Origin of the sequence: Nonomuraea rosea (assembly GCF_039539705.1) — a bacterium.
GTDB lineage: Bacteria > Actinomycetota > Actinomycetes > Streptosporangiales > Streptosporangiaceae > Nonomuraea > Nonomuraea rosea.
Map to the genome: position 1 here is coordinate 54,756 of NZ_BAABDQ010000007.1, position 56,985 is coordinate 111,740.

A 56,985-nucleotide genomic window follows, 5' to 3' on the forward strand; every position below is an offset into this window, starting at 1 on the left:
GATGCGGCGACATCCAGGCGTTCGGCGGCCACGCCGCGAACATCTCCGGCGCCCTGCTCGGCGATCACCACTTCGCCACCCCGTGGCGGCTCGATCGCGGCGCGCTGCTCGACGTCGGGCCGCATGTGATCGACCTGCTGGACGCCGCGCTGGGCCCGGTGACCGGCGTCCGCGCGCACGGCGACCCGCTGCGCTGGACCGGGCTGCTGCTGGAGCACGAGGGCGGCGCCGTCAGCGAGGTGTCGCTGTGCATGGCCGCCGTCGGCGACCTGCCGCCCGCCTCGTTCGCCGTGTACGGCCGCACCGGCAACGCCGTGCTGCTGCCCTTCGACGACGACCCCCTGGAGACGGTCGCGGAAGAGTTCGCCGCCACGGTCCGCGACGGCGGCGGGCACCCCCTGGACGCCGCCCACGGGCTCCGCCTCCAGCGGATCATCGCCGAGGCGGAGAGCCAACTGGCCCCTTGACGCCGGGACGATCCGGGGGATTGATAGCCTTCAGGGACGTACTCACGCGCAGCGTTGCAGCGAAGTCCGGTGCGAGTCCGGCGCTGTCCCGCAACTGTCATAGCCAGGTCGCCTGCCGCTGCGCTGACGTCATCAACCCTCGTGGAAAAGGGTGATCCGTCGCTCAACGCGGGTCTCTCGGTTCCGAACAGTGTGAAAGGACTACTCGTGAGGCCCGTACGCACGGCCTTCGCGGGCGCGCTGCTGGGAACGTTCGTGCTGGCCGGTTGCGGTCAGACCGGCACCACAGCCTCCCCCGCGGCATCCCCGGCCGCATCAGCCCCCGCCCCCACCGGCGACTCCGCCGGCTTCCCCGTCACCATCGACGCGGGCAACGGCAAGGTCACCCTCACCAAGAAGCCGGAGCGGATCGTCTCGCTCTCGGCCACCCACACCGAGACGCTCTTCGCCATCGGCGCCGGCCCTCAGGTGGTCGCGGTCGACGACCAGTCGAACTTCCCGCCCGAGGCCCCCAAGACCGACCTGTCCGGCTTCAAGCCGAACGTCGAGGCCATCGTCGCCCAGAAGCCCGACCTGGTCATCCTCTCCGACGACCTCGACAAGGTCGTCGCCGAGCTGGGCAAGGTGAACGTGCCCGTCCTGCTCCAGCCCGCCGCCACCAAACTCGACGAGGCGTACGAGGAGATCGCCGAGCTCGGCGCCGCCACCGGCAACAAGGCCAAGGCGGACGAGGTCGTGACCGGCATGAAGTCGGCCATGGACAAGCTGGCCGCCGAGGCGCCCAAGGACAAGAAGCTCACCTACTACCACGAGCTCGACCAGACGCCGTACGCCGCCACGTCCCAGACGTTCATCGGCCAGGTCTACAGCATGTTCGGCCTGACCAACATCGCCGACAAGGCGCCGGACGCGGCGGGCGGCTATCCCAAGCTCTCGGCCGAGTTCGTGGCCCAGGCCGACCCCCAGCTGATCTTCCTGGCGGACGTCAAGTGCTGCCAGCAGAACAAGGACACCCTGGCCAAGCGGCCCGGCTGGAAGAGCCTGTCGGCGATCAAGAACGATCAGGTGATCCTGCTCGACGACGACCTCGCCTCCCGGTGGGGGCCGCGCGTCGTGCAGCTCGCCGAGTCCATCGGCGCCGCCGTCTCCAAGGCCGGCGCAAGCTGATCATGGCGGCACCGGCCGGCCCGTCCAGGGCCAGACCTCTGTGGGTGCTGTGCGCCCTGGGCGTGCTGGCCGTCTCCATGATCGCGGGGCTCCTCGACGGGGCCGCCGACATCTCGCCGTGGCAGGTGGTGCTCCAGGCGGCCGACTGGCTGCCGCTCGTGCACGTGGACTCGGGGCTCGCGCCGGTCGAGCAGGGCCTGCTGTTCGAGCTGCGGCTGCCGAGGGTGCTCCTCGCCGCCGTGGTCGGCGGGCTGCTGGCCATGGCGGGCGCGGGCTACCAGGGCGTGTTCCGCAACCCGCTCGCCGACCCGTACCTGCTCGGGGCGGCGGCGGGCGCGGGGCTCGCGACGACCATGGCCATCGTGCTGCTGCCCGCCATGGCGGGCAGCATCCCGGTCGCCGCCTTCGCAGGCGCCGTGGGCGGCGTGTTCCTGGCCTACACGCTCGGGAACGCGGCCGGGCGCGCGGGCGGCACCGCCACGCTGGTGCTGGCCGGGGTGGCGGTCACGTCGTTCCTGACCGCGATCCAGACGTTCGTCCAGCAGTTCAAGGTGGAGGAGCTGCAGCGCATCTACTCGTGGATCCTCGGGGACGTGGGCGGCGGCTGGGACCAGCTCTGGCTGGTCCTGCCGTACGCCGCCGTCTCCGCCGTCCTGCTCCTGCTGCACGGGCGGATGCTCGACGTGCTTTCGGTCGGCGACGAGGAGGCGATCAGCCTCGGCGTCCGGGCGGCCAGGGTACGGTTCACCGTGCTGCTGGCCGCGTCGCTGGCCACCGCGGCGGCCGTGGCGGTGAGCGGGCTGATCGGGTTCGTCGGCATCGTCATCCCGCATGTCGTGCGGCGGCTGGCGGGCGGCTCGTACCGGATCGTGCTGCCGCTGTCGCTGATCGGCGGCGCGGCGTTCCTGGTGCTGGCCGACCTGGTCGCGCGCACCGTGATCGCGCCGGCCGAGCTGCCGATCGGGGTGGTGACGATGTTCGTGGGCGCGCCCTTTTTCGTCTTCATCCTGCGCATGACCAGGCAGGCGGCCACATGATCCGCGCCTCGGGCCTCTCCGTTCGCCTCGGCGACCGCGACGTCGTGGACGACGTGGACCTCCAGGTGCACCGTGGCGAGTGGCTGGCGATCATCGGGCCCAACGGTGCGGGCAAGTCCACCCTGCTCAAGGCCGTCATGGGCCTCGTCGCGCACCGGGGCGAAGTCTCGGTGGACTCCCGGCCCGCCGCCGGGCTCAAGCCGCGCGAACGGGCCAGGCTGCTGGCGTACGCGCCGCAGACGCCCGCCCTGCCGCCGGACATGACGGTGTTCGACTACGCGCTGCTGGGGCGCACGCCGTACATCCCGTATCTGGGACGTGAGAGCGGCCACGACCGTCAGGTCACCGCGTCCGTGCTCGAACGGCTGGACCTGACCGCCCTCGCCATGCGCCGCGTCGGCGCGCTGTCCGGCGGGGAGCGCCAGCGGGTGGTGCTCGCCAGGGCGCTCGCCCAGGAGGCCCCCGTCCTGCTGCTCGACGAGCCGACGACGGCGCTGGACCTCGGGCACCAGCAGCAGGTGCTCGAACTGGTGGACCGGCTGCGGCGGGCCGACGGCCTGACCGTCGTCACCACCCTGCACGACCTCACGGTCGCGGGCCTCTACGCCGACGCGCTGCTGCTGCTGGCCGAAGGGCGCGCGGTCGCCTCGGGCCGGCCCGGCCAGGTGCTGACCGAGGAATTGGTGGGACGCCACTTCGACGCCCATGTGAAGATCGAGCCCGGGCCCGACGGCCGGCCCGTCGTGCATCTGGTGAGGGGAGGATCGTGAAGCTCACGTACCGGGTGGAGGAGGGGGCGCGGCTCGGGGCGCTGCTGTGGGAGTTCGGTCCGGGGTGGCGGATGATCTCCTCCGCGATGCTCGGCGGCGGGATCGGCGTACGCGAGTGGGTGCTGAACGCCCAGGTGGTCGCCGGCTACGCGCGGATGGACCCCGTCGAGCACCTGACCTCGCTGGGGCCGGGCGGTTCCGGCGGTTCTGGCGGTTCCGGCGTCGGGATGATGACCGCCGCGTCCGTCGATCGCTACGTGCGAGCCTCGGACGGCGGCGTGGAGGCGGTCGCCACCGTCGGCCTGCGGGTGCCCACCTGGGCGGCGGCCCCTGAGGGGACCGAGGATCCTGAGCTGGCTCCGATGCGGGTGGGCACGATCAACATCGTGACCGTCCTGCCCGTGGCCATGACCGACGCCGCGCTGGTCAACCTGGTGATGACGGTCACGGAGGCCAAGTCGCAGGCGCTGATCGAGGCGGGCTATCCCTGCACGGGGACGGCCTCGGACGCCGTCTGCGTGGCGGTGCCTCTCGACGGGCCCGAGGAGCTTTTCGGCGGGCCGCGATCGGAATGGGGGGCGCGGGCGGCGCGGGCCGTGCACACGGCGGTACGGCGCGGCGCCGGGGCGTGGCGGCCTGGTGACTTTAAGTGAGGGAATATGGGCAAGTAGCATGTGACCGAGGGCGAGACTCCCGATACTGAGTGGGTGACCGCAATGGCGATCGAACCGACCACGAGGCGCGCGGCTTTTCCCAGTGCGCCGTTCACTGTCGATGACCTGCTCGCGTTCCCCGATGACGGGAATCGTTACGAGCTCTTCAACGGGAGCCTAGTAGTGAGCCCTGCCCCCCTACCCCTGCATCAGCGCGTCATCACTCGGCTGCTGCGTATCCTCGAAGATGCCGCGCCTCCTGGGCTGGAGGCTTTGTCAACTGTCAACGTCAGCCCAGGCGCCAAGGACTTCTACATCCCCGACCTTGTCGTCGTGCCCGAGTCGGCGTCCGAGTCAGTAGGACTCATGTTCGCGCCCAGCGACCTGCAGTTGGTTGTTGAGGTCGTCAGCCCGGGCTCCAGGATGCACGACAGGACGGTCAAGGTAGTGGCATACGCGGCGGCAGGCATCCCTGTCTACTGGCGCGTCGAAATCGACGGGCCGATACTCCACGTCTACGAACTCGAGGGTGACTCCTACCAGGAGCCCGTCGCCTACAAGACAGGGACCACAGCGACGCTGTCGTCTCCCTTTCCGGTCAGCTTCGACCCTGCCGATTTGACCGCCCGCCGGATCTCGAGCCCGTAGTCCTCGGCCGCTCCTCGATGCGTGACGCGCCCCGCGTCGAGGTCGGCCTCGATCGCCGCCCGGTCGCGTTCGCGCGGCGGGCCGATGCCGCCCCCGCCCGTCGTCGCCACGACGAACGCCTCGCCCGGCGCGAACCGCACGTTGTTGACCTTGGACGCGAGCCGTTCCACCCGCCCGTCCAGATGGCGCTTGAAGAAGCCGCCCACCCGCCCAGGCAGCCCGCCGTCCCGGCCCGGCGGCGGCAGCCGGAGCCGGTCCCCACGGGTCGTCACGTGGCAGTCGGCCAGGAACCGGTACACCGTCCGCGAGCCCAGCCCGCCACGGAACCGGCCCGGCCCGCCCGAGTCCGGGATCGTCTCGATCGACTCGACGATCAGCGGGCAGCGGCTCTCCACCGGCTCCACCTGCGGCACCGAGTTGCGGCCGATCCCGAAGTGCACGCCCGTCGCGTCCGGCCCGTCCAGCCCCTGGCGGGCGCCGACGCCGCCGAAGTCGTAGGAAAGGTGGATCCAGTAGGGCGCCCCGACCGCGGCGATCGAGAACGGCTGCAGGATCCCGCTGGCCGCGATCGCCCGCTCGGGCACCGCGTCCGACAGGGCTTGGAAGACGGCCTCCATGGCGGCGTAGATCGGGACGTACCGGCCGCCGCAGGGGTGGGGGGAGCGGGCGTTGAGCAGGGAGCCTTCGGGCAGAAGCACCTCGATCGCCCGCAGGCAGCCGTCGTTCATCGGGATCGTGGGGTCCAGGAAGCAGCGCACCGCGAAGACCGCGGCGGCCAGGGACTGCGAGGCCGAGGCGTTCACGGCGGCCGGCACCTGCGGGTCCGTGCCGGCGAAGTCCAGCACCGCGCGGGAGGCGTCCAGGGTGACCGCCACCCGCACCGTGTGGGACCTTCCGAGGTGGATGCCGTCGTCATCGATCGGGTACGCCGCCTCGAACCGGCCCTTCGGCAGCTCGGTCAGGGCCGTGCGCGTCCTGGCCTCCGTGTAGTCGAGATAGTCGTCGATGCCCGCGGCCAGGCCCTGATCGCCGTACTCGCCGAGCAGGGACTCCAGGCGGGCCGCGGCGACCGCCGTGCCGGCCACGAGGGCGCGGACGTCGCCCATGACCTTGTCCGGGGTACGGCTGTTGGCCTTGAGCACGGCCTCCATGGCCGGGTCGATGCCCGCGCTCGTGCCCAGGCGGACCGGCGGGAGTTGCAGGCCCTCCAGGAAGATGTCCGTGGCCAGGGGCGCCATCCCGCCTGCGGAGAGGCCGCCCAGGTCGGAGACGTGGATCATGGTCGCGGTGAAGTAGGCGGGAGCGCCGCCGACGAAGACGGGGCGGTAGACGAGCAGGTCGTTGGTGTGGACGCCGCCCCGGTAGGCGTCGTTGAGCGCGTACACCTCTCCCGGGCGCATCGACTCCGGCGGGAGGTCCTTGAGCAGCTCGGGGAGCGCGGTTCTGAGCGCCATGCTGTTCATGAGCGTGGTGGCCATGGACTGGGCGATCAGGCGGCCACGCGTGTCCAGGATGGCCGCCGAGGCGTCGGAGCCCTCCACGATGAACGTCGAGTAGGCCGAGCGCACCACCACGATGCTGGCCTCCTCCGCCGCGACGACCAGCGCGTTCCTGAACACCTCGGCGGTCAGGGCATCGGCCACGGGACCCTCTCACTGAGCTGGCTGGTGAGGTGCACGGCGCGGGTGGCGGACAGGGTGGCGGTCCAGGAGGGCGGGACCACGATCGTGGACTCGGCGTCCTCGATGACGGCCGGGCCGGGCAGGTCGCCGTCCAGGGTGTCCCTGGTGTGGACCGGGATCTCGGTGTAGCCGCCGAGCTCGGGGAAGTACGCGGCTCTCGTGGAGCGGCTGGGCGTCGTGGGTGCCGTTGAGGTGGGGTGCCTTGGTGTTGAGGGCGGGGGGCCGGCGGCCGGGGCGGTGACGCGTACGCGGTAGCTGACCAGCTCGATCTCGCCGCTCTGCCGGATGCCGTAGACCTCGGCGTACCTGTCACGGAAGCGGGACTCCAGGTCGTGGCGGGCGGGCGTCCAGCCGACGGTCAGGTCGTGCGACTGGCCCTTGAAGCGGACGTCTGCGGACCTCGACACGCGCACGTCCGGGCCTTCTGGCGAGACCCCCAGATCGGCCGCCGCCTCCGCGGCCAGCGCGGTGAAGAGTCCCTCCGGGTCCGGTGCGTCGAGGCGGGACAGGACCCGGTCCGTCGAGAGGTCGCCCGCCAGCAGCCCGGCCGCCGAGGCCACCCCGCAGTGCTCGGGCACCACCACCGTCCCGATCCCGAACCGCTCCGCCACCCTGGCCGCGTGCATCGGCCCCGCGCCGCCGAACGCCACCAGCGCGAAGCCGCGCGGATCGATGCCGCGCTGCACCGTCACCACGTGCACCGCCGACGCCATGGAGGCGCTCACGATTTCGTGCACCGCGTACGCCGCCTCCTCCCGCGTCACGCCCAGCGGCCCCGCGAGCCGGTCGAGCGCCTTCTCGGCCAGGGCCGCCGACAACGCGATCCCACCGGAATCCCAACCGGAGGGCGGGTCGGAGGACGGGGCGGAGGGTGATGTGGAGGAGGACGCGGTGGAGAGTGGGTCGGAGGGCGGTATGGAGGACGACGTGGGGGAGAGGGCGGGGGAGAGCGGGTCGGAGGGCGGGGTGGTGGAGAGGGTGGGGGAGAGGTAGCCGAGGATCAGGTTCGCGTCCGTGACCGTCGGGTCCGAGCCGCCCAGGCCGTAGCAGGCGGGTCCCGGGGAGGCGCCGGACGAGTGCGGGCCCACGCGGAGCGCGCCCGCCGGGTCGAGCCAGGCGACGCTGCCCCCGCCCGCCCCCACCTCCGCCAGGTCGATGGCGGGCGTCTTGATGGGCACGCCGGTGCCGGCGCGCCGCCCGCCGAAGCTGCCCTTGCCGCCGACGTGGAACTCGTGGGTGATCTCCGGCCGGCCCCCGCGCACCACGCAGGCCTTGGCGGTGGTGCCGCCCATGTCGAACGAGATCACGTCCGCGAACCCGGCCCCCGCCGCAGCCAGCACCCCCGCCGCCGGGCCGGACTCGATCGTGGCCACCGCCCGTCTGGCGGCCAGCTCGGCGGAGATGACGCCGCCGCTCGACTCCATGACGTGGATGGGCGCGTCGATCCCGATCGCCGCGAGCCGCTCTCGGAGCTGCGAAAGGTATGAAGCCATCAATGGACCGATATATGCGGACATGATGGTGGTTGTGGCGCGTTCGTACTCGCGGATCTCCGGCCACACCTCCGAGGAGATCACCACGTTCCCGATCGACTCCCGCAGGATCCCCGCGACCTGCCGTTCGTGCGAGGGGTTCGCGTACGCGTGCAGCAAGCACACCGCCGCCGACGAGATCCCTCGGCGGACGATCTCCGCGGCGGCCCGGCGTACCGAGTCGTGGTCCAGCGGCGTCAGCACGGCTCCCCGCGCGGTGACACGTTCCACCACCTCGAAGCAGTCGCCCGGCGCCACCGGCGGCGGCGGAGGCGTGAAGCGCAGGTCGTAGCGGTCCTCCTCGACCCGGGCGTAGCGGCCCAGCGGGATGGCGGCGCGAAAGCCCTGAGTCGTGACATAGGCGACACGGGGCCCTTTACGTTCGAGGACCGCGTTGGTGGCCAGCGTGGTGGCGTGCACCACCCTCGTGACCTGGGCCGGGTCGCGCCCGCCGAGCGCGCGCGTAACGCCGGAGACGATGCCCGCGATGGGGTCGTAGGGGGTGCTCAAACATTTGGCCACGGAAATCGCGCCGGACGTATCGCGAAGGACCACATCGGTGAAGGTGCCGCCGACATCGACGCCGATCGCGTAACCCATTCAGGTACGTTATGTCCCCGAGCAAGCGCTTGTCTATGTGGCGGTCTATTGACTTACGACACGTGATTGGGACCCTGGTCCTATTCCTGCGTTTTTGGAGCGGAGATGGCGCGCCTCACAGCTCTGGCCGGCGGCGTCGCAGCGGCACTGGTGCTGCTCGCGATGCCGGTCGCGGCGCACGAACACCCGAGTGGCATCACCGACCTGGTGAGTCCCGCCGTGGTACGCGTGGAAGCCGTGTCCCATGTGGACATCACCCTGCTCGACCACGTCGGCGAGATCAAGCACGTGGAGCGGTCCTATGACCTGCCGTTCGCGGTGGGGACGGGGACGGTCGTCAACCCCGACGGGACGATCGTCGCGCTCCGGCGTCTGGCGGTGAACCCCAACGACGTCGCGATCTACGCGGCCAACAAGATCTTCGCCGAGCACCACAAGGTGAAGATCCCCGTCGACTACAAGAAGCACAAGGTCTCCGACGACATCCTCAACCACCACCTGCAACTCTGCTATCCCCCCAAGACCTCCACCGCCACCTGCATCATCAACGTCTCCACCGTGCTCACGGCCTACCCCAACGTGTCGCCCGCCAGCGCCGAGGGCTACAAGGTCAAGTGCATCAAGGCCGGCCCGACGCCCGACAGTCCCGCCGTGCTGGTGCCGCTGACCCCGATGGCCGGAGGCGTCGGCATGCCCACCGCGCCGCTCGCCGACAAGGTGCCCGATCAGGAGGGCTCGCCCACCAACCTCGCCGGCTTCCTCGGCCGGCCGGGCCCGACCGTCGCGCACACGGTCGAGATCGCCCACCTGGTCAAGGGCGGCGTCGCAGGGGAGAAGGGCAGAGGCTTTTCCGACCCGGAGAAGAAGGTCGACGAGCCCGTCAAGCTGGGCGCCCTGGCCGACAAGGGCATGGTCGGCGCGCCGGTGATCGGCGACAAGAACGGCCATGTCATCGGCCTGCTCGTCGGCGGCGGCAAAGAAGGCAAGATGATCGGCGTCAGGGAGGTCACCGGCATCCTGGCCGCGGCCAAGGTGGTGCCGCGCAGGGGCACGATCGACACGGCGTTCGAGGCGGCGCTGACCCGCTACCACACCAAGTACTACACCGAGGCCGCGCCCGGCTTCCAGCGGGTGCTGGAGCTCTATCCGGGCAACGTGGTGGCCGCCGGGCTGCTCAAGACCTCGCTGGCCAAGCGGGGCGGGCCCGAGGACCAGGGCACGAAGCAGGCGGCGAGCGCGCCCGTCAGGTCCACGCCGCTGTGGCCGTTCATCCTCGCGGCGGGAGTACTTTTCATAGCGGCAGCGGCCGGAGCGTATCTGCTCTGGCGTCGCCGCACTCCTGATAAACCGACAGAGCTGCCACAGCAGCCGCTGGCGGCCGGTCCGCCGCTCGACGACGGTGCCAACCAGACCGTGGTCGTCCGGCGCTCCCAGTCGTTCCAAGTGGTCCCGCAGCAGCAGCAGGTGATGACCGCGCCGGATCCGGCGATCAAATACTGCACCTCGTGCGGCATGAGGCTCGGGCCGGCGCATCGCTTCTGCGGCTACTGCGGCCATCCCATCGAGACGTGATGCCATTGAACGAAAGAGCACTCATCGGCCAGGAGGTGGCCGGGTACTACATCGAGGACATCGTCGGCAAAGGCGGCATGGCCGTCGTCTACCTGGCACTCGACCCGAGGTTGAGCCGCCGGGTGGCGCTGAAGATCCTCAACCCGGTGCTCAGCGTCGACGACCGGTTCAGGCAGCGGTTCATCCTGGAGTCCAGGACGGTCGCCAGCATCGAGCATCCCAACATCATCCCGATCTACGAGGCGAACGCCGACGCCGACGGCGTCCTCTACATCGCCATGCGCTACGTGGACGGCCTCGACCTGCGCCGCCTCATCTACGACAGGGGCCCGCTGCCGATCGGCCAGGCGAACCAGATCTTCGCCCAGGTCGCCGCCGCGCTCGACGCCGCCCACGCGCACGACCTGATCCACCGGGACGTGAAACCGGCCAACATCCTGCTGGCCGGGGACCACGTCTACCTGACCGACTTCGGCATCACCAAGCACCGCTCGTCGATCTCGGGGCTGACCCAGACCGACCAGTTCATCGGCACGCCCCGCTACATGTCGCCCGAGCAGATCAACAAGGAGCACATCGACGGCCGGTGCGACCAGTACGCGCTGGCCTGCGTGGTCTACGAGGCGCTGTCGGCGCGGCTGCCGTTCCAGCGCGAGAACGACATCGCGCTGCTCTGGGCCCACCTCGCCGAGCAGCCGACGCCGCTGTCGCAGATCAGGCCCGAGCTGCCGCAGCAGGTGGACACCGTGATGATGCGGGCGCTGGCCAAGTCGCCCGAGCAGCGGTACACGACCTGCACGGAGTTCGTGAGCGCGCTGCGGGACGCGATCGGCGGGCACCCGTCCGACGCGGCCGGCTTCGTGCCCCGCCAGGGCCTGCCCTCGGGGCCCCACCCCGTCCAGAGCTCCGGGGCGCACGCCGCGCCCTACTCGGGCCCCCCTTCAGGCCCGCACACCGGTCCGCCCACAGGTCCGCCTTCTGGGCCGCACACGGGTCCCGGCTCGGGTCCCCACTCGCAGCCGCAGCTCGCGGGCTCGTACGGGCAGGGTGCGGCGGCCTACCAGGCCTCGGCGCACCCCACGCACCCGACCACGTCGAAGAAGCGCCCAGGCCGCATCCCGATCGTGGCCACCACCCTGGTCGCCGCCGTCGCGGCGCTGGCGCTGGTCGCCATGATCATCATGAACCACCGCAGCGACACCTGGTCCCACTACAAGACCAGCGCCGCCGCGCCGCTCACGTTCGAGTATCCGGGCGACTGGACCGTACGCACCCATCAGGACCTGTTCGCGGTGGTCTCGCCGCACGCCACGGAGTTCGAGTCCCTGTTCGTGGCCGGACCCGGCGCGGACTGGACGACGGTCTCCTCGATCGTCTCGGACGAGCCCGACAGCGCGGCCGGCGTGTACGTCCAGGTCTCCGACACCCTCGACTCCCGCGGCAGCTCCGAGCAGATGAAGGCCAAGATGGAGGTCCTGCTGCCCGGTCAGGTCGACGTCGGCAAACCCGTGCCCGACCAGGCGGGCAGCAGCCCCGCCACCCGCTTCGACGGCGCCCTGCACGACCCCGGGACCGGCACCCGGCTGGGCTTCGTCAGCTACGTGATCGACCGCGAGCCCAAGACCATGCTGGTGATGTACTTCTGCGCCAAGGCCACCTGCGACGACGCCACCCAGACCCGCATCAGGCAGAGCGTTCGTGTCTCGTGACTTGTAACTCACTTGTGTACGGCTGGGCCTGGGTGTTCAAGGCGGGCACCCGGCGTCTACCCTCCGGCGTGTGGGCATTCGAATCGTCATCGCCGACGACCAGGCGATGGTCAGGGCCGGGCTGCGCATGGTGGTCGACAGCGACCCCGGCATGGAGGTCGTCGGCGAGGCCGCCGACGGCCGCGAGGCCATCGCCGTGGCCCGGCGCACCCGGCCGGACATCGTCCTCATGGACATCTCGATGCCCAGGCTCGACGGGCTGTCGGCGGCCAAGGAGCTGCTCGACACCCCGTCGCCGCCCAAGGTCATCACCCTGACCACGTTCGACACCGACGAGAACCTCTACGCCGCCCTGCGCGCGGGCACCAGCGGGTTCCTGCTGAAGGTGTCGCCGCCCGAGCAGCTCCTTGAAGCGATCAGGGTGGTGCACTCCGGCGACGCGCTGCTCGACCCGGCCGTGACGAGCCGGGTGATCGCCACGTTCGCGAGCAGGGCCGAGCCCACGCCCTCGCCCAGGCTGGGCGAGCTGACGCCGCGCGAGCTGGAGGTGCTGCGGCTGCTGGCCCGCGGTCTCACCAACGCGGAGATCGCGCGCGACCTGTACGTGGGGGAGGCCACGGTCAAGACGCACGTGGCGCGGGTGCTGATGAAGCTGTCCCTCCGCGACCGGGCTCAGGCCGTGGTGTTCGCGTACGAGTCGGGCGTCGTACGGCCCGGAGCCGCCTGACCGTCTCGCCATTCGGGAGGGTTTGGTGAGGCACGGCGTACTCATGTGTATATTTTTCGTCATAAGGCGGTAGAAACAGGAGATATTTCATGCGATCGTTCCCCCGGGTGTTGTTCGACGAGGCTCACAACGAGTCGTGGACCGTGCGGCGCGAGGTGGCCGAGGCCATCAATCCGGCCCATCCCGACGACAACAGCTACGCCCGCGCGGCCGGGCTGCTGCGGCACCTGGGGCACACGGTCACCGCCCACACGGCGGGGGCGCTGACCGCCGGGGCCCTGGCGGAGCAGGACGTGCTGGTGATCGCGCACCCGTCGGGGGACCGGTGGGAGCGGACGACCGGCCAGGGCAGCCCCGTCTTCGCCGCCGGCGAGCTGGACGCGATCCAGGACTTCGTGGCCGGGGGCGGCGGGCTGGTGGTGCTGGCCGAGGAGGAGCAGGACAAGTACGGCAACAACCTGGCGGACCTGCTCGGGCGGTTCGGGGTGGGCGTCGAGCACGCCACCGTGCGCGACCCGAAGCACGCGCACCGGGGGGTGGCCACCTGGGTGCTCGCCCGGTCCGAGGCCGCGTCGGGGCTGCTGGCGGGCGTCCGTACAGCTTGCTTCTACCGCTCGGGCGTCCTGACCCTGACCCCTGAGGCCGTCGCCGGGGAGGCGAGCGTGCTGCTCGCGACCTCGCCCGACGCCGACCCGGCGGGCGCGCCGCTGGCCGTCGCCGTGCGGTACGGGCGGGGCAGGGTCGTCGCGTTCGCCGACTCCGACCTGTTCGGGGACGACTCCATCGACGACTACGACCACCGCGCGCTCTGGGGCAACGTGGTCACCTGGGCCGCCCGCATCCCCGGCCCCGCCGCGTCCGAGCCCGCCATGTCCGAGCCCGCCACGTCCGGCCCCGCCGCCTCCGAGTCCGCCGCTCACGAGTCCGCCGCTCACGAGTCCGCCACCCACGAGCCCGTCAGCTCGCGCGAGTCCGCGTCCCATACGGCCAAGGCGGAGCTGTTCGCGCGGCTCAAGTCGGCCGTCGAGGAGATCAGGCCGCTGCAGGTCAAGGACGGGTCCGTCCCCGAGGAGAAGGGGCGGGCGAAGGCGCTGGTGGGCCAGGTAGCCGCGATCCTGGGCGAAATATCGCCGTACTTCGCTCATGACGCGTCCTACCTCCAGGCCGTCCAGGACGACCTCGCCCAGTGGGCCGGCCAGGATCTGGGCGTACCCGACTTCCTCGACTCGCTTGACCGCTTCCACCCCGACACCCAGCGCGAGGACGGCCTGGAGCACGTCGTGGTGTTCCCCATGTACACCCAGAACGGCAACCCCGGCCGCAACCTGGAAGCCGTCTGGATCCGCACCATCTGGCCCGGCTGGCTGGCCGAGCTGGAGGCGGGCGGCTACGACAACCCCATGTTCGTGCCGATCGCGTTCGAGGACTTCACCTCGGGCTACGACACGCACTCGGCCGTCCTGTTCCCCGAGACGGTCGCGGTGCGCCGGGCGCCCGAGCGGTTCACCTGGGGCGGGATCTTCGCCGACCGCGAGGCCGCCAGGTTCAGGCGGGTGTCCAGGGCCGCCACCGCCACGCTGCGGCTGGACCTGCCGCCGGAGGCCGAGCGGCTGCTGGCCTCGCAGCGGCTCGCGGAGGAGACGTTCGTGCTGTGGGACCTGGTCCACGACCGCACCCACAGCCACGGCGACCTGCCGTTCGACCCGTTCATGATCAAGCAGCGGATGCCGTACTGGCTGTACTCGCTGGAGGAGCTGCGCTGCGACCTGACCGCGTTCGGCGAGGCGGTGAAGCTGGCCGGGCAGGGGGTGCCGCACGCCAGGTACGTGCAGACCGCCATCCTGTTCGACCGGCTGTTCAGGTTCCCGATCACGGGGGAGCGGGTCAGGAACTACGACGGGCTCGGCGGTCAGCTGCTCTTCGCCTACCTGCACCGCAACGACATCGTGCGCTGGACGGACAACCGGCTCACGATCGACTGGGAGCGGGTGGCCGACGGCGTGGCCGACCTGCGGGGCGAGGTCGAGAAGCTCTACCGCGACAGCATCGACCGCTCCAAGCTGGCGCACTGGCTGGCGGCGCACGAGCTGGTGAGCGCGTACGTGCCGGCGCATCCCGCCTCGACCTGGGCCAAGGGCGCGCAGGCGCTGCCCGAGGAGCAGAAGGCCAAGGTGGACGCGGTGCTGGCGGACGAGTTCCCGCTGAGCATGTTCTACGAGGCACTGCGCCGTAAGCTGACCGATGTGGTCGAATCGACTAAGGGACTCCGAGCATGATCATTCTGGTTACGGGGGCAGCAGGCCCCACAGGTGAGGCTGTTTCCGGATATTTCCGGGAAAAGGGTCACACCGTGATCGGCGTCGACAAGAAGGACGTCGACCTGCTCGACCGCGCGGCCGTACAGGACCTGGCGGCGCGGATCGCCCGCGAGCATGGCCACCTGGACGGCGTCGTGCACCTGGTCGGCGGCTGGCGGGGGTCGGCCACCTTCGCCGAGACCAGCCTCGGCGACTGGGACCTCCTGCACGACCTGCTGATCCGCACCCTGCAGCACGTGTCGCTCGCCTTCGAGCCGCTGCTGCGCGAGAGCGCCGACGGCCGCTTCGTGATCGTCTCGGCCAAGGCGGCCGGGCGCCCGTCCGCGGGCGGCGCCGTCTACGCGGCGGCCAAGGCCGCGGCGGAGGCATGGACGCTCTCGCTGGCCGACGCGCTGTCCGGCACCGGCGCCGCGGCCACCATCCTCGTCGTGAAAGCCCTGGTGAACGACGCCATGCGCGCCCAGCAGCCGGAGGCGAAGTTCCCCGGCTTCACCGACGTCAACGACCTGGCGGCGGCGATCGGCGGGCTCTACGACCGCCCCGCCGCCGAGGTCAACGGCATCCGATTGGACCTGACTGCGTGACTCTCCGGCACGATCCCCAGCTCAAGGCGTTCGCCAGCGATAACTACGCGGGCGTGCACCCCGAAATCCTCCAGGCCATCGTCACGGCCAACGGCGGTCACCAGATCTCCTACGGCGACGACGTCTACACGGAGGCGCTCCAGGAGGTCTTCCAGCGGCACTTCGGTGAGCGCGCGCAGGCGTGGCCGGTGTTCAACGGCACCGCCGCGAACGTCGTCTCCCTGCGCGCCATGACCGCCCACTGGGAGGCGGTCATCTGCGCGGAGAGCGCCCACATCAACACCGACGAGGGCGGAGCCCCCGAGGTCGCGGGCGGCATCAAGCTGCTGACCGTGCCCACGCCCGACGGCAAGCTCACGCCCGAGCTGATCGACCGCCAGGCGTGGGGCTTCGGCGACGTGCACCGGGCCCAGCCGCGCGTGGTGTCGATCTCGAACACCACCGAGCTGGGCACCCTCTACACGCCCGCCGAGATCGCCGCGATCTGCGCGCACGCCCACGAGCTGGGCCTGCTCGTCCACCTCGACGGCTCCCGGCTGACCAACGCCGCCGCCGCGCTGGACGTCCCGATGCGGGCGCTGACCACCGACGCGGGGGTGGACGTGCTGTCGTTCGGCGGCACGAAGATCGGGCTGCTGTACGGCGAGGCCGTCGTCGTGCTCAACCCGGACGCCGCGCGCGGGATCGACTACATCCGCAAGACGTTCATGCAGTTGTCGTCGAAGATGCGGTTCGTGTCGGCGCAGTTCGAGGCGCTGCTGTCGGGCGATCTGTGGCTGCGCAGCGCACGGCAGGCCAACGCCATGGGGCAGCGGCTGGCACAGGCCGTACGCGACATCCCGGGCGTCGAGCTGCCCAGGCCGGTCGAGGCGAACGCGGTCTTCGCCGTCCTGCCCAAGGACGTCACCGAGCGGCTGCAGAAGCGGTTCAGGTTCTACACCTGGAACGAGGCGACGGGCGAGGTGCGCTGGATGTGCGCGTTCGACACGACGGAGTCGGACGTGGACGCCTTCGCGGCCGCCGTCGCCGAGGAGATGGCGGCGGCGAGCTGACGGCGGCGAGCTGACGGCGGCGAGCTGACGGCGGCGACCGGGCCCGCGCCGCACGGCGGCTGAGGCGACCGGACCCGCGCCGCACGGCTGCTGAGGAGGCGGTCTAACGGGAGCGGGCCTGGTGCCGCACGGCCAGGCGGGCGGCCTGCCAGCCGCCCATCCCGTGCACCGAGGCCCCCGGCGGCGTCGAGGCCGAGCACAGGAACACCCCGGGCAGCGGCGTACGCCACGGGGCCGGCGACCAGACCGGCCGCCTGACGAACTGGGTCAGGCTCGCCATCCCGCCCCCGATGTCGCCCCCGACCAGGTTGGGGTTGACCGCCTCCAGATCGGCGGGCCCCATCGCGTGCCTGGCCAGGACACGGTCGCGGAATCCGGGCGCGTAGCGCTCGATCTGGGTCTCGATGGCGTCCGTCATGTCCACGGGCGAGCCGTTGGGCACGTGGCAGTAGGCCCACAGCGTGTGCCCGCCCCGCGTCGGATCCGCCGCGTACGGCTGGACGAGCAGCACGTACGGGCGAGGCGAATGCCGTCCGGCGGCCACCTCCGCCTCGCTGAGCGCGATCTCCTCCAGCGTCCCGCCCAGGTGCACCGTGCCGGCCTCGGCCACCGCCGGGTCGCGCCACGGCACCGGCCCGTCCAGCGCCCAGTCGAGCTTGAACACCCCGGGCCCGTAACGGAAGCGTTCGAGGCCCCTGCGGTAGCCGGGAGGCAGGTCGGCCATCGCCAGGAACTGCCTGGGCGTCACGTCGAGCACCACGATCGGAGCGTCCACCTCGGCCAGCCGCCGCACCCGGTGGCCGGTGACGGCCTCGCCGCCCAGCGACCTCAGCTCGGCCACGAGCGCGTCGGCCAGCTCCTGCGATCCGCCCCGCACCAGCGGCCAGCCCACCAGGTGGGCCAGCCCGGCCAGCAGCAGGCCGTAGCCGCCCGAGATGGGCGCGCGCAGGTCGAGCATCGAGTGCGCGGCCATGCCCGCGAACATCGCCCGCGCCTCCACGGTCCTGAACGCTTGCCGGGCGAGCGTCGTGGCGGGCAGCACCCCGGCCAGCCCGAACCTGGCCGCCCGCGCGAACGCCCGCGGCGCCGCATCCCACGGCCCCAGCGGCTTGAGCAGCAGGTCCACCAGCGGGAACCCGGCCCTGGCCGTCGCCCCCGCGGTCGCCAGCCACGCGGCGGCGTCGCGCCCGAGCCCGTCGGCCGTGCGGCGGGCGTCGCGGTGCACGAGCACCGCGGGCCGGTCGTCGAGCGGATGGGCGGCGGCCACCGGCGGATGGGCGAACTCGACCCCCTTCAGCCCCTGCGCCCGCAGCTCACGGAAGGCAGGGGAGGCCAGCGCCATCGCCATCACGGTCGCGCCCAGGTCGTGCACCCGCCCGGGCAGCGTCAGCTCGCCCGACCGCAGCCCGCCGCCGAACCGCTCGGCCGCCTCCAGCAGCAGCACCTTCCGCCCGGCGCGGGCCAGCGTGACGGCGGCGACGAGCCCGTTGGGGCCCGACCCGACCACGACGGCGTCCGCACGCATCAGGGGCTCATCGTGGAGGGAGTATCGAGGGAAAGGGCTGCGCGCCGCGCAGCCGCAGCAGCTCCGTCATGAGCTTGATCTCCCCGCTCTGCCCCTGGACGATCTTCTGCGCCATGCTGACCACCTCGCCGCGCGTGGACAGCTTGAGCAGCCCCTCGGCCATCTGCACGCCGCCCTCGTGATGGCGGATCATCAGCTGCAGGAACAGCACCTCGGCCTGCGTGCCCTGCGCCTCCTTGAGCTTGGTCAGCTCCTGCGGCGAGGCCATGCCGGGCATCGTGCCCGTGGCGGCGGCGCCCGCGGCGGGGGTGGCGCCGTGGCCGTGGCCGCTCATCCAGGCCATCGGCCGCTGGTCGGTCGCCTGGCTCAGCCCCCACTGCTGCAACCAGCCCTGGAACATGCCGCGCTGGTTGGCCTGGGTGTTGATGATGTCGAAGGCCAGGCTTCTGATCTCCTTGGCGGGCCCTTTGTCCCTGATCGTGAAGGCCATGTCCACGGCCTGCGCGTGGTGGGTGGCCATGTCGCGGGCGAATCCGGCCTCGGCCGAGGTGTCGCCCGGCGTGCCGTCACGCCCGAACACCAGGAACGCGGCCACGGCGAGCACGAGCACGCCGCAGATGATCAGGATGGGTTTCCTCACGGGCTTTTCCATGGCTCGTCCAGCGTACCCACCTGGGGGAGGGGCTGTGATCGGACCCTTATTTCGCGCTTATTCTCCGCATACGCCTGGAGGGCATAGGGTGACCCGGAGTTGGTACGCCGATGGAGGAACGATGACGAAGGAGAAGGCGCAGGCGCGGCGCGAGCATCTGCAGAAGATGCGGGCCGAGCAACAGCGCAAACAACGGCGCTCCGCGCTGCTCATGTGGGGCACCGGTGGGCTGATCATCGTGGTGCTCGTCGGCGTGGTCGGCTTCTACCTCGTCAATCAAGCCCGTCAGACCTCTCTCGACGCCGTGACCAGCGTCAAGTACGACGCGGGCCAGCACGTGTGGAAACCGGTCACCTACAAGGAGACCCCGCCGGTCGGCGGCGAGCACAACAACTACTGGCAGAGTTGTGCGATCTACGACAAGCCGATCCACTCCGAGCACGCCGTGCACTCGCTGGAGCACGGAGCCGTCTGGATCACCTACCGCCCCGACCTGGCCAAGGCGCAGGTCGACGCGCTGAAGGCGGTGGCGTCGTCCACGGGCCAGCAGGACTACATGCTGATGAGCCCGTTCCCCAACCTGCCGTCGCCGGTCGTCGTGTCGTCGTGGGGACACCAGCTCAAGCTGGACAACCCGCAGGACCCGAAGCTCGCGGCGTTCATCAAGAAGTACCAGAACGGCTCTGACACCCCGGAGCCCGGCGCCACCTGCGGCGGGGCCGACGCCATCACCACCACGGCCGACCAGGCGCCGCTGCCTCCGGAGCCCACGGGCAACCAGACGCCGCCGCCGGCGGAGACCATCTCCCCGTCGCCCACCCAGTCCCAGCAGTAGATCTCGCGCGATGACTCAGGGCCCGGCCCCCGCCGGGCCCTGAGTCATGCCGTCAGTCGTCGCCGATGAGCAGGTCATGGCGGGCGCGGGCGAACTCCTCGAAGGAGATGCGCCCGTCGCGGTCGGCGTCGGCCCTGGCGAAGGCGGTGGTCAGGTCGGTGCGGGGGCGGTTCCACACCGCACCGAACTCCTCGGCGGTGATCCAGCCGTCGCGGTCGCGGTCGGCCGCGGCGAACGTGGCGCGGGAGATCGGCGTCAGCACCGTGTCGAGCGTGCCCGTCCGCACCAGCGTCTCGAAGGAGCTGACGTACTCCTCCTTGCTGATCCGGCCGTCACGATCGGTGTCCAGAGCGCGGGCGTGGATGTCCCAGGCGTTGAGGAACGCGTCCACGACGGACTCGCCCTCGGGCGTGTCGGCCCGTACCCCGGTCTGCCCCAGGCGGCGCTGGGCGAGGGCCATGTAGTCGTACCTGGTCAGGAAGCCGTCGCCGTCGGTGTCGAGGTCGTTGAAGTTACGCTCCGCGCTCTCGCGGAAGCCGTTGTGGGGCATCACCGCTCCGATCGTCACCCTAGGTAGCTGATCGCTACTTACAGTAACTCGTCCTCGCGGGGATGGACAGAAGTCCCGGAAAACTGGGCTCAGCCGAGCACGTCCGCCGGCGGCGTCGCCGCCAGCCCGTGCGCCTGGGCCACGGGCCGGCTCGTCAGGTGGCCCTCGTGGGTGCTCAGCCCGGCCGCCAGCGCCGGGTCCTCGCGCATCGCCCGCCGCCAGCCCAGGTCGGCGATGGCCAGCGCGTACGGGAGCGTGACGTTCGTCAGGGCGAACGTCGAGGTGTGCGGAACGGCGCCCGGCATGTTGGCCACGCAGTAGAAGATCGAGTCGTGCACCCGGTACGTCGGCCGCTCGTGCGTCGTCGGCCGCGAATCCTCGAAGCAGCCGCCCTGGTCGATCGCGATGTCCACGAGCACCGAGCCCGGCTTCATCCGGCTCACCAGGTCGTTGCTCACCAGCTCGGGAGCCTTGGCGCCGGGCACCAGGACGGCGCCGATGACCAGGTCGGCCTCCAGCACCGCCCGCTCGATCTCCAGCATGTTGGAGGCGACCGTCTGGCAGTGGCCCTGGTAGATCAGGTCCGCCTGGCGCAGCTTGTCGATGTTCTTGTCGAGCAGCAGCACCTCGGCCTGCATGCCGAGGGCGATGGCGGCGGCGTTCATGCCGGAGACGCCGGCCCCGATGACGACGACGTGGGCCGCGCGCACCCCGGACACGCCGCCCATCAGCACGCCCCTGCCGCCCTCCGAGCGCATCAGGTGGTAGGCGGCCACCTGCGGCGCCAGCCGCCCCGCCACCTCGGACATGGGGGCGAGCAGGGGCAGCGTGCCGTCACGGCTCTGCACGGTCTCGTAGGCGATCGCGGTGACGCCCGAGTCGAGCAGCGCCCGCGTGCAGTCGCGAGAGGCCGCCAGATGCAGGTACGTGAAGAGCACCTGGCCCTTGCGCAGCCGGTGGTACTCCTCGGCCACCGGCTCCTTCACCTTCATGATCAGGTCACCGGTGGCCCAGAGCTCGTCGGCGTCCGGGACCATGACGGCGCCCGCCGCGGCGAAATCGGCGTCCGGGATCGCGGACCCGGCGCCCGCCTCCCGCTCCACGAAGACCTGGTGGCCGTGGCGCACCAGCTCGTGCACCCCGGCCGGGGTGCACGCCACTCGATATTCGCTGTTCTTGACCTCGCGGGGAACCCCGACCTTCATGGGTCAACTCTTCTCGGTCACGTGCGATCCTGCCTCCATTCTTCCTCCCATCACCCGGATGGATGCGGATTCTCCTGCTGATTACCCCGGTGTGGCTCGTCCTCGATAGGCTCACCGGCAGCCCGAACATCAGGATGAGGTCGTCGTCGATGGACAAGCCGGAAGAGCCGCCACCCGCGGACCCGGGAGAGGCGAAGGCCAGCAGACTCACCACCATCGTGTTGATCGTCTCGCTGGTCCTGGTCGTCTTGGTCGCCGGAGTGCTGGGCACTGTTGCCGTCCTGATGACGCAGAGCCCCGACTCGCCGCTCTTAGGCGGCGTGCCGCCGCGGCGGCTGGCCGTCCCCGTCCACTTCGCCCCCGTCAAGGAGACCAAGCCCGCGCCCTGTCCGGGCGACCCGGCCGTGCTCGACGCGGAGCAGCGCACCTGCTACCTGCTGGAGGACGGCGTCACCGTCCTCTCCGTGCAGCAGGTCGAGCCGGTACGTGAGAAGGACGGCCTCTACTCCGTGCGCATCGCGATCGCGCCGGCGTTCAAGGAGCGGCTGGTGCAGCTCATCGACGAGCTGGTGCCCGAGCAGCGGCAGGTGGCGATCGTGCTCGCGCCCGAGCAGCCCGACCAGCCCAAGACCGTCCTGGCCGCGCCGATCGTCACCCAGTCGATGGACGGCGACAGCATGAGCATCGCCGGCTTCACCAAGGAGGAGGCCGACGCGCTGGTGACCAGCCTGCTCGGCGCGCCGCCCACCGGCACGAGCCCCGCCACGGGTCCCAGCACGGGTCCCAGCACGGGTCCCAGCACGGGCCCGACCGCCGGCCCCAGCACGCCCGCCACGACCGGTCCGACGGGCGGCCCGGGCCCCACCGGCGGCCCGACCGGCAGCACCGGCACGACGGGCACCGTGGGCCCCGGGACGAACCGGCCGGGCGCGACCTCCCCCGCGACCGGCGTCCGGCGCACCCCGGACAAGCGCTACGCGAGCTGCAAGGAGGCCGTGGCGGCCGGCGACGGCCCCTACTCCAAGGGCACGCACGAGGAATACGCCTGGTACGTCGACGTCGACGGCAACGGCGTGGCCTGCAACAGCGGCGACATGCGCTGACGGCTAGCCGAACAGCTCACCGAACCAGTCGATGCCGAAGTAGGCCAGGAAGATCAGCGAGACGATCCAGAGCAGCCAGGGGATCTGCGAGAACCGGCCCTTGGCCGCCTTGATCAGCGTGTACGAGATCACCCCCGCGCCCACCCCGTTCGTGATCGAGTACGTGAACGGCATCAGCGCGATCGTCAGGAACGCGGGCACGGCCAGGTCCAGGTCGTCCCACGGCACGTTCTTGCTCTGCATCATCATCAGCGCCCCGACCAGCACCAGCGCGGGAGCGGCTGCGGCGGCGGGCACCACCGCCGCCAGCGGCGTGAACAGCAGCGTCAGCCCCAGCAGCGCCCCGGTCACCACGCTGGCCAGGCCCGTGCGGGCCCCCTCGCCGACACCGGCGGCCGACTCGACGAAGACGGTGTTGGCCGAGGAGCTGACCGAGCCGCCCACCATGCCCGCCACGCCGTCCACGGTCAGGATCCGGCCCAGCCTGGGCACCCGTCCCTGTTGGTCCACCAGCCCGGCCTCGTCGCTGACGCCGATGATGGTCCCCATCGCGTCGAAGAACCCCGACAGCACCAGCGTGAACAGCACCACGGTCGCCGTCAGCGCCCCCGCCCTGGCGAATCCGCCGAACAGGTCGAACGCGCCGACGAGCCCGAAGTGCGGGGCCGAGACCAGCGACTCGGGCACCCGCGGCGCCACCACGCCCCACGACTCCGGCGGGATGGCGGCCAGCGAGTTCACCACGACGGCCAGGACCGCGGTGACCGCGATGCTGATCAGGATGGCGGCCGGGGTCCTGCGGACGTACAGGACGATCATGAGGAGCAGGCCGAAGCAGAAGATCGCGACCGGCCAGCCCGTGAGATGGCCGGTGGCGCCGAGCTGCACGGGCGTTCCCGAGCCCGCCGCGACGAACCCGGCGTCGACCAGGCCGATCAGCGCGATGAACAGCCCGATCCCCACGCTGATCGCGTGTTTGAGCGCCAGCGGGATCGCGTTCATGATCAGCGTGCGCAGGCCGGTCACCGCCAGCACGATGATCACGAAGCCTTCGAGCACGACCAGGCCCATGGCCTGCGCCCACGTCATGTGCGGGGCGGCCTGGTAGGCGACGACCGCGTTCAGGCCGAGCCCGGCGGCCAGGCCGAAGGGGGCGTTGCCGACGAACGCCATCAGCAGCGTCGAGATCGCCGCGGCCAGCGCGGTGGAGGTCGTCAGCTCGGAGATGGACAGCCGGGCGCCGGTGACGTCCTTGGCCCCGGCCAGGATGATCGGGTTGAGCAGGATGATGTAGGCCATGGCCACGAACGTGGTGAGCCCGCCCCGCACCTCGCGGCCGACGGTGGTCCCCCGCCCGGTGAGCTCGAAGAATCTGTCGAGCACCGCCATCCCCCCTTGTTGATCAGGGGGAATGCCGGGTTGCCTACCCGGCGGGGGACAAGATCACGCCTTCTCGTGGCGTCCGTGGCCGACCAGGCCGACGAACTCCTCGATCCCGACCCGCCCGTCGCCGTCGCGGTCGGCGGACTTGATGAACGCCTCGATCTCGCTCTCGGCCGCGCCCTGACCACCCAGGGCCTCGTTGGCCTGCCTGATCTCGCCGGCGGTCAGCAGGCCGTCGCCGTCGGTGTCGAAGCGCCTGAACTCCGCCTCGGCCGCTTCACGCGCGCTTGCCATCGGATACCCCCTTGCCGGATTCTGCTCCGGACTGCTCTTCGAACAACGCGATATCTTCCGGCCTAATCGGAACGCGCGTCAACCGGAGCCCGGTCGCCGCGCGGACCGCGGCGGCGATGGCGGGGGTCGAGGAGAGGGTCGGAGGCTCGCCCGCGCCGCGCAATCCGTACGGAGCCGCCGGGTCGGGGTTCTCCAGAATCTTCAGCGTCATGGGCGGCATGTCGAGGATGGTGGGGATGAGGTAGTCCGTGAACGACGGGTTCAGCACCTGGCCGTCGCGGATCTGGATCTCCTCCATGAGCGCCAGCCCCAGCCCTTGCGCCGAGCCGCCGTGGATCTGGCCTTCGAGCGCCTGCGGGTTCAGTATCCGGCCCACGTCCTGCACGGCCGCCAGCTCGACCACCTTGACCAGGCCCAGATCCACGTCCACGTCCACGACCGCCCGGTGCACGCACAGGGCGAGCTGGGTGTGCGAGTCGCCCTGGCCGGTGCGCGGGTCGAGCGGATAGGTGGGCCGGTGCCGGTATTCGCGCGTCTCCTCGATCGGCCCGTACGCCGCCAGCGCCTCGGCCGCGGGCAGCCCCTTGAACCGCTCCCGTACGGCCTCGCAGGCGGTCTTCACCGCGCCGCCGGTGACGTACGACTGACGGGAGGCCGACGACGACCCGGCCGAGCCGACCGCGGTGTCGGCGGTGGCCACGGTGACGTTCGCGATGCCCAGCTCGGTGCGCGCGATCTGGGCCTGGATCGTGACCAGGCCCTGGCCCACCTCGGCCGCCGCCGTGTGCACGGTGACGTGCGGCTCGCCGCCGACCAGCTCGGCCCGCACCCTGGCCGTGGAGTAGTCGTCGAAGCCCTCGGAGAAGCAGATGTTCTTGATCCCGACGCCGTAGCCGACGCCCCGGCGCACGGACTCGCCGTGCGTGGTCTGCGAGACGCCGCCGGGCAGCCCCCGCAGGTCCCGGTCCCGCGCCGGCTCGGGCGGCGGCGCGGGCAGCGGCATGGCCTCCAGGTCGCGCAGCATGTCCGCGAGCGGGGCGGGGGAGTCGATCACCTGCCCGGTGATGAGGCGGGAGCCCTGCGAGACGGCGTTGCGCACCCGGATCTCGATCGGCGACAGGCCGCACGCCTCGGCCAGGCGGTCCATCTGCGACTCGTAGGCGTAGCAGGCCTGCACGGCGCCGAAGCCGCGCATCGCGCCGCACGGCGGGTTGTTGGTGTAGACGCCGGTGGCGTCCACCCGCACGTTCGGCACCTCGTACGGGCCCGCGCCGAGCGAGGCGGCGTTGCCGACCACGGCGGGGGAGGAGGAGCAGTACGCGCCGCCGTCGAGCAGGATGTCGGCCTTGACGTAGACGAGCCGGCCGTCGCGGGTGGCGCCGTGCTCGTAGCGCATCCAGGCCGGGTGGCGGTGCACGTGGCCGAAGAACGACTCCTCCCGGCCATAGACGATCTTCACGGGCCGGTCCAGGCGCAGGGCCAGCATGCAGGCGTGCACCTGCATCGACAGGTCCTCGCGGGCGCCGAACGCGCCGCCGACGCCCGACAGCGTCAGGCGTACCTTGTCCTGGGGCAGGCCGAGGCAGGGGGCGAGCTGGTCGCGGTCCACGTGCAGCCACTGGGTGGCGATGTAGAGGTCCACGCCGCCGTCCTCGGCCGGGACGGCCAGGCCGGACTCCGGGCCGAGGAAGGCCTGGTCCTGCATGCCGACCTCGTACTCGCCGGTGACGACGACCTCGGCCTCGAACGTGTCACCGCGGCGTACCGGCTGATGTCTTACGAAATGTTCGGACTTACGGGGATCTGTCACGGCTTCGCGGAGTTCGTACTCGACCACGATGGCCGCGGCGGCCCTGCGGGCCGTCTCCGGATGGTCGGCGGCCACCAGCGCCACCGGCTCCCCCTGGAAGCGGACCTCGTCGATGGCCAGCACCGGCTGATCCTTGTGCTCCAGCCCGTAGAACTTCACGCCCGGCACGTCCTCGTGCGTCAGCACGGCCAGCACGCCCGCCATCTTGAGCGCCGGCCCCACGTCGATCGAGCGGATCCACGCGGAGGCGTGCGGGCTGCGCAGCGTGACGCCCCACACCATGCCGTCCAGCCACAGGTCGGAGGCATAGGCGAACTCGCCGGTCACCTTCAGCGTCCCGTCGGGCCGCCGCGCGCTCTCCCCGACGCCGTGTCCGCCGCTGTACCCGGTGGTGTGCCCAATGGTGGGAGCCGTCGTCTCCGTCATCTTCCGAGTAGAGCACCGCCGCCCGGCCCGTCCTATGCGCTCGACGTGAAATCCACGTCAGCGCTTGCCCTCGCAGGCTTGTATATTCCTCCAAGTGCGCATCTCTGACCTGCTGGCCATCGACGATCTGCGGCTGATCCTGCGCACCGGTGACCCGGCCCGCGAGTTCAGCACCGTGCACATCACCGATCTGCCGGAGCCTGGGCGCTATCTGTCGGGCGGCGAGCTGGTGCTGTCCGGGCTGATGTGGCGGCGCGCGCCCGGCGACTCGGCCAGGTTCGTGACCGCGCTGGTCGAGGCCGGGGTCGCCGCGCTCGGCGCCGGTCAGGCCTGGCTCGGGCACGTCCCCGACGACCTCGTGGCCGCCTGCGCGGCCGCCGGCCTGCCGCTGGTCGAGGTGCCGACCGAGATCTCCTTCCGCACGCTGGCCGAGCTGGTCGTGCCGCGCCTGTCCGGCGACGTGCGCGACGCGCTGGGCCGCCACCGCCGGCTGGTCGCGGCCATCGCGGAGGGCGCCGACCTGCGCGAGCTGTTCGAGCTGACCGCCGCGGAGCTGGGCGTCACCGGCGCCGTCCTGTCCGCGTCCGGCGAGGTGATCGTCGGCTCGGCCGAGGACCCCGTGGGCCTGGCGAAGGCGTACCTGACGGCGTCGCGGCTGCCCGTGCACGTCGGCGACCACACGATCTTCGCGGTCGGCCGCGGGCACCGGGCCGCCGGCTGGGCCCTGGTCTGCGACGGCGACCTGATCAGCCGGGCCGACGTCGGCTACGAGCTGGCCGCCTGCGTCGGGCTCGAACGCAGCCGCATGGAGGAGGGCCGCAGGGTCGAGCGCCGCCTGACCGAGCAGCTCATCATGGCCGCGTTCGCCGAGGCCGACGTGGCCGAGCTCAACGCCAGGCTGCGGACGTGCGGGATCGACGCGGCGCAGCCGTACGCGATCGTGAACGCGACCGCGCCCAGGCCCGGCGCCACCCGCGGGCCCGACGCCCCCACGCTCGGCGGCCAGGTCGTGGAGGAGCTGCTCGGCCGCGAGGTGGTGGCGGCGGCCGGCGCGGACGGCGCGGTCGCCGTGGTGCCGCTGCTCAAGGGCACCGCGGCCGAGCTGGCCGACCGGCTGCGCGCCGCCGCCGAGGTGCTCGCGGCGGCGCCCGGCCTCCGGCTCTGTGTCGGGCTCAGCGGCGCGCTGACCGGGCCCGCCGCCGTCAAGGGCGGCGTGGAGGAGGCCGGGCACGCCAGGCGGCTGGCCGAGGCCCGCGCGGGCGGCGTGGTGACCAGCGACGAGATCTACACCCACGCGCTGCTGCTGGCCACGGTCCCGGGGGACGTGCGCCGCTCGTTCGCCGCCAGGCTGCTGTCGCCGCTGCTCGACTACGACCGCAGGCACCAGTCCGAGCTGGTGCGCACGCTGGGGATCTTCCTCGACTGCGCCGGCTCGTGGAACGCCTGCGCCGAGCAGCTCCACGTGCACGTCAACACCGTCCGCTACCGCGTCCGCAGGATCGAGGAGCTCACCGGCCGGAATCTGGCGACGATGGCGGACCGGGTCGACTTCTTCCTGGCGCTGCGGGACACCGGGACACCCCGGTAGCCCCGCTTCTTCCTGGCGCTCCCGTACCCCTGCTTGGCGCTGAGAGACACCTGGGACGTCCCGGCAGCCCCGCTCAGGCCCCGTGCGGCGCCGACGGCCTGCGCGCCGCGTGCACGGCGGCCTGCTCCTCCCTGAGCAGCCGCGCCCACCGGGCGTGGCCCAGCCCGTTCTCCGAGGCGGCGGCCTGGGCGACGGCGGAGCGGGCGCGATCGAGATCGCCCATCATCCGGTACGCGCGCGACAGCCCGATCAGGCAGCGCAGCGTCCCGATCCGGTGGCCGCCGGGCGCATAGAGCTCCCTGGCCCGCAGCAACTGCGGGATGGCCTGCTCCGGCTCGCCCATGTCGGCGCGGCACTCCCCGAGGCCGGCGCGGATCTGCGCCTCGTGGACGCCGTCGCCCACCTCCACGGCGTCCGTCAGGGCCTCCTCCAGCGCCTCCCTGGCCCGCTCAGGCCGGCCCATGCCCCTGTGCGCGCTCCCTATGGCGGTCAGCGCGTACCGCGTGCCGACGCGCGTGCCGATGCTCCTGGCCAGGACGAGCTGGCGCTCGGCCCACGGGAGCGCGTCGCCGTAGCGTTCGCCCGAGTTGTTGGCGCTGGCCAGATTGCCCAGCGCGCGCATCTCGCCGTAGGCGTCGCCGAGCCGTCTGGCCAGCGCCAATGCGGCCTGGAGGTGGGTCAGCGCCTCGTCGGTGCGGCCGGTCATGCGCAGGGCGTTGGAGATGTGGGTGTGCGCGAGCTGGGCGCCCGCCTCGTCCCCGAGCCGCCGGCAGACCTCCAGGGCGAGCGTGTTGAGCGCCTTCTTCTCCGCCATCCGGTAGAACCGCTCCTGGTGCCAGGCCAGGCTGAACGCGAGGCTGACGCCGAGCCCGGCGATCGTGTCGTCGGGGGAGCCGAGCGCCTGACCGGCCGCGGCCGTGAGCACGGCCTCCTCGTCCTCCAGCCACGCGATCGCCTCGGCGGCGCCGCCGATCGCGTGCGGCGTCGCGTCGACCGGCCGCGCGAACTGGTTGCGGTGCGGGTCGCTGACGTGGCTGGCCAGGCGGGCCGAAGCGGCGTAGTAGGACAGCGCGCGGACCAGCGGCTCCCACGGGCTCTGGGGGCGCAGCTCGGCCGCGAAGAGGCGGACGAGGTCGTGCAGCTGGTAGCGGCCCGGGCCGGTGCGATCGAGCAGATGGGCGTCCACCAGCCGCTCCAGGGCCTGCTCCGCTTCGGGCGCGGGCACCCCCAGCAGCGCGCCGGCCGCCTCCCCTGTCGTCTCCGGCACGTGCAGGAGGCCCAGCAGCGACAGTGCGCGGGCGGCCAGCCGGTCGAGGGGGCGCGCGCCGCGTTCGAGTGCCGTGTGGCTGGCGGTCAGGCTGGACCGGACGGCCAGATCGCCCGCGGCCAGCTCGTGCAGGCGGTTCCGCTCGTCGCTCAGGCGTGTGGCCAGCACCGACACGCTCCAGTCCGGGCGGCCGGCCAGGCGCGCCCCGGCGATGCGCAGGGCCAGCGGGAGGCCGTCGCACAGGCGTACGAGCCTGGCAGTCTCGCCGGCGTCGGCCGAGATCCGGCCCGCGCCGGCCAGCCTGGCCAGCATCGTGGCCGACTCCGCGTGGGACATCCTGCCGAGCTCCAGCTGGTAGGCGTCCTCGCCCCAGCTCATGCTCTCCCTGCTGGTCACCAGCAGCGCGTTGCCGAACGGAGTGGACAGCAGCGGCCTGATCTGCTCCAGGTCGGCGGCGTCGTCGAGCAGCGCCAGCACCCGGCGTTCGTGCAGCCGGCTGCGCCACATGGCCGCGGCCTCGTCGAGATCGGCGGGCACGGCGTGCGGCGGCACGCCCAGCGCGCGCAGGAACCGTCCGAGCACGTCGATCGGGGTGAGCGCGGGCACGCCCGGCGTGGCGCCCCGGCAGTTCACGTAGAGCTGGCCGTCGGGGAAGCGCTCCTGCGCCGCGTGGGCGACCTGGGCGGCCAGCGCGGACTTGCCGACGCCCGGCGGCCCGGTGATGATCACCAGCGGGCCCGGCGGCGTGGCGTCCCGTGGCGCCAGCCGTTCCTTCAGCCGGACGAGCTCCCGCGACCTGCCCACGAACTCCGCCAGCGGGCGGGGTAACTGGTGCGGCACGGCGGGACGCACCTCCACCGCGGCCGCGTCGGCGCTCAGCACCATCTCCTGGCACTTGCGCAGGCCCTCTCCCGGCGACAGGCCCAGCTCCTGGGCCAGCAGGAGCCGGCCCTCCTCGTAGACCTCCAGCGCCTCCGCCCGGCGTCCCGAGTGGAACAGGGCCGTCATGAGCAGCTCCCTGGCCCGCTCGCGCAGGGGGTGGTGGCGGGTGAGGTCGCGCAGCTCCTCCGCCACCTCCTTGTGCCCGCCCAGCCGTAACAGGCTCTCCGCGCGCTGTTCCTGCGCCGCGAGCCTGAGCTGCTCCAGGCGGGCGCGCTCCTTCTCCGCGAACGGCCCGGCCAGGCCGCTCAGCGCGGTGCCCCGCCACAGGGCCAGTGCCTGGTCGAGCCGGCGCTCCGCCTCGCGGTCGTCGCCGTCCCGCTGGACCCTGCGGGCCTCCTCCAGCCACTCGGCGAACAGCAGCGCGTCCACCTGATCGGGCTCCAGGCGTAAGATGTAACCGGCCGAGGAGCCCGCGAGCAGCAGCGACGGCGCCCGCCGCGGGCGATCGGGCTCGAAGAGGCGGCGTAGCCCGGCGATGTAGGTGTAGACGCTCTGCTCGGCGTTGCGCGGGGCGTCCTGGCCCCAGATCCCGGCGACCAGCCGGTCCATCGGGACGGGGCGGCCCACGGTCGCGGCGAGGATGGCGAGGGCGGTCTGCTGTCTGGCCGGGCCGAGATCGATGGGCTCTTCGGCGGATCCGCGGCGGCGCTCGGCGGCCACTGCCCCGAGCAGGCGGACGGTGATTGCCTCGCTCATTCGATCTCCCGGTTCGGTGACTGCGGCAGCGTATTCAGAAACGCCGCCGGCTGAAGAGAGCCGGGTTCACTGTAGATCGAATGTAGTCGTCCCCGGTTAGAGTGGGAGATCGGCGCGGGGCCAGAGGGGGCAACACGGTGACGAGAACAGGTCTCGTCGTCCTCAGCGGTACGTCTGTGGGGCACGGTGCGGTGTCGCGCCCTGAGCCGGGCGTGTGCCCCCCTCCGCCTTACGTCAGCAGCAGTGGCTGTAGTCCTGGTTCGAGTAGAGGGAAGACGTTTCGGCACTTGCGGCCGTAACATTACCTCCAACGGCCGCCGCGAGAGTGATCGCGACGACCAATGCGGACAGGGCAATGCGCATACGCATGGGGGTTCTCCCTCGCCTATGTGGGTTGCTCGGACTTCATCTTCTCAGGGAGCGACGGCTGTGACTACATCTGACCTGGTCGGACTCCGTATTAAGACGGTTCGGCGACAACGCGGCCTGTCGCAGGCTCAGCTGGCGCACCCCGAGTTGTCGGACAGCTACGTCTCGTTGATCGAGAGTGGCAAGCGTACCCCGACTCCTGCGGTCTTGGAGTTGCTGGCTCAGAAACTGGACTGCTCACTCTCTTATCTGATCAATGGCGTCACCGCCGAGCAGATGGAGGACATCGAGCTGGCCCTTGGCTACGCGCGGCTGGCGCTCGAAAACGGTGAGGTCAACGAGGCCCGCACCCGCTTCGCCGAGCTGCTGGCGAACAACAACCTGACAGGGTTGACCACGCTTCGTCAAGACACCGAATACGGTCTCGCCCTCGCCGCCGAGGCGTGCGGCAACCTCGACGAGGCCATTTCCATCCTCCTCAAGCTCCACGGCGAGGAGCCGGCCTCCGAGCGCCGCATCGAGATCGCCATGGCCCTCTGCCGTGCCTATCTGAGCGGCGAGCGGCTGTCCGAGGCCGTCGAGGTGGGCGAGCGGATGCTGATCGGCAACGGCCGCCTGCCCTGGACCGATCACCTCATCGAGCTGGCCGCCACCTTGCTGTCGGCCTACCTGGAGCGCGGTGACCTGCTGCGCGCCCGCCAGTTCGCGGCCGAGCTGCTGAACGCGGCCGACGCGCTGGGCACGCCGCGCTCGATCGTGGCGGCCAACTGGATGGCCACCAACGTCGCCTCCTTCACCGGTCACGAGCAGGAGGCGCTGTCCTTCGCCGAGCGGGCCATGGCGGTGCAGCTGGAGAACGGCAACCCCCGTGGCATCGCCAGGATGCGCCTGGCGCTCCTGGGCCAGCGGCTCAGGGCCCGCCCGGCCGAGGCCGTGGCCATCCGCGACGGGCTGCGCGCCGCGGTCGTCGAGTTCGAGCAGACCTCGACCAGCAACATCGACCGGGCCCGTGTCCACGTCGAGCTGGCCCGCGCCGAATTCATGACGGGCAACTTCGACGAGGCCGTCGAGCACGCGACGATCGGCAGGAGCCTGCTCCCCGAGTTCGGCCACGTGCTGGGCGCCGAGGCCAACCTCCTGCTCGGCCGGGTCTACGGCGCCGTCGGGCGCTCCACGGAGGCCGCCGGGCACGGGGCGTCCGTGCGCGACTGGCTGACGCCGCTGCCCGACTCCCGGCGCTCGGCGTCCACCTGGTACGCCACGGCGGAGACCATCGAGCAGCTCGGCGACCTCGACGGCGCGGTGGAGGCCTACCAGCGGGCCGTCGCCTGCGCAGGCCTGTAGCGAGGTCCGGACCGGACAGTGGCGTCGGTAGCCTTGGGGGTGTCATGAAGAGATCCCCGCTCGCGGCCCTCACCGCGATTCTCGCCGCCCTGTTCGTGTTCGGCGCCGCCACCCCCGCGCTGGCGCACGACGCGCTCAAGAGCAGCAACCCGGCCAAGGGCGCCAAGATCAAGGCCCTCGACGAGGTCAAGCTCGAGTTCAGCGCCAAGGTGCGCATGCCGTTCGTCATCGTGCGCGGTGACGGTGACGCCCAGCACCAGAGCGGAAAGCCCAAGGTGGACGGCGCGGTGGTGACGCAGGCCGTCGACGGGTCGCTGCCCGACGGGAAATACACGATCGCCTACCGGGTCGTGTCCTCCGACGGGCATCCGATCGAGGGCGAGATCCCGTTCAGGGTGGAGGGAGCGCCGACGGCGTCCCCGAGCCCGAGCGAGACCCAGCCGACGGCGACGGCGAGCGGCGCGCCCGACCAGGCCGCCGCGCCGAGCGCCAGTCCACCCGCCGGCTCACCGGCCGCTCGGCCCGTTCAGGCCGATGAGCAGAGCCGGGCGTCGGCCGGTCAGGAGCCGGCGTTCCCCGTCTGGCTGATCATCGTGATCGGCGCCCTGGTCGGCATCGGCATCGGCTTCCTGCTCAGCGCGCGGAAAAAGAAGCCATGACCAGGGCGGCGCGTCTCGCGCTCGCGGGAGCGGCGGCCGCCGTCCTCGCCCTGGTGATCGGCATGATCGCCGGAGGCAGGGCGTTCCCCAGGATCATCCCCGGCCTGCCCGACTCCGGCGCGGTCGTCAGGTGGGGCCTGCCGCTGTCCAAGCTGCTCATGGACGTGGCCGGGGTGGCCACCGTCGGCCTGCTGCTGATGGCCGCCGTGCTGCTGCCCAACGACAAGGGCGTGCTCGGCAAGACCGCGACCGGCTACGTCAAGGCCAGCTCGTGGGCCGCGCTGACCTGGGCGGGGGCGGCGTTCCTCGCCATCCTGTTCGGGGCCGCGGAGTCCATCGGCAGGACCGTCCCCCAGATCCTCGAACGCATCCTCCTGACCAGCTACGCCACCCAGACCACGCAGGGCGTCGCGTTGACGCTCGTGGTGCTGTTCGGGGTGGCGATCGCGCTGTTCTCGCGCGGCGCGATCACGGCCGGGGCCGCGGCAGGGCTGCTGGTGCTCGCGCTGGCGACGCTGCTGCCCGCACCGCTCACCGGGCACACCACCTCCTCGCCCAACCACGACCTGGCCACCTCCTCGGTGTCGCTGCACCTGCTCGCGCTGGCCCTGTGGGTGGGCGGGCTGGCCGTGCTGGCGCTGCACGCGATCCGCAGGCAGCCGCAGATCGAGGTGGCCGCGAACCGGTTCTCCACGATGGCGCTGTGGTGCTACGCCGGGGTGGGGCTGTCCGGCGTGTTCAGCCTGGTCGCCCGGCTGGGCGCAGTGTCCGACCTGTGGACCTCCCAGTACGGCCTGCTGGCCGTGGCCAAGATCGTGGCGTTCGTGCTGCTCGGCTACGTGGGCTACTGGCACCGCCAGCGCACGCTGGCCGACCTGGCCGCGGGCCGGCCACGGGCGTTCACCCGGCTGGCCGGCGGCGAGATGGTGCTCATGCTCGCCACCATCGGCGTGGCCGTGGCGCTGTCGCGCACCCCGCCGCCCGAGTTCAGCGTCCCCGCCGACCGGGCCTTCGAGCTGCTCGGCTTCCCGCTTCCGCCGGAGCTCACGATCGCGAACGTGTTCTCCCTGTGGTGGTTCGACCTGTTCTTCGCCGCGGTCGCCGCCGCCCTGGGCGGGCTCTACGCGCTCGGCCTGCGCCGGCTGCGGCGGCGCGGCGACACCTGGTCCTGGGGCCGTACGGTCGCGTGGTTCGTGGGAGTGGCGCTGCTGGTGTTCACCACGCAGAGCGGGCTGGCCCGCTACGCCAAGGTCATGTTCGACGTGCACATGATCGAGCACATGACGCTCTCCATGGTCGTGCCGATCTTCCTCGTTCTCGGCGGGCCGGTCACGCTGGCGCTGCGCGCGCTCAAGCCCGCGGCCAAGAGGGGCGACAGGGGGCCGCGCGAGTGGATCACCACGATCCTGCACAGCCGGTTCACCAAGGTCGTCACGCACCCCGTCATCGCCACGTCGATCTTCATCGCCTCGACGTACGCTCTCTACTTCACGCCGCTGTTCGAGTCGGCCATGAAGGAGCACCTCGGGCACATCTGGATGACCCTGCACTTCCTGATCAGCGGCTGCCTGTTCTTCTGGGTGATCATCGGGGTCGATCCCGGGCCTGACCGGCTCCCGTACGTCGGGCGGCTGCTGATGCTCTTCGTCACCATGCCGTTCCACGCGTTCTTCGGCATCGCGCTGATGATGATGGGCACCGTGATCGCGTCCGGCTGGTACGAACAGCTCGGGCGCCCCTGGGGCGACACGCTGCTGCAGACGCAGCAGGACGGCGGGGCGATCGCCTGGGGGTTCGGCGAGATCCCGACGCTCATCGTGCTGCTGGCCATCGCCGTGCAGTGGTATCAGGACGACGATCGGCAGGCCAGGCGCGCCGACCGCAGGGCCGACAGGACGGGCGCCGGAGATCCCGAACTTGACTCCTACAACGCCTATCTCGCCAGTCTCCATCGTGGTGACAAGGGCGAGTAGCGGTTCGGCCATGGCCTCGTATCTTCCCAGTACAAGTCTCTGGACAGCCAGGTAGCCTTTCTCCCAGGGGAGACGGGCATAACCCCATTAGCTAGCGTGTGTCGTCCTTGAGGGGGGATGCGCACCCGCGAATGGGAGCGCCGGTGTGGGGACCGGCGTGGGCCCGGGGGCCGAGGAAGGCGAGAACCATTGTCGGAAGAGACACGGATGCGCGGGGGGCAAAGCCTGGCCGAGGCGCTCGAGAGCTACCTCGCCGAGTGGTCGGAGCGCACGGGGATCGTGGTCGAGACGTGGGCGCTGCCCGCCACGGACGTGCCCTCACGCGTCTCGAACGGCGTCATGGCGGCGATGCGCGAGGCTTTGTCCAACGTCGAGCTGCACAGCAGGGCGCGGACCGTGTCCATCGCTGTGACGGTCGGCAAGAGCGGGCTGCGCATGACGGTCAGCGACAACGGCCAGGGCTTTCCCGTGACGGGGCAGGGGCGCGGGATCGCCAGGATGCGGGCGGCGTTCGCGGAGATCGGCGGCAGCCTCTCCGTCAACAGCGTCCACGGTGAGGGCACGACGATCAGCGGAGTGGTGCCGAAACAGCGGTGACAGGGCCCGCTCGGGCGCCGCGCCCGGTCATCGGAGAGGTCCGGTGACCGGGTCGACTGGCGTGCGGGGCCTGCCGGCGTGCGGCGCGGCCGGTTTCAGGCTCAGGCTCGGCCGAGTTGGTCGGTCAGGGGAGGGTGAGGATCTCGCTGCCCGTGTCCGTCACCAGGATCGTGTGCTCGAACTGGGCCGTGCGCTTGCGGTCCTTGGTCACGGCCGTCCACTTGTCGGGCCAGATGTCGTACTCGATGGTGCCCAGCGTCAGCATCGGCTCGATCGTGAACGTCATGCCCGGCACCAGCTCCACCCGCAGTGACGGGTCGTCGTAGTGGGGCACCATGAGGCCCGAATGGAAGCTCGTGCCGATGCCGTGCCCGGTGAAGTCGCGCACCACGCCGTAGCCGAAGCGCTTGGCGTACGCCTCGATGACGCGGCCGACCACGTTGAGCTGCCGGCCGGGGGCGACGGCCTTGATCGCGCGCATCATCGACTCGCGGGTGCGCTCGACCAGCAGCCGCGACTCCTCGTCCACGTCGCCCACCAGGTAGGTCGCGTCCGTGTCGCCGTGGACGCCGCCGATGTAGGCGGTGATGTCGACGTTGACGATGTCGCCGTCGCGCAGCACGGTGTCGTCGGGGATGCCGTGGCAGATGACCTCGTTGATGGAGGTGCACAGCGACTTCGGGTAGCCCTTGTAGCCGAGGGTGCTGGGGTAGGCATGGTGGTCGATGAGGAACTCGTGGCCGATCCGGTCGAGCTCGTCGGTCGTGACGCCCGGCGTGACGTGCTTGCCGACCTCTTCGAGGGCCTGCGCGGCGATCCTGCCCGCCACGCGCATCCGCTCGATGATCTCAGGGCTTTTCACGTCGGACTCGCCGATCTTGGGGCGCTTCTTGCCGACGTACTCCGGCCGCTCGACGTGGGCGGGGACCTTCCGGACGGGCGAGACTCGCCCGGGCTGGAGCAGTGTCGTCATGAAACCCGAGTCTACGGGGCAGAATTGACCTCGTGAGCGAAGGCCAATGGTGGTTCTGTCTCAAGCACATGCGGGTCGAGCCCGACGCGGGCTGCCCTGACAAGGACCGGATGGGTCCCTACGAGTCCGAGCTGGAGGCGTCCGGGGCGCTGAAACGCGCCGCCGAACGCAACAAGGCATGGGATGAGGCCGACGCGGACGACGACTAGCGGCGCGGGTCAGGGCACGACGGCGTAGGCCCGGACGGGGAACGTGCCCATGCCGCTGACCATCGGCGGCGCGGCGTGGAAGCGGAAACCCTCGCCGGGCAGCGCGGCCAGCCCCGTCATGTGCTCCACCAGCGGGATCCCCGCCTTCAGCAAGATCGAGTGGGCGGGGCGTTCGCCATGCGGCGGGGTGTCGTCGATGTTCAGTGAGTCGATCCCGACCAGCGCCGCGCCCTGCTCGGCCAGCCAGGCCGCGGACTCCGGGGCGAGGTAGGGGTGCCCGTGGAGGTAGGCGTCCGTCCCGAAGTGGCGGTCCCAGCCGGTGTGGATCAGTACGGCGCGCCCGCGTACGTCCAGGTCGCCGCCGATCCGCACCTCGCGCTCCGCCCCGGCGCGGACGACCAGGCCCGGCAGATCGGCCAGCTTGGTCAGCGGCACCTGCGACAGGTCGGGCCCGTCGGCGTAGCGGTGGTACGGCGTGTCCAGGTAGGTGCCGGTGTTGGCGGTCAGCGTGATCACGCCGATGTGGAACTCCGTGCCCTCCGCGTACACCTTGCGCGAGTCCTCCCTGCTCAGATGCACGCCGAGGACCGGCCCCGGAATGCCTGGGTAGGTGACCATGCCTTCGACGATGCGATGGCTCAGCTCGACGATCATTTGGCGACCCCCACGCGGACGAGTTTGAGCAGGGCCACGACGCCGATGGCGGCCCACACCAGGTTGAGCCCGGCCGACGGCCAGGCGGAGCTGTGGGCGCTGTTCACCATCAGGCTGACCGAGCCGACGAGGTTGATGACCTGGTACGCCGGCCCGTCCCCCTGCATCCGGGACGACGAGACCAGGGCGTAGCCGGCCAGGAGCAGGGCGGCACCGATCCAGCCGATGGCGGCGAGGAGGAGGTCCATGGCCGCCATTCTGCTGATTTTTCGGTATAAAGCACAATTAAAGTTAGCTAAAGGATGTCGTAAGCTGATCTACATGGACATCGATCCTCGGCGGCTGCGGGTCCTGCATGAGGTCGCCCGCCGCGGTGGCGTGATGCGGGCCGCCGAGGCGCTGTACCTCACGCCCTCCGCCGTCTCCCAGCAGCTCGCCCAGCTCGAACGCGAGGTCGGGCTGGCCCTCATCGACCGCTCCCAGCGCAGCGTCTCGCTCACCCCGGCCGGTCGCGTGCTCGCCGGCTACGCCGAACGCGTCGAGGAGGAGCTGATCGAGGCCAAGCGTGAGCTCACCCGCTTCACCGAGCGCCTGGCCGGGCCCGTGCGCATCGCCGCCTTCCCCACGGTCATCACGCACATCCTCGTCCCGGCCATGCGCGACCTGGCCGCCCGCCATCCCAGGATCACCCCGATCATCCACGAGATCTACGGTCAGCCCGCGCTGCAGGAGCTGCGGCTCGGGGCGGTGGATCTGCTCATCACCGAGCAGGACAAGGGCCTGCCCGCGCTGTCGCAGCCGTCGCTGGCCACGCGCCTGCTCTACGTGGACGAGTACCGCATCGTGCTGCCGCCCCAGTGGCCCGACCCGCCGCGCACGGTCGCCGGCCTGATGCAGGTCCCGTGGGTGGCCGGGGACCCGGGGCAGGCGACCGGGCAGGCGCTGGAGCGGCTGGCGGGGCTGCACGGGTTCGAGCCGCGGAAGGTGCACGTCATCACGGAGTTCGGGCCCGCGCTCGCGCTGGTGGCGGCGGGGCACGGGGTGGCGATCGTGCCCTCGCTGGCGCTGCTGGACGTGCCCGAGGGCGAGGTGCGGGTGAGCGAGGTCCGGGACGTGGGCGCGCGCCGGCTGGACGCCGTGACGCGCGTCAGCCGTACGCGGTCGGGGGAGCCGGACCCCGTGCAGGCCGTGGTGATCGCGGCGATCCAGGAGGCCACGGCGGCGCTGGGGGCGTCGCTGAGGACCCGCCTGCCCGCGCCCGAATCCCCGTCCGGGTCCCTGCCTGAGTCCCCGTCTGAGTCCCCGTCCGAGTCCCCGTTCGCGCCCGAGTCGCTGTCCGGGCCTGGAGCGCCCTCCAGGGGCGGGACGGAGTCCGACGGCGCGGCGGTGTCGGAGTCCGGGGTGGCTGCCGGGCCGGACGGCGCTCAGCGGAGCTAGTCGGTGAACTGGGGGCCGCTGACCTTGTCGAGGAGGCGGGCCAGGCGGGCGCGCAGGCCCGGGCGTCTCTCCACCTCGCCGGCCGCCGCGCTCACCAGGTGCTGGGCGCCGTCGAAGGTCACCAGCCCGCCGCTGGGCACGGCGATCGCGTCGTGCGCCAGCCCCGCCAGCTCCGGGTCGCCGCCCTCGATCGCCAAGATCGTCGCCCCCGTACGCCGTGCGTCGTCCACGCGTTCGAGCAGCGGGACCGGCGCCTGACGTTCGGACAGGACGAACAGGGTCTCGCCCTTCGCCGCCCGCTCCAGCCGTTCGAGACCGACCCGCAGATGGGCGGGGGCGTCGGCGGGCGGCGCCCAGCGCACGAGGGTGGGGGCGAGCTGGGGGAGGTTCGCGAACCTGGCCTCGTCGCTGAGGTGCGCGGTCAGGTGCCAGGGCTCGTCGTCCGGCGCGCCCACCAGCAGCAGGCCGCCTGGCGAACGGGTGGCGCGCAGGGCGACGCCCAGCTCACGGGCACGGTCGAGCCAGCCGGTCTCCGCGAGGAGCTCGCGCAGATAGGCCACCGATCCTGAGTCCATGAATCCATGGTGCCCCACCGGCATGGACGGGGTGGCTGATTCGCGAGTGATGTGTTGACACGGCCTGTGTTTGCTCGTCATTTCGGGCCTTGACATGGAGTTACCCTCGGGTAACGATCGGCTCGCGGCGCCGCCGTCCCAGTGTGCGATCTTCACGGAGAGGGGCGGCACATGAAGTTACGTGTCCGCGTCAGCATGTCCATGATCCTCTTAGCGATCATGTCCCTCACCACGACCCCGGCCCGCGCCGCGGCTCCGGGAGACGTGGTCTCCGCACAACCCACGACGGTCTACCTCCTGCCGGGCAAACTGCTGGAGGTGCCGGTCAACGCCTGGCACATGCTCTACAACTCCACCTCCGCCACCGGCTCGGTGAACACCGTGTCCGGCACCCTGCTCGTCCCCAAGAGCGGCTACCCGCTCGGCACGCGCCCGATCATCGGCTACGCCGTCGGCACCCACGGGCTCGGCGACCAGTGCGCCCCCTCGGTCAGCATGAGCCAGGGCCGGGAGGCCGAGCTCGCGCTGGTGAGCCTGTTCCTGCTCAAGGGGTTCGCGGTGGCCATGACGGACTACGAGGGGCTCGGGACGCCGGGCCCGCACACGTACATGGCCGGGGTCTCGCAGGGGCAGGCGGTGCTCGACTCGATCAGGGCGGCCACCCGCGTCTCCGGCTCGGGGCTCTCCAGCCGGGCGCCTGTCGGCGTCATGGGCTACTCGCAGGGCGGCGCCTCGGCGGCGTGGGCCGCGCAGCTGCAGCCCACGTACGCGCCAGAGCTGCGGCTCAGGGGCGTCGCCGCGGGCGGCGTACCCGCTGACCTGCGGGCCGTGGCCGCCCACCTGGACGGCACCGCCGACTTCGGGCTGGCCGCGGCCGCCGGGGTGGGGCTCGACGCCGCCTATCCCGAGCTGGACCTCGAAGCCGACCTCAACGACCGGGGCCGCGCCCTGCTCGCCGACGCGGCCGACGACTGCGTGGGCGACCTGAGCAAGCTCGCCGGGCTCCGCTTCTCCGACCTGAGCCCGATCGACCTGATGAACCAGCCGAAGTGGCTGGCCCGCCTCGCCCAGAACAGGCTGGGCGCCGTGGCGCCGCGGGTGCCGATGTTCCTCTATCACGCGAGGGGAGACCAGATCATCCCGCTCGCGGTCGGGTCCACGCTGCGCTCCGAGTACTGCCGGGCCGGGGTCAACGCGCGCTGGACCGCGCTGCCCGCGCCCGACCACGTCACGGGGGCCATCGAAGGCGGCCCGCTGGCCATCGAGTGGCTGGCCCTGCGGGTGTACGGGCTGCCCGCGTTCGGCAACTGCTAGCGCTCTTGCCGCGCCGGCCGGGCTCGCCGCTCCGAGCCCGGCCGGCGCCAGGACAGGCCGGTGCCGCCGGACCGGGGCCGAGCTGGCATGATCTGGATATGACTGAAGTGAGCGGGCTTTCCATCGGCATCCTCGGCGGCACCGGTGACCAGGGGAAGGGGCTGGCGCGCAGGTTCGCGCTGGCGGGGCACCCGGTGCTGATCGGGTCGCGCAGCGCCCAGCGGGCCCAGGACGCGGCAGACTCCATCGGCGCGGGCGCGTCGGGTGCCGAGAACGCCGCCGTCGCCTCGCAGGCCGACATCGTGATCGTGGCGGTGCCGTACGAGGGGCACAAGGCGCTGCTGGAGTCCCTGCGCGCCGAGCTGGCCGGGAAGATCGTCGTCGACTGCGTGAACCCGCTCGGGTTCGACAAGCAGGGCGCCTACGCGCTGCCGGTCGAGGAGGGCAGCGCCGCTCAGCAGGCCGCGGCCGTGCTGACGGACAGCCGGGTCGTGGCGGCGTTCCACCATGTGTCGGCCGTCGTGCTGATGGATCCCGCCGTGGACAAGGTCGACCTCGACGTCCTGGTGCTCGGCGACGACCGCGAGGCCACCGACACCGTGCAGGCGCTGGCGGAGGCCATTCCCGGCGTGCGCGGCGTCTACGGCGGCCGGTTGCGCAACGCGCACCAGATCGAGGCGCTCACCGCCAACATCATCTCCGTGAACCGCCGCTACAAGGCCCACGCCGGGCTCCGCATCACCGACATCTGAGGCCGCGCGTCAGAGCCAGTCGGCGTCGCGGTCAGGCTCATCGGGCGCTCCTGCCGGGCGCTCCTGCCGGGCGCTCCAGTCGGGCGCGGAAGCATCGAGCCGGGCGTTCCTGTCGGGCGCGGGGTCTTCGAGCCGGGTGCGCCCGGCCGGCGTGCGGTCTTCGAGTCGGGGGCTTCTGGCCGGCGCGCGGTCTTCGGGTCGGGCGCGCTTGGGCAGGTCGAGGAACAGCGCGTCGGGCCGGCCCAGCAGGGCCAGCGCCAGGTCGAGCCTGCGCTTCTCGCCGCCGGAGAGCTGCCGGACCTTGGTCCCGGCCCGGCCGTCCAGCCCGTCCAGCCCGATCGCCTCGTCGCGGGGGCGGGGCCCGTCGGTGAAGTCGCGCCAGGTGCCGATCGTCTGGGCGACCGTCAGGTCAGCGAAGAACCCGGCCTCCTGCGGCATGATCCCGGTGCGCCGCCGGACGGCCGCGCGGTCGGTGTACGGGTCGAGGCCGAGCACCCGCACCGTCCCGCCGTCCGCCCGCTGGAAGCCGGCGAGCACCTCGATCGCCGTGGTCTTGCCCGCGCCGTTCCTGCCGAGCGGCGCGAAGATCTCTCCCTCGGCCACCTCGAACGAGATGCCCTTCACCGCTTCGAATCCTTGATGGCTCTTCCTGAGCCCGTGTACGCCGATCGCTGTCATGTCTCCGAAGATGTCGGGACGTGATCGCGGGCGGCAGCGAAGAATTCACGACTTGCCGGACAGCTTGCGCAGCGCCTCCGCGACCGCCTCCGGGTCGATGACCTGGTGCAGATGCAGGCCGGGCAGCCGGGTCACGGGCCAGCCGCGCCTGGCGGCCTCCGCCGCGACCTCGTCGTAAGGGGGGCCGAACCACAGGCACGCGCACCTGAGGTCGTCCCACCCGGCGGGCACCGGCAGCGTCTGCGTGTAATAGTCGAGCGGCAGGCGCGGCTGCTCGGCGGCCACCCGCACGCGTACGGCGGGGTCGGGCAGCATGGCCACCACGTCCTCCTCGTCCCACCAGTCCGTCCAGCGCGGCAGCACGCCGTCGGGACCGGCCAGGTCGCGCAGGAACGGCAGGAACCCCTCGTCCGCGATCTTGATCAGGCCGTCGCGCGGCGGGATGTGGGCGTCGGCGAACACGCACGCCTCCACCCGATCGCCCAGCCCCTCCTTGATCAGCGGCAGGAAGTAGCCGGCGTTGCTGTGCACGACCAGCACCAGGCGGGTGTCGGGGGCGGCGTCGCGCACCGTCTCCACCACCCTGGGCCAGTAGGGCGCCCCGCCCGTCGTCACACCGGTCAGGTCGGGCACCACGGCCGCGTGCCCCCGCCGCTCCAGCGACTCCGCCACGGGCACCCACGTCGACGGACCGACGGAGGGGCTGTGCACGAGTACGAAGGTCGTCTCCATGACTCCACCCTTTCAGACGATGAGAGTGTGACGGGACACGGTCCGAGCGGCTCCGTCGTAGGCCGCCCAGGCCGCGGCCAGGTTGTTCACCGCTTGCGAAAGCTCCTCCTCCGGGAAGAGGTAATGCAGGCGCATGTAGTCGGTGAAACCACCCAGCGGATCGAATGACCTGCCAGGCGGCACCGCGACCCCGTGTCTGAGCGCCACTTGGGAGAAGGAGTCGACGTCGCCGTGCGGGAGGCGTACCCAGAGGGTCTGGCCGCCGAGGGCGGGCTCGAACGACCAGGACGGCAGGCGCGCACGCAGCTCGGCGCACAGATGGTCGTGGCGTTCGCGCAGCACGCGTACCCGGGCCGGGCGGATCACGTCCAGGCGGCGCAGCAGCGCGGCGGCGGCGAGCTGGCTGAAGACCTCGCCGCCGAGGTCGTGCACGGCGCGCAGCCTGGCCAGCCGCGAGATCAGCGGGGCCGCCGCGCGGATCCAGCCGACCCGCAGGCCGCCCCAGACCAGCTTGCTCATGGAGCCGACCGTGATGACCTGTTCTCCGCGCGCGGCCCCGAACGCGGCCAGCGGCGGCGGCGTCTCGCCCGAGAAGCACAGCTCGGCGCAGACCTCGTCGTCGATCAGGGGCACGTCGTGCTCGGCGGCGAGCGCGGCCAGCCGCCTGCGCGCCTGATTGCCCATGACGGCGCCGTCCGGGTTACGGGCGGTGGGCACGAGGTAGGTCAGCGCGGGACGTTCGCGTATGGCGTGACCCGCCTCGTCCACGTGCACGCGCGCGGGATGTTCGCGCATGGCGTGACCCGCCTCGTCCACGCGCATGGGCCGGATGACCGACGCCGCGTGCCTGAACACCTCCAGCGCACCCGGGTAGGTCGGCGCCTCGGTCAGCACGGTGTCGCCGGGCGAGACCAGCAGCCCGGTCAGCAGCGTGAGCGCCTGCTGGCCCCCCGTCGTCACCATGATCTCCTCGGGCGCGGTCGGCACGCCGCGCCCGGTGTAATAGGCGGCCAGGGCGGCGCGCAGGTCCGCGTTGCCCGCCGGCTGGTAGCCCAGGTCGCGCACCCCGGCCAGGCGCGCGCCCGCCTCCTCGTACGCCTCGAACATCGCCGCCGGCGGCTCGTCCGGGGCCGCGCAGGTCAGGAGCTGCACGCCGTCCGGCGGGTGCAGGATGTGCATCAGCAGCGGGTTGGCCACCACGCCGTCAGCGGTCCGCGTCGCGGGCAGGTCGAGCGCGGCCACCCTGGTGCCGCTGCCCTGCCTGCGCACCACGCGGGCCTCCTGCTGGAGCAGGTCGTACGCGGCCACCACGGTGCCCCGGCCCACCGCCAGCCGCCTGGCCAGCACGCGATCGGGCGGCAGCCGCACGTCCGGGGCCAGCACGCCGTCGTCGATCAGCGCCCGCAGCCGGGCGGTCAGCAGCAGGTACAGCGGTCCGCGCCCCGACGCCCACCGGCCCAGCAGGTCGACCAGGTCATCCAGATTGGCCCCATTCATGGACCAATTCTGCGGCATTGGCTCTGCTACCCGATCCCTTTTCGGGTGATTCTGGATATATGAACGATTCCCGCTCTGATGCGTTCAGGTCCGATCCCTCGCGCCCGCTGCGGCCGGACACGCGGGCCGTCCACGTGCCGCAGCCGGCCGTCGAAGGCAGCCGTCCGATCACGATGCCCATCTACCAGACCTCGGGATTCACGTTCGACGACCCCGCCGTGATGGCCGAGTCGATGGGCCGGCCGGACGGCGCGTACGTGTACGGGCGCTACACCAACCCCACCGTCCGCTCGCTGGAGCTGGCCGTCTCCGGGCTCGAAGGCGGCGCGGCCGCCATCGCCACGGGCTCGGGCATGGGCGCGATCAACACCGTGCTGCTCGCCCTGCTCAAGCCCGGTGACCACCTCATCGCCCAGAGCTCCCTGTACGGCGGGACCGCCGCCATGCTCGGCGAGCTGACCGGCAGGTTCGGCATCACGGTCACCCACGTGCCGGAGAACGACCCCGCCGCCCTGCGCGCCGCCGTCCGCCCGGAGACCAGGCTCGTCTACCTGGAGACGATCAGCAACCCGATGACGCTGGTGGCCGACCTGCCCGGGATGTGCGCGGCGGCCCGCGAGCTGGGGCTGGTGTCGGTGGTGGACAACACGTTCGCCACGGCCATCCTGTGCCGGCCCATCGAGCACGGGGCGGACGTCGTCGTGCATTCCACCACCAAGTACCTGTCCGGGCACACCGACGTGGTCGGCGGGATCGCGGTCTTCGCCGCCCAGGAGCTCTACGAGCGGGTCTGGCACTTCGCGATCGAGCTGGGGGCCTCGGCGGAGCCGTTCGCGTCCTGGCTGGTGGCGCGCGGGCTGCAGACGCTCGCGCTGCGCATGGAGCGCCACTGCTCCAACGCCCGGCTGCTGGCCACCCGGCTCGCCGAGCATCCTGCCGTCGCGGCCGTGCACTGGCCGGGGCTGGCCTCGCATCCGTCGTACGAGCTGGCGGGCAAGCTGCTGTCCGGCTTCGGCGGGGTGTTCTCGTTCGACCTGGCCGGCGGGCGGGCGGCGGGGGAGAAGTTCATGAGCTCGGTACGCCTGGCGCTGCTCGCCCCCTCGCTCGGCGGCGTCGAGACGCTCGTGCTGCACCCCGCCACGACGTCGCATCGTTCGCTCAGCGCGGAGGAGTTGGAGCGCAGCGGGATCGGCGAAGGCACCGTACGCATCTCGGTGGGCATCGAGCACCCCGAGGACCTCTGGGCCGATCTGGCTCAGGCGCTGGCGTAGCCTCGGTTCGTACGTGCTGTTGTCGTCGCGATGAATCGGGGGAAGCCGTGACCACCACTGTCGGCCATGCGGACGTGCGGGCGGCGGCCAGGAGGATCGACGGGCTCGTCCTCCGCACGCCGGTGCTGGAGATCTCGCCCGGGCTGTTCCTCAAGCTGGAGCTGCTGCAGCACTCGGGGTCGTTCAAGGTGCGCGGGGCTTTCAACCGCATCCTGTCGGCCGGTGAGCTGCCGTCCAGCGGGGTGATCGCGGCCAGCGGCGGCAACCACGGGCTGGCCGTGGCCTATGCCGCCCGGGAGCTCGGGGTGCGGGCCGAGATCTTCGTGCCGGAGGTGACGAGCCCGGTGAAGGTGGCGGGGCTCGGGGCGCTCGGCGCGCACATCACGCAGACGGGCGCCGTCTACTCCGACGCCGCGGAGGCCGCCGCCAAGCGGGCCGCGGAGACGGGGGCGCTGATGGTGCACGCCTACGACCAGCCGGAGGTGGTGGCGGGGCAGGGGACTACCGGGCTTGAGCTCATGGAGCAGGTCGAGGGCGTGGACACGGTCCTGGTGGCGGTCGGCGGCGGAGGCTTCGCCGCCGGCATCGCCCTGGGCACCGCCGCGCCCGCCGAGCCTGCTGGGCCCGCCGCGCCTGGTGGGTCCGCTGGGCCTGCCGAGGCCGCTGGGCCCGCCGCGCCCGCTGAGCCCGTCGTGCCTGGTGCTGTCGTCGTGTCCGGTGCATCCGTCGCTCCCGGCACTCCCGGGGCTCGTGCCGCCCGGCCGCGGATCGTCGCGGTGGAGCCTGAGGGGATCCCGACCCTGCACGCGGCCTTGCGGGCGGGGCTGCCGGTGCCGGTCGAGGTGGGCGGGGTGGCGGCCGACTCGCTGGGCGCCACCCGGCTGGGGGCGCTGGCGTACGAGATCCTCTCGGGGCCCGGCGTGGAGAGCGTGCTGGTCACGGACGAGGCGATCGTGGCGGCCCGGCGTACCTTGTGGGCCCGGCACCGCCTGGCCACCGAGCCGGGGGGCGCGGCGGCGTACGCGGCGCTGCTGTCGGGCGCGTACACGCCGGGGCCGGGCGAGCGGGTCGTCGTGGTGGTCTGCGGCTCCAACACCGACCCCGCCACCCTGACCACCGCCTGACCCCCACCCGCAACCCCGACCATCCCCTGACACCCATCCGCACCCCCGGGCCACCACGTCCGGGACCTGTGTCATCGCCTGACCCGGCACCTCGGCGCAGTTGGCTATCCGGCAGGTCGGGCCACCTTTCTGCGGTGGGATCTCGCGAAGGGCCGCCCGCGATCCCGCCGCCGCCGCCGTACCCCCGGAGAGGGACCCGCCTGACCCAGGGCCGACCCCAGATCAGGCGAATCGGCGGAGTGAGGTCAGGTGTAGGTGTGTTCCGGCGCGGGGAAGGCCCCGGAGGTCACGTCGTCGGCGAAGGCGCGGACCGCACGGTCCATCTCGCCGGCCAGATCCGCATACCGCTTGACGAACTTGGCCGGGCGCGGCGTCAGCCCCATCAGGTCCTGCCAGACCAGCACCTGCGCGTCCGTGGCCGCCCCCGCGCCGATCCCGATCGTCGGGATGGCCAGCGACGTGGTGACCCGCTGCGCCAGGTCGGCGGGCACACATTCCAGCACCACCGAGAACGCCCCCGCGCGCTCAAGATCCTTGGCGTCCGACATGAGCTCGTCGCCCGACTGCCCCCGCCCCTGCACGCGGTAGCCGCCCAGGACGTTGACCGACTGCGGCGTCAGCCCGAGGTGCGCCATGACCGGAATGCCCGCCGAGACCAGCGCCTCGACCTGCGACAGGACCCGGCGGCCACCCTCCAGCTTGATCGCGTGCGCGCCCGACTCCTTCATGAAACGCGTCGCCGACTCCAGCGCCTGCTGCGGGGAGGACTGGTACGACCCGAACGGCAGATCGGCGACCACGAGCGCCCTGGACGATCCGCGTACGACCGCGGCCGTGAGCGTGAGCAGGTCGTCGACCGTGACCGGCAGCGTGGAGTCGTAGCCGTAGACGACCATCGCCGCGGAGTCGCCCACCAGCAGGACCGGGATGCCCGCCTGGTCGAACACCCTGGCCGTCATCGCGTCGTAGGCGGTGACCATGGGCCACCGCTCTCCGCGCTCCTTGGCGGCGGTGAGGTCGCGGACGGTGACCCGGCGCCCGGTGACGCCGCCGTACAGCGTGGTTGAAGAGGACATGACAAACCCTCCAGATGAACGTCTCGAGGCGCCCCTGCGGCGTCCCCGGACCTTCCCCGATGATGCCACGCGCGGAAAACCTGTGGCGAAACTGTCGGTACCTCTTGCCACAATCTGCGAGGAGGTAACGAACACTTATGGCTCTCGACCCCTACCGAAGACTGCTCCGGATCCCCGGCGTCCCCACGTTGCTGTTGGTGGGGCTGCTGGCCCGGGTTCCCGCCACGGCCACGGGCATGGCGCTGACCCTGCACGTGGCCGGGGTGATGAACCTCGGTTACACCAAGGCCGGGCTGGTCACGGCGGCCAGCACGATCGGCATGGCGATCGGCTCACCGCTGTCGGGAAGGTTCGTCGACAGGCACGGCTTACGGCCGGTGCTCACGATCACCACGGTGGCGCAGGCGGCGTTCTGGGCGTGCGCGTGGGCGCTGCCGTTCCCCGCGCTCGTCGGGGCGGCGGCGCTGGCGGGGCTGCTGGCGCTGCCGGTGTTCAGCGTGACGAGGCAGTGCCTGGCCGCCCTGGTGCCCGTGGCCCAGCGGCGCGTCGGCTTCACGCTCGACTCCATGCTGGTCGAGCTGTCCTACATGACCGGCCCGGCGCTGGCGGTGGCGGCCGTCACGACGGTCGGCAGCGGGGTGACGATGACGGTCATCGGGGCCGGCATGACGATGGCGGGCGTGGGGCTGATCGTGCTCAACCCGCCCACCCGCTCGGCCGTCGAGCTGGAGGAGCAGGGCGTCAGGGTGCCCAGGCGGCAGTGGATCACACCGGCGTTCGTGGCCCTGCTCGGGACGGCGGCGGCCGCCACGTTCGTGCTCACCGCGACCGAGCTGGCCTTGGTCGCCACCATGAGCGAAGCGGGCCAGACCGAGTGGGTAGGCCTCGCCGTGGGCATCTGGTGCGTCTACTCCCTGGTCGGCGGCTTCGTGTACGGCGGGTTGTCGCGCGGCCTGTCGCCCCTGACGCTGATCGCCGGCATGGGCCTGCTGACCATCCCCGTCGGCCTGGTCGGGGGCGACTGGCACTGGCTGGTCCTGGCGCTCCTGCCCGCGGGCCTGCTCTGCGCGCCGTCGCTGTCGTCGACCGTCGACGTTCTCAGCCGGTGGGTGCCCTCGGCGGCCAGGGGCGAGGCGATGGGCTTCCACGGCACCGCGCTGCTGGTCGGCGGCGCCGCCTCGGCTCCCATCGCGGGGGCCATCATCGACGGCGTCGGCCCGGTGTGGGCGTTCGCGGCAGCCGGCCTGGTGGGGGTGGCCATGGTGGCGGTCGCCCTCCCGTTCTGGCGCCGCCGTCCGCCGGTTTCCGAGCCTGCCCCACTGCCTGGTACGGTCCTCGACCCGAAGACGTCCCATGCCCCCGAACGGGCCCCGACGCCTGAACCGGTCCTGGTGCCCGAGACCGCCGGGTTGCCGGAGAAGGTCCCGGCATTGGGGATCGCATCGGCGCCTGGGACGGCTGGTGCCGCTGAGCTGGCCGAGGTGGTCCGGACGCCCAAGGTGCCTGGAGCGCTGGACGTGGAGGAGCCGGTCGCGGCGGAGGAAGGACCATCGCCTTTGGCGTGACCCTCGTCGAGCCTCGGGCAAAGGTTCCCGGGCACGTCTCCCCTTGAGTCAGGTTCTCAGGCACATCGCCCTGCGGGCCTCTCCCAGGGTTCACGTCGGGCCTCTTGCGGTTGTGTCGGGCCTGGGAGGGTTGCTGCGGGCGCGGGTCATGTCGCGCCCTCGCACGTCGGTCATTGGGGTGTCCGGCCTCCGCAGTCCCGCTCCTGGAGGCACCGGTCCCTCTGGTGTCCCCTGGAGTCTCGTCCCCTGGGACGTTGGTGCCCGGCGTTTCTCCGGGGTGTTCGGTCCCCTGGAGGGCCGTCTTTGGGTGCGCGCCCTCCGCCGTCCCACCCCGGGCCCGGGCGTCCTCCGGTCGGGGTGTCCGGCCTCGCAGCATCCCCTGGGATGTCGGATCCCGCCGGTGTCCTGCTCCCCGACGACGTTCGGCCCCCTGGCGTCCCGCCCCCGAGATCCTCCAGCCCTCCGGGGCGTCCGACCCCGGTGTCCTTTGGGGCGTCCGGTCCTCCGGCGGCCGGGCCCGGGTCTCGATGTGCCATGTGAGGTGTGTCTCACCTCAAGAGGAGGGCCAGGGGCATGTTTGGGCTTGCCTTGGGGCCTCACTGTGGTGGGAGGCCGGAGGTCGGCGAGAGTTTGCCTGGAGTTTACGAAACGGGACCGTTGCGTATCGGAATACCTTGCGATACGGTGTCGTTGCGAAACTCAAACGTATCGAAATTAAGGATGCTTCCATGGACCCGAATTCGGGGCACCCACGCCGATGGGGAATCCTCGGCGTGCTGGTGTTCAGCTTGCTGGCGGTCGTACTCGACAACACGATTCTCAACGTGGCGATGAGGACCATCGCCGACAAGACGGTCGGTTTGGGTGCGACGCAGGGTGAGCTGGAATGGGCGATCAACAGCTACACGCTGGTGTTCGCCGGGTTGCTGTTCACGTTCGGCGTGATCGGTGACAGAACAGGCCGCAAGCGGATGTTGTTCATCGGCATGGCGCTGTTCGGCCTGGCCTCACTGGCCAGTGCCTATTCCCAGGATCCGATGCAGTTGATCCTGGCCAGGGCGGCGATGGGCATCGGTGGTGCGGCGATCATGCCGGCGACCCTGGCCATCATCTCCAACATCTTCCCGCCCAGTGAGCGCGGCAAGGCGATCGGCGTGTGGGCCGGTGGTGTCGGGCTCGCCGTGGCGATCGGCCCGATCACCGGTGGCCTGCTGATCGAGCACTTCTGGTGGGGCTCGGTCTTCCTGATCAACGTACCGATCGTGCTGGTCAGCATGGTTCTCATCGCCACCGTGGTGCCCGAGTCGCGCGACCCGAAGCCGTCCAAGCTGGACCCCGTCGGTGTGGTGCTGTCGATCATCGGTCTGGTCTCCATCGTCTACGGCATCATCCGCGGCGGCACGCTCGCCACCGTGGCCAGCGCCGAGGTGCTGGTGCCGACGCTGTTCGGCGTGGCGGTGCTGGGCGCGTTCGTGTGGTGGGAGCGGCGCATCGACCACCCGGTCTTCGACGTGCGCAACTTCCGCAACGTCCGCTTCAGCTCGGCCATCGGCATGATGGGCATCGTCTTCTTCGCGATGATGGGCGGGATGTTCTTCCTGACCTTCTACCTGCAGGTCGTGCTGGGCTTCTCGCCGCTGCAGGCGGGGGCGCTGATGATCCCGTTCGCCGCGGCGCAGCTCATCTTCGCGCCGCTCAGCCAGCGGGTGAACGAGCGGTTCGGCGCCAAGCTGTCCGCCACGGTCAGCATGATCGTGGTGACGGCCGCGCTGGGCAGCTACGCGTTCATGGACCAGAACACACCGGTCGTGCTGATCGAGATCATCTTCTTCGTCCAGGGCGCCGCGATGGCCAACATCATGCCGCCCGCGACCACCGCCATCATGGAGTCGCTGCCCAGGGAGAAGGCGGGCGTCGGCTCGGCCATGAGCAACACCGTCCGCCAGGTGGCCGGCGCGCTCGGCGTGGCCGTCCTCGGCTCGGTGCTGTCCTCCAGTTACCGCGGCGAGATGGCGTCCACCCTGGCGTGGCTGCCACCGGACGCGCGGCACGCGGCCGGTGAGTCGGTCGTGGCCACCGTGGGCATCGCTCAGGAGCTGGGCGAGCGGGGGCAGGCGCTGATCCAGCCGGCGTTCACCGCGTTCATCCACGGTATGCACGTCACGGCGCTGGTCTCCGCGGTGATCGGCTTGATCGGCGTCGTGGTGGTCGCCCGGTGGATGCCGGGAAAGCCGCGCCCGGTCACGCAAGCGGAACATAAGGAACCGGCGGTAGTTTGACAGTCTCCCCTGCCTGAGCAGGTGGGGGAGGCACAGCCGAGTTCGCGCTGAGAGGAGGACAGGTTGAGGTTCGTGCACATCCGGGGGGCCGGCACGCTCGACCGTCCCCCGTATCCTGTCCGCCCCCGAACCACGGGGCACCCTTGTGGATATACGGTGAGACCGCGATGACGATCCAGGAACCAGTGACTGCCCGGCCGGCAGGCCGGCCCCGCAGTGAGAAGGCCGAGAAGGCGATCATCGAGGCGACCCTCGATCTGATCGGTGAAGGAATGGGCGTCTCGGAGCTGTCCATCGAGGCGATCGCGTCGAGGGCGGGCGTCGGCAAGACCACGATCTACCGGCGCTGGTCCAACAAGGAGGACCTCGTCGTCGACGCGCTCTCCACGCTGAAGGCGCCGCTGCCGGTGCTCGGCGGCGTGTCGGTACGCGACGACCTGATCTCCCTGCTCGACGCGATGCGCAGCGAGGCCGGCCAGGCCCGGAGCCGCTGCGTGATGAACATCGCGATGAGCGAGGCCGACCGCTACCCGCGCCTGATGGACCGCTTCATGAAGCGGGCCGTCGTGCCCCGCAAGGAGGCGATGCGGGCCGTGATCGAGCGTGGCATCGGCACCGGCGAGCTGCGTGCCGACCTGGACGTGGACCTGGGCATGGCGATCCTGTCCGGCGCCATGCTCTGGCACACCAAGTGGGGTCCCGCCGGAGACCTGGCCCCGGACCTGGCCGAACGCGTCGTGGACGCGGCCCTGGCCGGAATAGCCGCCGGCACCCCATAAGGTCCCGACGCCCGTAAGGGTCCCGACGTCTGATGAGGCCTCGAATCCCCTGCCCGACGGTCCCAAAGGGACCTGCCGGGCAGGGGATTCCGGCCGCTGCGGAGCTTGATCGCCCGGCCCTAGGCAGAACGTGAGCATTGTTCTACTCTCGCGCCCATGCCCCCCATGCGCAGAATCGCGATGATCGTCGCGCTCACCTCAGGCCTGCTCTTACCCGCCGGCGCCGCCCTGGCCCACGAGGAGCGTCCGGTGACGATCCCCGATGGCACGGGGACGGTGCCGGTGCTGCGGGCAGGCCAGCCGGACCTGCTCGTGTGCACCTCGGACCGGGCCGACTTCGAGCGGAGAATCGCGGCGTTCCCGGAGGAGCTCAAGCAGCGCAACCTCGGCCTTTTCGCGAGATGCCAGAAGAACGGGGTCAGAAACCTGCAAGAGGCGGTCGACCAGGTCGATCGGCCAGGAATGACGATCGCCCTCCTGCCCGGCCTCTACCGGGAGGAGCCCAGCCAGGCCGCCCCCACCGGTGAGTGCGCCGACCTGCCCGCCCGCTGGTCGACCTGGGGCTACCAGATCCTCAGCTTCGAACAGCAACAGCGGTGCCCGCACAACCAGAACCTCGTCGCCATCCTCGGCAAGAAGAACCTGCAGATCGAGGGCACGGGAGCCGGCCCGCTCGACGTCGTCATCGACGCCGAGTACCGCAAGCTCAACGCCATCCGCGCCGACAGGACCGACGGCGTCTACTTCAAGAACTTCACCGCCCAGCGCACCACGTTCAACTCCCTGTACGTCCTGGAGACCGACGGTTTCGTCATCGACCAGGTGCTCACCCGCTGGAACGACGAGTACGGCTTCCTCACCTTCGCCAGCGACCACGGCCTCTACACCGACTGCGAGGCGTACGGGAACGGCGACGGCGGCCTCTACCCGGGCAGCGCGTCGAACCTGAACGACGGCCGCGGCCACGACGTCCCCCGCTACGCCATCGAGATCCGCCGCTGCAAGAGCCACGACAACGCGCTCGGCTACTCGGGCACCGCGGGCGACTCGATGTGGGTGCACGACAACGAGTTCTACGACAACATGGTCGGCGCCACGATGGACAGCCTCTGGCCCTCCCACCCCGGCCTGCCGCAGAACCATGCCAAGTTCGAGAACAACAAGATCTACGACAACAACCGCGACTACTACCGTCACACCCGCGACGGCACCTGCGCCAAACCGCCGGCCGAGCGCGGCTACGAGCGTGGCGTGGTCTGCTCGCAGGTGGGCGTGCCGCCGGGCACGGGCATCCTGGTGGCGGGCGGCAACTACAACGTCTTCAAGAACAACCAGCTGTGGGGTCACCAGGGGGCGGCGTTCCACCTTTTCGGCGTGCCCGCGTTCATCAGGGGCGAGAGCGATCTGGCCAAGCAGGCCGACACCTCGAACTACAACCGCTACGAGGGCAACGTCTTCGGGGTGAGCCCGGCGGGGGAGCGGCGGCCGAACGGGCGGGACGTGTGGTGGGACGGGCAGGGCACGGGCAACTGCTGGCAGGGTGACACGGGGGCGTCGTCGCCCGCCGTGCTGCCGGTGTGCGCGGACCGGGCGCCCGAGCTGTCGGGCGGGGCCGCGCGGGTGCTGGCCGAGCCCGTGAAGATCCTCAAGCTGTACCTGTGCGCCGACTTCAGCGCCTCGGACGCCCGGCTGCCCGCCGGCTGCGACTGGTTCGGCGCGTCGGGGCTGGGCAGGGTGGAGGCCCAGCTCGCGCTGGGCGGCTCGCTGGTGCTGGGGCTGCTGGCGGGCCTGTTCTGGTGGCGGTCACGGTGCACTGCGCGCCCGCTCGGCGGCAAGCCGATGGCCGACGGCGTCGCCGCCGGCCCGACGGGTGATGGGGGCGTGCCCGGGGCGGCGGGTGACGGGGGCGGCACGGGGGCGGCGGTGAGCGGTGTGGTCCTTGGGGCTGTGAGCGTGCGGCGGGGGCATCGGCTGATCGTGGCGGGGACCGTCGTCGGGCTGATCGGGCTGGTGCTGGACGTGGTGGCGGCGGCGGTGGACAGCCCGCCGCAGGCCGGGGTCGCGCTGCTGTTCATGGCGGCGTGGTGGCTCTGCCTGGGTACGGCGCTGCGGGCCGGGCGGCCGGTGTTCGGCTGGTTCACGATCGTGGTGGGGGTGCTGGCCTGCGCCGACGCCTTCGACCGGGTGGTGCACCTGATCCCGATCCTGCCGCTGGGGCCGGGGTGGATCCGGGGGCTGGTCACCGGGTTCTGGGTGCTGTGCGCGGTCGTGGTGCTGGCTCCCAGGCGCAGCCGTACGGCTGAGGAGACGCCAGCCGGAGCCGGGGTGCCGACGTGAGACGGCGAGCGGGTGTGGCAGGAGCGCTCGTCTGCGTGCTCACCGCCGGGTGCGGCCCGCTGTCGGAGACCCACCGCGATCCCGGGAACAGCCACCAGGTGGCGACGGGGGCGCCGAGCGGGCGGGCGGAGGCCGCGATCACCATCACCCAGGGCCGGGTGAGCCCGCCCTCGGGGTGGCTGGAGGTGGCAGAAGGGCGGCTGGTCGCGATCACGGTCACCAGCGACGTGGCCGACGAACTGCACGTGCACGGCTACGATCTCGCGGCCGAGCTGCGTCCCGGCGTGCCGGCGACGGTGCGGTTCACGGCGAACCTGACCGGGGTGTTCGAGGTGGAGACCCACCGGAGCGGCCTCGTGCTGACACAGGTGGCGGTCCGGTGAGCGGGAGCGGTCTCGCGCGGCCCCGGGCGGTGGTTCGGGTTCAGGCGGCGGTTCGGGTCCGGGCGGTGGTTCGGGTCCGGGTGGCGGTTCGGGTCCGGGTGGCGGTTCAAGTCCGGACGGTGGTTCGGGCTTGGGTGGTGGGTCGGTGAGCGGGGTGCTGGCGCATGGGGTCGGCGGTCGCGGTGACCTGCCGATCCCGCTGTTCTACGCCTACGCGGGCGCGTTCGCGGCCCTCGTCGTGTCGTTCCTGGCCCTCGGTCTGCTCTGGGCCGACTCGCGTTTCCGCGGCGACCGGGCGGGCCGGGTGATCGCGGTACGGGTGCCCGCCCGCCCGGCCCGCGTGCTGGCCCTCCTGGCCGCCCTCTACACCCTCGGCTGGCTCGCCACCGGCCTGGCGGACAAGAGCGGCCCAAGCGGCCCAAGCACCCAGGACCCCGCGAACGCCGGCCCCTACCTGGTGTACGTGCTCTTCTGGGTAGGCCTCGTCCCCGCGTCGCTCCTGCTCGGCCCCGTGTGGCGGGCGCTGAACCCGTTCCGGCTCCTCCCCGATCGCCCGCGCCGCCCGCTGCCGCGCCGGCTCGGGTACTGGCCGGCCGCCGCGGGCCTGCTCGCGTTCACCTGGATGGAGCTGGTCGCCCCCGACCCCGCCGCCGCCCGCACGTTGCTGATCTTCTTCGCCGGGTACGCCGCCGTCCAGCTCGCCGGCACGTACGTGTACGGCCACGCCTGGCTGGAACGCGGCGACCCGTTCGAGGTGTATTCGACCCTGATCGGCCACCTGTCACCGATCGGCAGGAGGGCGGACGGCCGCCGCGTCCTGCGCAACCCGTTCGACGGCCTGGACGCCGTCGCGCCCGCCCCCGGCCTGGTCGCCACCGTCTGCGTCCTGCTCGGCAGCACCGGCTACGACGGGTTCGCCACGGCCCCCGCCTGGGTGGAGGCCCTGCAGTCCGGCCCGCTCGGCCGCACGGGCCTGGGCACGCTCGGCCTGCTCGCGGCGGTGACGGGCGTGGCCGTCCTGTACGCCGCCTGCCTGGGCGCGGCCGGCCTGATCGGCGGGACGAGAGGGCTGGCACCCCGCTTCGCGCACTCCCTGGTGCCGATCGCCATCGGCTACCTGATCGCCCACTACTTCTCCCTGCTGCTCATCGAGGGCCAGCGCGCGATCATCCTGGCGCTGGGCCTGGACGCCGAGCCGGACCAGAACGTCGTCGCCCCGGCGGCGATCGCCACCGTGCAGGTGCTGGCCATCGTGCTCGGCCACGTCGCGGGCGTGGTGGCCGCCCACGACCGCTCGGTACGGCTGCTGCCGCCCGCCCGCGCGGTCGCCGGCCAGATCCCGCTGTTCGTGCTGATGATCTGCTATACCGTCGGCGGCCTGACCCTCCTACTGGCCGCCTGAGCGGCGTTCATGCGGCGGTCCTGCGCCGGAACAGCACCGCCGCCACCGGAACGCTCACCACCACCGCGCCCACCAGCCACGCCGCCGCCACCATCCCGGCCGAGCCCATCGGCAGGCCGAGGAGCAGCGCCCGCAGGGCAGTCACGATGGGCGTGGCCGGCTGGTTCTCGGCGAAGGCCCTGAGCGCGTCCGGCATGGTCTCCGCCGGGACG

The 56,985-nt window shown here is 71.6% G+C and carries 50 protein-coding genes (2 of these 50 running past the window's edge); 31 read left to right on the plus strand and 19 right to left on the minus strand.

The annotated features are described in order from the left end of the window. From ABEA43_RS18605 to ABEA43_RS18630, 6 genes are all read left to right on the plus strand, one after another. Positions 1-467, plus strand: the 3' portion of a protein-coding gene (locus ABEA43_RS18605; RefSeq protein WP_345563330.1) for a Gfo/Idh/MocA family protein. It extends 391 nt beyond the left edge of the window; 467 of the gene's 858 nt are visible here — the last part of the coding sequence; its start codon lies off the left edge, out of view; it ends in the stop codon at positions 465-467. 207 nt (positions 468-674) lie between these two features. After that, positions 675-1,634: an ABC transporter substrate-binding protein gene (locus tag ABEA43_RS18610; RefSeq protein WP_345563331.1), complete on the plus strand. Its 960-nt coding sequence runs from the start codon at positions 675-677 to the stop codon at positions 1,632-1,634. Positions 1,635-1,636: 2 nt separating this feature from the next. Continuing rightward, on the plus strand, positions 1,637-2,671 hold the full coding sequence (locus ABEA43_RS18615; RefSeq protein ID WP_345563332.1) for a FecCD family ABC transporter permease: 1,035 nt from the start codon (positions 1,637-1,639) through the stop codon (positions 2,669-2,671). After that, entirely contained in the window at positions 2,668-3,441 is a 774-nt protein-coding gene (locus tag ABEA43_RS18620) for an ABC transporter ATP-binding protein (RefSeq protein WP_345563333.1), read from the plus strand. The genes ABEA43_RS18615 and ABEA43_RS18620 overlap by 4 nt, the downstream gene beginning before the upstream one ends. Further along, the gene (locus ABEA43_RS18625; RefSeq protein ID WP_345563334.1) at positions 3,438-4,094 is read left to right on the plus strand and encodes an adenosylcobinamide amidohydrolase; all 657 of its coding nucleotides are present in this window, start codon (positions 3,438-3,440) and stop codon (positions 4,092-4,094) included. The genes ABEA43_RS18620 and ABEA43_RS18625 overlap by 4 nt, the downstream gene beginning before the upstream one ends. Before the next feature lie 63 nt (positions 4,095-4,157). Then, a complete protein-coding gene (locus tag ABEA43_RS18630) occupies positions 4,158-4,742 on the plus strand; it encodes a Uma2 family endonuclease (protein WP_345563335.1) in 585 nt (194 codons plus the stop codon). Here the strand turns inward: ABEA43_RS18630 and ABEA43_RS18635 are convergent. Continuing rightward, entirely contained in the window at positions 4,649-6,385 is a 1,737-nt protein-coding gene (locus ABEA43_RS18635) for a hydantoinase B/oxoprolinase family protein (RefSeq protein ID WP_345563336.1), read from the minus strand. The two genes, ABEA43_RS18630 and ABEA43_RS18635, sit on opposite strands and share 94 nt — an antisense overlap. After that, entirely contained in the window at positions 6,370-8,556 is a 2,187-nt protein-coding gene (locus ABEA43_RS18640; protein WP_345563338.1) for a hydantoinase/oxoprolinase family protein, read from the minus strand. Before ABEA43_RS18640 ends, ABEA43_RS18635 begins: the two co-directional genes overlap by 16 nt. Positions 8,557-8,661: 105 nt before the next feature. On the opposite strand from ABEA43_RS18640, the gene ABEA43_RS18645 reads away from it, so the two are divergent. The 6 genes from ABEA43_RS18645 to ABEA43_RS18670 all read left to right on the plus strand — a co-directional run bounded on the left by ABEA43_RS18645 (position 8,662) and on the right by ABEA43_RS18670 (position 16,518). Then, entirely contained in the window at positions 8,662-10,128 is a 1,467-nt protein-coding gene (locus ABEA43_RS18645) for a zinc ribbon domain-containing protein (protein ID WP_345563340.1), read from the plus strand. Beyond that, on the plus strand, positions 10,128-11,837 hold the full coding sequence (locus ABEA43_RS18650; protein WP_345563342.1) for a serine/threonine protein kinase: 1,710 nt from the start codon (positions 10,128-10,130) through the stop codon (positions 11,835-11,837). The genes ABEA43_RS18645 and ABEA43_RS18650 overlap by 1 nt, the downstream gene beginning before the upstream one ends. Positions 11,838-11,907: 70 nt before the next feature. Continuing rightward, the gene (locus ABEA43_RS18655) at positions 11,908-12,564 is read left to right on the plus strand and encodes a response regulator (RefSeq protein ID WP_345563344.1); all 657 of its coding nucleotides are present in this window, start codon (positions 11,908-11,910) and stop codon (positions 12,562-12,564) included. Between the two features lie 89 nt (positions 12,565-12,653). Next, the gene (locus tag ABEA43_RS18660; protein ID WP_345563346.1) at positions 12,654-14,840 is read left to right on the plus strand and encodes a DUF6421 family protein; all 2,187 of its coding nucleotides are present in this window, start codon (positions 12,654-12,656) and stop codon (positions 14,838-14,840) included. Next, the gene (locus tag ABEA43_RS18665; RefSeq protein WP_345563348.1) at positions 14,837-15,466 is read left to right on the plus strand and encodes an SDR family NAD(P)-dependent oxidoreductase; all 630 of its coding nucleotides are present in this window, start codon (positions 14,837-14,839) and stop codon (positions 15,464-15,466) included. The genes ABEA43_RS18660 and ABEA43_RS18665 overlap by 4 nt, the downstream gene beginning before the upstream one ends. Next, positions 15,463-16,518, plus strand: coding sequence for a threonine aldolase family protein (locus ABEA43_RS18670; protein WP_345563350.1), 1,056 nt, complete (start codon positions 15,463-15,465; stop codon positions 16,516-16,518). The genes ABEA43_RS18665 and ABEA43_RS18670 overlap by 4 nt, the downstream gene beginning before the upstream one ends. Positions 16,519-16,621: 103 nt before the next feature. Here ABEA43_RS18670 and ABEA43_RS18675 read toward each other — a convergent pair whose 3' ends face one another. Beyond that, positions 16,622-18,043 carry a phytoene desaturase family protein gene (locus ABEA43_RS18675; RefSeq protein ID WP_345563352.1) on the minus strand — a complete coding sequence of 474 codons (1,422 nt, stop codon included), beginning with the start codon at positions 18,041-18,043 and terminating at the stop codon, positions 16,622-16,624. A 7-nt stretch (positions 18,044-18,050) separates the two neighbouring features. After that, positions 18,051-18,683 (minus strand): DUF305 domain-containing protein, encoded by a 633-nt coding sequence (locus ABEA43_RS18680; RefSeq protein ID WP_345563354.1) that lies wholly within the window; start codon positions 18,681-18,683, stop codon positions 18,051-18,053. Between the two features lie 133 nt (positions 18,684-18,816). On the opposite strand from ABEA43_RS18680, the gene ABEA43_RS18685 reads away from it, so the two are divergent. Next, entirely contained in the window at positions 18,817-19,530 is a 714-nt protein-coding gene (locus ABEA43_RS18685) for a thioredoxin-like domain-containing protein (protein WP_345563356.1), read from the plus strand. A 52-nt stretch (positions 19,531-19,582) separates the two neighbouring features. Here ABEA43_RS18685 and ABEA43_RS18690 read toward each other — a convergent pair whose 3' ends face one another. Together ABEA43_RS18690 and ald are read right to left on the minus strand one after the other, a co-directional pair. Continuing rightward, positions 19,583-20,098: an EF-hand domain-containing protein gene (locus ABEA43_RS18690; protein ID WP_345563358.1), complete on the minus strand. Its 516-nt coding sequence runs from the start codon at positions 20,096-20,098 to the stop codon at positions 19,583-19,585. 71 nt (positions 20,099-20,169) lie between these two features. Next, a complete protein-coding gene (gene ald, locus ABEA43_RS18695; protein WP_345563359.1) occupies positions 20,170-21,285 on the minus strand; it encodes an alanine dehydrogenase in 1,116 nt (371 codons plus the stop codon). 62 nt (positions 21,286-21,347) lie between these two features. On the opposite strand from ald, the gene ABEA43_RS18700 reads away from it, so the two are divergent. Next, a complete protein-coding gene (locus ABEA43_RS18700) occupies positions 21,348-22,388 on the plus strand; it encodes an excalibur calcium-binding domain-containing protein (protein ID WP_345563360.1) in 1,041 nt (346 codons plus the stop codon). Positions 22,389-22,391: 3 nt separating this feature from the next. On the opposite strand, the gene ABEA43_RS18705 is transcribed toward ABEA43_RS18700, so the two are convergent. From ABEA43_RS18705 to ABEA43_RS18715, 3 genes are read right to left on the minus strand one after another with little or no spacing between them, the layout of a single operon-like run. Then, entirely contained in the window at positions 22,392-23,777 is a 1,386-nt protein-coding gene (locus ABEA43_RS18705) for an NCS2 family permease (RefSeq protein ID WP_345563361.1), read from the minus strand. 54 nt (positions 23,778-23,831) lie between these two features. Beyond that, positions 23,832-24,065, minus strand: coding sequence for an EF-hand domain-containing protein (locus ABEA43_RS18710; RefSeq protein WP_345563362.1), 234 nt, complete (start codon positions 24,063-24,065; stop codon positions 23,832-23,834). Next, a complete protein-coding gene (locus ABEA43_RS18715) occupies positions 24,049-26,301 on the minus strand; it encodes a molybdopterin cofactor-binding domain-containing protein (protein ID WP_345563363.1) in 2,253 nt (750 codons plus the stop codon). The genes ABEA43_RS18710 and ABEA43_RS18715 overlap by 17 nt, the downstream gene beginning before the upstream one ends. 94 nt (positions 26,302-26,395) lie before the next feature. Here ABEA43_RS18715 and ABEA43_RS18720 point away from each other — a divergent pair, with 94 nt between their 5' ends. Continuing rightward, positions 26,396-27,889: a PucR family transcriptional regulator gene (locus tag ABEA43_RS18720; RefSeq protein WP_345563364.1), complete on the plus strand. Its 1,494-nt coding sequence runs from the start codon at positions 26,396-26,398 to the stop codon at positions 27,887-27,889. Between the two features lie 73 nt (positions 27,890-27,962). Here ABEA43_RS18720 and ABEA43_RS18725 read toward each other — a convergent pair whose 3' ends face one another. Then, the gene (locus tag ABEA43_RS18725) at positions 27,963-30,794 is read right to left on the minus strand and encodes an AfsR/SARP family transcriptional regulator (protein ID WP_345563366.1); all 2,832 of its coding nucleotides are present in this window, start codon (positions 30,792-30,794) and stop codon (positions 27,963-27,965) included. 387 nt (positions 30,795-31,181) lie between these two features. Between ABEA43_RS18725 and ABEA43_RS18730 the strand changes: the two genes are divergently transcribed. From ABEA43_RS18730 to ABEA43_RS18745, 4 genes are all read left to right on the plus strand, one after another. Beyond that, positions 31,182-32,507 carry a helix-turn-helix domain-containing protein gene (locus tag ABEA43_RS18730; protein WP_345563368.1) on the plus strand — a complete coding sequence of 442 codons (1,326 nt, stop codon included), beginning with the start codon at positions 31,182-31,184 and terminating at the stop codon, positions 32,505-32,507. A gap of 44 nt (positions 32,508-32,551) precedes the next feature. Then, positions 32,552-33,166, plus strand: a complete 615-nt coding sequence (locus tag ABEA43_RS18735; RefSeq protein WP_345563370.1) for a copper resistance CopC family protein — start codon at positions 32,552-32,554, stop codon at positions 33,164-33,166. Further along, positions 33,163-35,139 (plus strand): bifunctional copper resistance protein CopD/cytochrome c oxidase assembly protein, encoded by a 1,977-nt coding sequence (locus ABEA43_RS18740; protein WP_345563372.1) that lies wholly within the window; start codon positions 33,163-33,165, stop codon positions 35,137-35,139. The genes ABEA43_RS18735 and ABEA43_RS18740 overlap by 4 nt, the downstream gene beginning before the upstream one ends. Before the next feature lie 207 nt (positions 35,140-35,346). Further along, complete coding sequence (locus tag ABEA43_RS18745; RefSeq protein WP_345563374.1) at positions 35,347-35,736, plus strand: sensor histidine kinase; 390 nt, start codon at positions 35,347-35,349, stop codon at positions 35,734-35,736. Between the two features lie 124 nt (positions 35,737-35,860). On the opposite strand, the gene map is transcribed toward ABEA43_RS18745, so the two are convergent. After that, complete coding sequence (map, locus tag ABEA43_RS18750; RefSeq protein WP_345563376.1) at positions 35,861-36,709, minus strand: type I methionyl aminopeptidase; 849 nt, start codon at positions 36,707-36,709, stop codon at positions 35,861-35,863. A 32-nt stretch (positions 36,710-36,741) separates the two neighbouring features. On the opposite strand from map, the gene ABEA43_RS18755 reads away from it, so the two are divergent. Then, complete coding sequence (locus ABEA43_RS18755; RefSeq protein WP_345563378.1) at positions 36,742-36,918, plus strand: hypothetical protein; 177 nt, start codon at positions 36,742-36,744, stop codon at positions 36,916-36,918. 9 nt (positions 36,919-36,927) lie between these two features. On the opposite strand, the gene ABEA43_RS18760 is transcribed toward ABEA43_RS18755, so the two are convergent. Then, positions 36,928-37,572, minus strand: coding sequence for a cyclase family protein (locus ABEA43_RS18760; protein WP_345563379.1), 645 nt, complete (start codon positions 37,570-37,572; stop codon positions 36,928-36,930). Then, complete coding sequence (locus ABEA43_RS18765) at positions 37,569-37,820, minus strand: CBU_0592 family membrane protein (RefSeq protein ID WP_345563381.1); 252 nt, start codon at positions 37,818-37,820, stop codon at positions 37,569-37,571. Before ABEA43_RS18765 ends, ABEA43_RS18760 begins: the two co-directional genes overlap by 4 nt. A gap of 73 nt (positions 37,821-37,893) precedes the next feature. Between ABEA43_RS18765 and ABEA43_RS18770 the strand changes: the two genes are divergently transcribed. Further along, on the plus strand, positions 37,894-39,009 hold the full coding sequence (locus ABEA43_RS18770; protein ID WP_345563383.1) for a LysR family transcriptional regulator: 1,116 nt from the start codon (positions 37,894-37,896) through the stop codon (positions 39,007-39,009). Here the strand turns inward: ABEA43_RS18770 and ABEA43_RS18775 are convergent. Next, positions 39,006-39,584 (minus strand): hypothetical protein, encoded by a 579-nt coding sequence (locus tag ABEA43_RS18775; protein WP_345563385.1) that lies wholly within the window; start codon positions 39,582-39,584, stop codon positions 39,006-39,008. The genes ABEA43_RS18770 and ABEA43_RS18775 overlap by 4 nt on opposite strands. Before the next feature lie 171 nt (positions 39,585-39,755). Here ABEA43_RS18775 and ABEA43_RS18780 point away from each other — a divergent pair, with 171 nt between their 5' ends. Together ABEA43_RS18780 and npdG are read left to right on the plus strand one after the other, a co-directional pair. Next, the gene (locus tag ABEA43_RS18780; protein ID WP_345563387.1) at positions 39,756-40,898 is read left to right on the plus strand and encodes a lipase family protein; all 1,143 of its coding nucleotides are present in this window, start codon (positions 39,756-39,758) and stop codon (positions 40,896-40,898) included. A gap of 98 nt (positions 40,899-40,996) precedes the next feature. Next, on the plus strand, positions 40,997-41,650 hold the full coding sequence (npdG, locus tag ABEA43_RS18785) for an NADPH-dependent F420 reductase (protein WP_345563388.1): 654 nt from the start codon (positions 40,997-40,999) through the stop codon (positions 41,648-41,650). A gap of 9 nt (positions 41,651-41,659) precedes the next feature. Here the strand turns inward: npdG and ABEA43_RS18790 are convergent, their stop codons facing one another. Genes ABEA43_RS18790 through ABEA43_RS18800 form a run of 3 tightly spaced genes read right to left on the minus strand, consistent with a single transcriptional unit; the run spans position 41,660 to position 44,557 of the window. Then, positions 41,660-42,328 (minus strand): ATP-binding cassette domain-containing protein, encoded by a 669-nt coding sequence (locus ABEA43_RS18790; RefSeq protein ID WP_345563389.1) that lies wholly within the window; start codon positions 42,326-42,328, stop codon positions 41,660-41,662. Positions 42,329-42,373: 45 nt separating this feature from the next. Beyond that, positions 42,374-43,060 carry an alpha/beta fold hydrolase gene (locus tag ABEA43_RS18795; RefSeq protein ID WP_345563391.1) on the minus strand — a complete coding sequence of 229 codons (687 nt, stop codon included), beginning with the start codon at positions 43,058-43,060 and terminating at the stop codon, positions 42,374-42,376. 12 nt (positions 43,061-43,072) lie between these two features. After that, positions 43,073-44,557: an aminotransferase-like domain-containing protein gene (locus ABEA43_RS18800; RefSeq protein WP_345563393.1), complete on the minus strand. Its 1,485-nt coding sequence runs from the start codon at positions 44,555-44,557 to the stop codon at positions 43,073-43,075. A gap of 59 nt (positions 44,558-44,616) precedes the next feature. On the opposite strand from ABEA43_RS18800, the gene ABEA43_RS18805 reads away from it, so the two are divergent. After that, entirely contained in the window at positions 44,617-45,828 is a 1,212-nt protein-coding gene (locus ABEA43_RS18805) for a trans-sulfuration enzyme family protein (RefSeq protein ID WP_345563394.1), read from the plus strand. A gap of 47 nt (positions 45,829-45,875) precedes the next feature. Next, on the plus strand, positions 45,876-46,952 hold the full coding sequence (locus ABEA43_RS18810) for a pyridoxal-phosphate dependent enzyme (protein ID WP_345563396.1): 1,077 nt from the start codon (positions 45,876-45,878) through the stop codon (positions 46,950-46,952). 245 nt (positions 46,953-47,197) lie between these two features. Here ABEA43_RS18810 and panB read toward each other — a convergent pair whose 3' ends face one another. Next, positions 47,198-48,028 carry a 3-methyl-2-oxobutanoate hydroxymethyltransferase gene (gene panB, locus ABEA43_RS18815; protein ID WP_345563399.1) on the minus strand — a complete coding sequence of 277 codons (831 nt, stop codon included), beginning with the start codon at positions 48,026-48,028 and terminating at the stop codon, positions 47,198-47,200. A gap of 137 nt (positions 48,029-48,165) precedes the next feature. Between panB and ABEA43_RS18820 the strand changes: the two genes are divergently transcribed. The 6 genes from ABEA43_RS18820 (at position 48,166) to ABEA43_RS18845 (ending at position 56,773) form a co-directional block, all read left to right on the plus strand. Next, on the plus strand, positions 48,166-49,593 hold the full coding sequence (locus ABEA43_RS18820) for an MFS transporter (RefSeq protein ID WP_345563400.1): 1,428 nt from the start codon (positions 48,166-48,168) through the stop codon (positions 49,591-49,593). Between the two features lie 674 nt (positions 49,594-50,267). Next, entirely contained in the window at positions 50,268-51,872 is a 1,605-nt protein-coding gene (locus ABEA43_RS18825) for an MFS transporter (RefSeq protein ID WP_345563401.1), read from the plus strand. A 167-nt stretch (positions 51,873-52,039) separates the two neighbouring features. Then, a complete protein-coding gene (locus ABEA43_RS18830; protein ID WP_345563403.1) occupies positions 52,040-52,651 on the plus strand; it encodes a TetR/AcrR family transcriptional regulator in 612 nt (203 codons plus the stop codon). A gap of 165 nt (positions 52,652-52,816) precedes the next feature. Next, positions 52,817-54,988 carry a right-handed parallel beta-helix repeat-containing protein gene (locus ABEA43_RS18835; protein WP_345563405.1) on the plus strand — a complete coding sequence of 724 codons (2,172 nt, stop codon included), beginning with the start codon at positions 52,817-52,819 and terminating at the stop codon, positions 54,986-54,988. Further along, a complete protein-coding gene (locus ABEA43_RS18840; protein WP_345563407.1) occupies positions 54,985-55,371 on the plus strand; it encodes a cupredoxin domain-containing protein in 387 nt (128 codons plus the stop codon). Before ABEA43_RS18835 ends, ABEA43_RS18840 begins: the two co-directional genes overlap by 4 nt. Positions 55,372-55,516: 145 nt before the next feature. Next, positions 55,517-56,773 (plus strand): hypothetical protein, encoded by a 1,257-nt coding sequence (locus tag ABEA43_RS18845; protein ID WP_345563409.1) that lies wholly within the window; start codon positions 55,517-55,519, stop codon positions 56,771-56,773. Between the two features lie 7 nt (positions 56,774-56,780). Here ABEA43_RS18845 and ABEA43_RS18850 read toward each other — a convergent pair whose 3' ends face one another. Then, positions 56,781-56,985, minus strand: the final stretch of a protein-coding gene (locus ABEA43_RS18850) for an ABC transporter permease (protein ID WP_345563410.1). Its footprint extends 572 nt past the window's final position; only the last 205 of its 777 coding nucleotides appear in the window; its start codon lies off the right edge, out of view — the gene reads right to left on this strand; the stop codon is at positions 56,781-56,783.

Coding starts and splice junctions, on each gene's coding strand:
- ABEA43_RS18615 (WP_345563332.1), top strand. CDS start 1,637: ATGGCGGCACCGGCCGGCCCGTCCAGGGCCAGACCTCTGTGGGTGCTG.
- ABEA43_RS18620 (WP_345563333.1), top strand. CDS start 2,668: ATGATCCGCGCCTCGGGCCTCTCCGTTCGCCTCGGCGACCGCGACGTC.
- ABEA43_RS18630 (WP_345563335.1), top strand. CDS start 4,158: ATGGCGATCGAACCGACCACGAGGCGCGCGGCTTTTCCCAGTGCGCCG.
- ABEA43_RS18640 (WP_345563338.1), bottom strand. CDS start 8,556: ATGGGTTACGCGATCGGCGTCGATGTCGGCGGCACCTTCACCGATGTG.
- ABEA43_RS18645 (WP_345563340.1), top strand. CDS start 8,662: ATGGCGCGCCTCACAGCTCTGGCCGGCGGCGTCGCAGCGGCACTGGTG.
- ABEA43_RS18650 (WP_345563342.1), top strand. CDS start 10,128: ATGCCATTGAACGAAAGAGCACTCATCGGCCAGGAGGTGGCCGGGTAC.
- ABEA43_RS18660 (WP_345563346.1), top strand. CDS start 12,654: ATGCGATCGTTCCCCCGGGTGTTGTTCGACGAGGCTCACAACGAGTCG.
- ABEA43_RS18665 (WP_345563348.1), top strand. CDS start 14,837: ATGATCATTCTGGTTACGGGGGCAGCAGGCCCCACAGGTGAGGCTGTT.
- ABEA43_RS18675 (WP_345563352.1), bottom strand. CDS start 18,043: ATGCGTGCGGACGCCGTCGTGGTCGGGTCGGGCCCCAACGGGCTCGTC.
- ABEA43_RS18685 (WP_345563356.1), top strand. CDS start 18,817: ATGACGAAGGAGAAGGCGCAGGCGCGGCGCGAGCATCTGCAGAAGATG.
- ald (WP_345563359.1), bottom strand. CDS start 21,285: ATGAAGGTCGGGGTTCCCCGCGAGGTCAAGAACAGCGAATATCGAGTG.
- ABEA43_RS18700 (WP_345563360.1), top strand. CDS start 21,348: ATGCGGATTCTCCTGCTGATTACCCCGGTGTGGCTCGTCCTCGATAGG.
- ABEA43_RS18705 (WP_345563361.1), bottom strand. CDS start 23,777: ATGGCGGTGCTCGACAGATTCTTCGAGCTCACCGGGCGGGGGACCACC.
- ABEA43_RS18710 (WP_345563362.1), bottom strand. CDS start 24,065: ATGGCAAGCGCGCGTGAAGCGGCCGAGGCGGAGTTCAGGCGCTTCGAC.
- ABEA43_RS18715 (WP_345563363.1), bottom strand. CDS start 26,301: ATGACGGAGACGACGGCTCCCACCATTGGGCACACCACCGGGTACAGC.
- ABEA43_RS18725 (WP_345563366.1), bottom strand. CDS start 30,794: ATGAGCGAGGCAATCACCGTCCGCCTGCTCGGGGCAGTGGCCGCCGAG.
- ABEA43_RS18730 (WP_345563368.1), top strand. CDS start 31,182: ATGTGGGTTGCTCGGACTTCATCTTCTCAGGGAGCGACGGCTGTGACT.
- ABEA43_RS18735 (WP_345563370.1), top strand. CDS start 32,552: ATGAAGAGATCCCCGCTCGCGGCCCTCACCGCGATTCTCGCCGCCCTG.
- ABEA43_RS18740 (WP_345563372.1), top strand. CDS start 33,163: ATGACCAGGGCGGCGCGTCTCGCGCTCGCGGGAGCGGCGGCCGCCGTC.
- ABEA43_RS18745 (WP_345563374.1), top strand. CDS start 35,347: ATGCGCGGGGGGCAAAGCCTGGCCGAGGCGCTCGAGAGCTACCTCGCC.
- map (WP_345563376.1), bottom strand. CDS start 36,709: ATGACGACACTGCTCCAGCCCGGGCGAGTCTCGCCCGTCCGGAAGGTC.
- ABEA43_RS18760 (WP_345563379.1), bottom strand. CDS start 37,572: ATGATCGTCGAGCTGAGCCATCGCATCGTCGAAGGCATGGTCACCTAC.
- ABEA43_RS18765 (WP_345563381.1), bottom strand. CDS start 37,820: ATGGACCTCCTCCTCGCCGCCATCGGCTGGATCGGTGCCGCCCTGCTC.
- ABEA43_RS18770 (WP_345563383.1), top strand. CDS start 37,894: ATGGACATCGATCCTCGGCGGCTGCGGGTCCTGCATGAGGTCGCCCGC.
- ABEA43_RS18775 (WP_345563385.1), bottom strand. CDS start 39,584: ATGGACTCAGGATCGGTGGCCTATCTGCGCGAGCTCCTCGCGGAGACC.
- ABEA43_RS18780 (WP_345563387.1), top strand. CDS start 39,756: ATGAAGTTACGTGTCCGCGTCAGCATGTCCATGATCCTCTTAGCGATC.
- npdG (WP_345563388.1), top strand. CDS start 40,997: ATGACTGAAGTGAGCGGGCTTTCCATCGGCATCCTCGGCGGCACCGGT.
- ABEA43_RS18790 (WP_345563389.1), bottom strand. CDS start 42,328: ATGACAGCGATCGGCGTACACGGGCTCAGGAAGAGCCATCAAGGATTC.
- ABEA43_RS18795 (WP_345563391.1), bottom strand. CDS start 43,060: ATGGAGACGACCTTCGTACTCGTGCACAGCCCCTCCGTCGGTCCGTCG.
- ABEA43_RS18800 (WP_345563393.1), bottom strand. CDS start 44,557: ATGAATGGGGCCAATCTGGATGACCTGGTCGACCTGCTGGGCCGGTGG.
- ABEA43_RS18805 (WP_345563394.1), top strand. CDS start 44,617: ATGAACGATTCCCGCTCTGATGCGTTCAGGTCCGATCCCTCGCGCCCG.
- panB (WP_345563399.1), bottom strand. CDS start 48,028: ATGTCCTCTTCAACCACGCTGTACGGCGGCGTCACCGGGCGCCGGGTC.
- ABEA43_RS18820 (WP_345563400.1), top strand. CDS start 48,166: ATGGCTCTCGACCCCTACCGAAGACTGCTCCGGATCCCCGGCGTCCCC.
- ABEA43_RS18830 (WP_345563403.1), top strand. CDS start 52,040: ATGACGATCCAGGAACCAGTGACTGCCCGGCCGGCAGGCCGGCCCCGC.
- ABEA43_RS18835 (WP_345563405.1), top strand. CDS start 52,817: ATGCGCAGAATCGCGATGATCGTCGCGCTCACCTCAGGCCTGCTCTTA.